This is a genomic window from Streptomyces sp. NPDC054047, from assembly GCF_055585065.1.
In genome coordinates this window covers 22,432-77,803 of the sequence record NZ_JBVJKV010000010.1, presented here as the reverse complement: position 1 = coordinate 77,803, position 55,372 = coordinate 22,432, and the positions used below count along the sequence as shown (strand labels likewise).

53 protein-coding genes and 2 riboswitches (1 of these 55 cut by a window edge) are annotated in these 55,372 nt (G+C 70.8%); of the genes, 19 read left to right on the top strand and 34 right to left on the bottom strand.

What is annotated here, in order from left to right; all coding sequences use genetic code 11:
* Positions 1-216, bottom strand: partial view of an SDR family oxidoreductase gene (locus tag ACZ6ZP_RS31010; RefSeq protein ID WP_351165187.1) — the start only. 474 nt of this gene lie to the left of the window's left edge; the window shows 216 of its 690 coding nt (coding positions 1-216); its start codon is at positions 214-216; its stop codon lies off the left edge, out of view.
* A 44-nt stretch (positions 217-260) separates the two neighbouring features.
* Positions 261-806, bottom strand: a complete 546-nt coding sequence (locus tag ACZ6ZP_RS31005) for an LOG family protein (protein WP_351165186.1) — start codon at positions 804-806, stop codon at positions 261-263.
* Positions 807-868: 62 nt separating this feature from the next.
* Between ACZ6ZP_RS31005 and ACZ6ZP_RS31000 the strand changes: the two genes are divergently transcribed.
* Positions 869-1,207 carry a DUF427 domain-containing protein gene (locus ACZ6ZP_RS31000; RefSeq protein ID WP_351165185.1) on the top strand — a complete coding sequence of 113 codons (339 nt, stop codon included), beginning with the start codon at positions 869-871 and terminating at the stop codon, positions 1,205-1,207.
* Here ACZ6ZP_RS31000 and mnmA read toward each other — a convergent pair.
* Positions 1,204-2,340, bottom strand: a complete 1,137-nt coding sequence (gene mnmA, locus ACZ6ZP_RS30995; protein ID WP_361465485.1) for a tRNA 2-thiouridine(34) synthase MnmA — start codon at positions 2,338-2,340, stop codon at positions 1,204-1,206. The genes ACZ6ZP_RS31000 and mnmA overlap by 4 nt on opposite strands.
* A gap of 61 nt (positions 2,341-2,401) precedes the next feature.
* On the opposite strand from mnmA, the gene ACZ6ZP_RS30990 reads away from it, so the two are divergent.
* On the top strand, positions 2,402-3,079 hold the full coding sequence (locus ACZ6ZP_RS30990; RefSeq protein WP_351165181.1) for an N-acetylmuramoyl-L-alanine amidase: 678 nt from the start codon (positions 2,402-2,404) through the stop codon (positions 3,077-3,079).
* Between the two features lie 18 nt (positions 3,080-3,097).
* Here the strand turns inward: ACZ6ZP_RS30990 and ACZ6ZP_RS30985 are convergent, their stop codons facing one another.
* The 4 genes from ACZ6ZP_RS30985 to ACZ6ZP_RS30970 all read right to left on the bottom strand — a co-directional run bounded on the left by ACZ6ZP_RS30985 (position 3,098) and on the right by ACZ6ZP_RS30970 (position 6,341).
* Positions 3,098-4,387: a cytochrome P450 gene (locus ACZ6ZP_RS30985; protein ID WP_351165180.1), complete on the bottom strand. Its 1,290-nt coding sequence runs from the start codon at positions 4,385-4,387 to the stop codon at positions 3,098-3,100.
* A 201-nt stretch (positions 4,388-4,588) separates the two neighbouring features.
* A complete protein-coding gene (locus tag ACZ6ZP_RS30980; RefSeq protein ID WP_351165179.1) occupies positions 4,589-5,752 on the bottom strand; it encodes a cysteine desulfurase family protein in 1,164 nt (387 codons plus the stop codon).
* A 48-nt stretch (positions 5,753-5,800) separates the two neighbouring features.
* Positions 5,801-6,139, bottom strand: a complete 339-nt coding sequence (locus ACZ6ZP_RS30975) for a hypothetical protein (RefSeq protein WP_361465492.1) — start codon at positions 6,137-6,139, stop codon at positions 5,801-5,803.
* A gap of 46 nt (positions 6,140-6,185) precedes the next feature.
* Entirely contained in the window at positions 6,186-6,341 is a 156-nt protein-coding gene (locus ACZ6ZP_RS30970; protein WP_351165176.1) for a hypothetical protein, read from the bottom strand.
* A 117-nt stretch (positions 6,342-6,458) separates the two neighbouring features.
* On the opposite strand from ACZ6ZP_RS30970, the gene ACZ6ZP_RS30965 reads away from it, so the two are divergent.
* On the top strand, positions 6,459-7,091 hold the full coding sequence (locus tag ACZ6ZP_RS30965; protein ID WP_351165174.1) for a TetR family transcriptional regulator: 633 nt from the start codon (positions 6,459-6,461) through the stop codon (positions 7,089-7,091).
* Positions 7,092-7,221: 130 nt separating this feature from the next.
* On the top strand, positions 7,222-8,064 hold the full coding sequence (locus tag ACZ6ZP_RS30960) for an alpha/beta fold hydrolase (RefSeq protein ID WP_469409174.1): 843 nt from the start codon (positions 7,222-7,224) through the stop codon (positions 8,062-8,064).
* On the opposite strand, the gene ACZ6ZP_RS30955 is transcribed toward ACZ6ZP_RS30960, so the two are convergent.
* On the bottom strand, positions 8,024-9,013 hold the full coding sequence (locus tag ACZ6ZP_RS30955; protein WP_361465496.1) for a helix-turn-helix transcriptional regulator: 990 nt from the start codon (positions 9,011-9,013) through the stop codon (positions 8,024-8,026). The genes ACZ6ZP_RS30960 and ACZ6ZP_RS30955 overlap by 41 nt on opposite strands.
* Before the next feature lie 97 nt (positions 9,014-9,110).
* On the opposite strand from ACZ6ZP_RS30955, the gene ACZ6ZP_RS30950 reads away from it, so the two are divergent.
* The 3 genes from ACZ6ZP_RS30950 to ACZ6ZP_RS30940 all read left to right on the top strand — a co-directional run bounded on the left by ACZ6ZP_RS30950 (position 9,111) and on the right by ACZ6ZP_RS30940 (position 11,762).
* Complete coding sequence (locus tag ACZ6ZP_RS30950) at positions 9,111-10,016, top strand: LysR family transcriptional regulator (protein WP_351165171.1); 906 nt, start codon at positions 9,111-9,113, stop codon at positions 10,014-10,016.
* A 130-nt stretch (positions 10,017-10,146) separates the two neighbouring features.
* Positions 10,147-10,716 (top strand): cysteine dioxygenase family protein, encoded by a 570-nt coding sequence (locus tag ACZ6ZP_RS30945; protein WP_361465499.1) that lies wholly within the window; start codon positions 10,147-10,149, stop codon positions 10,714-10,716.
* The gene (locus ACZ6ZP_RS30940; protein ID WP_469409169.1) at positions 10,716-11,762 is read left to right on the top strand and encodes a YeiH family protein; all 1,047 of its coding nucleotides are present in this window, start codon (positions 10,716-10,718) and stop codon (positions 11,760-11,762) included. The genes ACZ6ZP_RS30945 and ACZ6ZP_RS30940 overlap by 1 nt, the downstream gene beginning before the upstream one ends.
* A 212-nt stretch (positions 11,763-11,974) precedes the next feature.
* Here the strand turns inward: ACZ6ZP_RS30940 and ACZ6ZP_RS30935 are convergent, their stop codons facing one another.
* The 11 genes from ACZ6ZP_RS30935 to ACZ6ZP_RS30885 all read right to left on the bottom strand — a co-directional run bounded on the left by ACZ6ZP_RS30935 (position 11,975) and on the right by ACZ6ZP_RS30885 (position 24,375).
* Positions 11,975-12,844: a thioesterase family protein gene (locus ACZ6ZP_RS30935; protein ID WP_361465504.1), complete on the bottom strand. Its 870-nt coding sequence runs from the start codon at positions 12,842-12,844 to the stop codon at positions 11,975-11,977.
* A 104-nt stretch (positions 12,845-12,948) separates the two neighbouring features.
* Positions 12,949-13,617 (bottom strand): trimeric intracellular cation channel family protein, encoded by a 669-nt coding sequence (locus ACZ6ZP_RS30930; protein ID WP_351165167.1) that lies wholly within the window; start codon positions 13,615-13,617, stop codon positions 12,949-12,951.
* A gap of 70 nt (positions 13,618-13,687) precedes the next feature.
* Positions 13,688-15,079 carry a M1 family metallopeptidase gene (locus tag ACZ6ZP_RS30925; RefSeq protein ID WP_361465507.1) on the bottom strand — a complete coding sequence of 464 codons (1,392 nt, stop codon included), beginning with the start codon at positions 15,077-15,079 and terminating at the stop codon, positions 13,688-13,690.
* Positions 15,080-15,187: 108 nt separating this feature from the next.
* Positions 15,188-16,444, bottom strand: a complete 1,257-nt coding sequence (locus ACZ6ZP_RS30920) for an ABC transporter ATP-binding protein (RefSeq protein WP_469409342.1) — start codon at positions 16,442-16,444, stop codon at positions 15,188-15,190.
* Positions 16,445-16,479: 35 nt separating this feature from the next.
* Complete coding sequence (locus ACZ6ZP_RS30915) at positions 16,480-17,577, bottom strand: ABC transporter ATP-binding protein (RefSeq protein ID WP_361465510.1); 1,098 nt, start codon at positions 17,575-17,577, stop codon at positions 16,480-16,482.
* Positions 17,574-18,575, bottom strand: a complete 1,002-nt coding sequence (locus ACZ6ZP_RS30910) for an ABC transporter permease (RefSeq protein ID WP_249592822.1) — start codon at positions 18,573-18,575, stop codon at positions 17,574-17,576. The genes ACZ6ZP_RS30915 and ACZ6ZP_RS30910 overlap by 4 nt, the downstream gene beginning before the upstream one ends.
* Positions 18,576-18,695: 120 nt before the next feature.
* Positions 18,696-20,465, bottom strand: a complete 1,770-nt coding sequence (locus tag ACZ6ZP_RS30905) for an ABC transporter substrate-binding protein (RefSeq protein ID WP_351173317.1) — start codon at positions 20,463-20,465, stop codon at positions 18,696-18,698.
* A 102-nt stretch (positions 20,466-20,567) separates the two neighbouring features.
* Positions 20,568-21,572, bottom strand: a complete 1,005-nt coding sequence (locus ACZ6ZP_RS30900) for an ABC transporter permease (protein ID WP_351173314.1) — start codon at positions 21,570-21,572, stop codon at positions 20,568-20,570.
* 354 nt (positions 21,573-21,926) lie between these two features.
* Positions 21,927-22,700 carry an enhanced serine sensitivity protein SseB C-terminal domain-containing protein gene (locus ACZ6ZP_RS30895; RefSeq protein ID WP_351173311.1) on the bottom strand — a complete coding sequence of 258 codons (774 nt, stop codon included), beginning with the start codon at positions 22,698-22,700 and terminating at the stop codon, positions 21,927-21,929.
* Positions 22,701-22,823: 123 nt separating this feature from the next.
* Positions 22,824-23,627, bottom strand: a complete 804-nt coding sequence (locus ACZ6ZP_RS30890; protein ID WP_351173308.1) for an enhanced serine sensitivity protein SseB — start codon at positions 23,625-23,627, stop codon at positions 22,824-22,826.
* Positions 23,628-23,688: 61 nt separating this feature from the next.
* Positions 23,689-24,375 carry an AAA family ATPase gene (locus ACZ6ZP_RS30885; RefSeq protein WP_351173305.1) on the bottom strand — a complete coding sequence of 229 codons (687 nt, stop codon included), beginning with the start codon at positions 24,373-24,375 and terminating at the stop codon, positions 23,689-23,691.
* A 141-nt stretch (positions 24,376-24,516) separates the two neighbouring features.
* A riboswitch (glycine riboswitch) is annotated at positions 24,517-24,622 on the top strand.
* Positions 24,623-24,734, top strand: a riboswitch (glycine riboswitch).
* A 35-nt stretch (positions 24,735-24,769) separates the two neighbouring features.
* On the opposite strand from ACZ6ZP_RS30885, the gene gcvT reads away from it, so the two are divergent.
* The 4 genes from gcvT to ACZ6ZP_RS30865 all read left to right on the top strand — a co-directional run bounded on the left by gcvT (position 24,770) and on the right by ACZ6ZP_RS30865 (position 29,222).
* On the top strand, positions 24,770-25,894 hold the full coding sequence (gene gcvT, locus ACZ6ZP_RS30880; protein ID WP_361465518.1) for a glycine cleavage system aminomethyltransferase GcvT: 1,125 nt from the start codon (positions 24,770-24,772) through the stop codon (positions 25,892-25,894).
* Between the two features lie 89 nt (positions 25,895-25,983).
* Positions 25,984-26,361 (top strand): glycine cleavage system protein GcvH, encoded by a 378-nt coding sequence (gene gcvH / locus ACZ6ZP_RS30875; protein ID WP_190085009.1) that lies wholly within the window; start codon positions 25,984-25,986, stop codon positions 26,359-26,361.
* 30 nt (positions 26,362-26,391) lie between these two features.
* Positions 26,392-27,654: a serine hydroxymethyltransferase gene (gene glyA / locus ACZ6ZP_RS30870; RefSeq protein ID WP_351173298.1), complete on the top strand. Its 1,263-nt coding sequence runs from the start codon at positions 26,392-26,394 to the stop codon at positions 27,652-27,654.
* Between the two features lie 182 nt (positions 27,655-27,836).
* Positions 27,837-29,222: an L-serine ammonia-lyase gene (locus ACZ6ZP_RS30865; RefSeq protein ID WP_383823096.1), complete on the top strand. Its 1,386-nt coding sequence runs from the start codon at positions 27,837-27,839 to the stop codon at positions 29,220-29,222.
* Positions 29,223-29,873: 651 nt separating this feature from the next.
* Here ACZ6ZP_RS30865 and ACZ6ZP_RS30860 read toward each other — a convergent pair.
* Complete coding sequence (locus tag ACZ6ZP_RS30860) at positions 29,874-30,533, bottom strand: GNAT family N-acetyltransferase (protein WP_351173295.1); 660 nt, start codon at positions 30,531-30,533, stop codon at positions 29,874-29,876.
* 81 nt (positions 30,534-30,614) lie between these two features.
* On the opposite strand from ACZ6ZP_RS30860, the gene ACZ6ZP_RS30855 reads away from it, so the two are divergent.
* The gene (locus ACZ6ZP_RS30855; protein ID WP_249587621.1) at positions 30,615-30,827 is read left to right on the top strand and encodes an EF-hand domain-containing protein; all 213 of its coding nucleotides are present in this window, start codon (positions 30,615-30,617) and stop codon (positions 30,825-30,827) included.
* Positions 30,828-31,055: 228 nt separating this feature from the next.
* Here the strand turns inward: ACZ6ZP_RS30855 and ACZ6ZP_RS30850 are convergent, their stop codons facing one another.
* Entirely contained in the window at positions 31,056-31,718 is a 663-nt protein-coding gene (locus ACZ6ZP_RS30850; protein WP_469409158.1) for a MerR family transcriptional regulator, read from the bottom strand.
* A gap of 214 nt (positions 31,719-31,932) precedes the next feature.
* Between ACZ6ZP_RS30850 and ACZ6ZP_RS30845 the strand changes: the two genes are divergently transcribed.
* Together ACZ6ZP_RS30845 and ACZ6ZP_RS30840 are read left to right on the top strand one after the other, a co-directional pair.
* Entirely contained in the window at positions 31,933-32,880 is a 948-nt protein-coding gene (locus tag ACZ6ZP_RS30845; protein ID WP_469409339.1) for a hypothetical protein, read from the top strand.
* The gene (locus tag ACZ6ZP_RS30840; protein WP_351173289.1) at positions 32,877-33,332 is read left to right on the top strand and encodes an ABA4-like family protein; all 456 of its coding nucleotides are present in this window, start codon (positions 32,877-32,879) and stop codon (positions 33,330-33,332) included. The genes ACZ6ZP_RS30845 and ACZ6ZP_RS30840 overlap by 4 nt, the downstream gene beginning before the upstream one ends.
* Here the strand turns inward: ACZ6ZP_RS30840 and ACZ6ZP_RS30835 are convergent.
* Positions 33,296-34,471 (bottom strand): CU044_5270 family protein, encoded by a 1,176-nt coding sequence (locus tag ACZ6ZP_RS30835; protein ID WP_366461505.1) that lies wholly within the window; start codon positions 34,469-34,471, stop codon positions 33,296-33,298. The genes ACZ6ZP_RS30840 and ACZ6ZP_RS30835 overlap by 37 nt on opposite strands.
* Positions 34,468-35,130, bottom strand: coding sequence for an RNA polymerase sigma factor (locus tag ACZ6ZP_RS30830; RefSeq protein ID WP_469409155.1), 663 nt, complete (start codon positions 35,128-35,130; stop codon positions 34,468-34,470). The genes ACZ6ZP_RS30835 and ACZ6ZP_RS30830 overlap by 4 nt, the downstream gene beginning before the upstream one ends.
* A gap of 152 nt (positions 35,131-35,282) precedes the next feature.
* On the opposite strand from ACZ6ZP_RS30830, the gene ACZ6ZP_RS30825 reads away from it, so the two are divergent.
* A complete protein-coding gene (locus ACZ6ZP_RS30825) occupies positions 35,283-35,942 on the top strand; it encodes an NADPH-dependent F420 reductase (RefSeq protein ID WP_351173283.1) in 660 nt (219 codons plus the stop codon).
* A gap of 31 nt (positions 35,943-35,973) precedes the next feature.
* Here ACZ6ZP_RS30825 and ACZ6ZP_RS30820 read toward each other — a convergent pair whose 3' ends face one another.
* The 7 genes from ACZ6ZP_RS30820 to ACZ6ZP_RS30790 all read right to left on the bottom strand — a co-directional run bounded on the left by ACZ6ZP_RS30820 (position 35,974) and on the right by ACZ6ZP_RS30790 (position 43,123).
* Positions 35,974-36,525, bottom strand: a complete 552-nt coding sequence (locus ACZ6ZP_RS30820; protein WP_351173280.1) for a glycoside hydrolase family 25 protein — start codon at positions 36,523-36,525, stop codon at positions 35,974-35,976.
* An 86-nt stretch (positions 36,526-36,611) separates the two neighbouring features.
* Entirely contained in the window at positions 36,612-37,799 is a 1,188-nt protein-coding gene (locus tag ACZ6ZP_RS30815; protein WP_469409151.1) for a YncE family protein, read from the bottom strand.
* Positions 37,799-38,581: a polysaccharide deacetylase family protein gene (locus ACZ6ZP_RS30810; protein ID WP_469409149.1), complete on the bottom strand. Its 783-nt coding sequence runs from the start codon at positions 38,579-38,581 to the stop codon at positions 37,799-37,801. The genes ACZ6ZP_RS30815 and ACZ6ZP_RS30810 overlap by 1 nt, the downstream gene beginning before the upstream one ends.
* A 375-nt stretch (positions 38,582-38,956) precedes the next feature.
* On the bottom strand, positions 38,957-39,460 hold the full coding sequence (locus ACZ6ZP_RS30805; RefSeq protein WP_351173271.1) for an ATP-binding protein: 504 nt from the start codon (positions 39,458-39,460) through the stop codon (positions 38,957-38,959).
* A 298-nt stretch (positions 39,461-39,758) separates the two neighbouring features.
* A complete protein-coding gene (locus ACZ6ZP_RS30800) occupies positions 39,759-40,529 on the bottom strand; it encodes an enoyl-CoA hydratase/isomerase family protein (protein WP_351173268.1) in 771 nt (256 codons plus the stop codon).
* 64 nt (positions 40,530-40,593) lie between these two features.
* Positions 40,594-41,835, bottom strand: coding sequence for a L,D-transpeptidase (locus ACZ6ZP_RS30795; RefSeq protein ID WP_351173265.1), 1,242 nt, complete (start codon positions 41,833-41,835; stop codon positions 40,594-40,596).
* A gap of 157 nt (positions 41,836-41,992) precedes the next feature.
* Positions 41,993-43,123: a L,D-transpeptidase gene (locus ACZ6ZP_RS30790; protein WP_469409145.1), complete on the bottom strand. Its 1,131-nt coding sequence runs from the start codon at positions 43,121-43,123 to the stop codon at positions 41,993-41,995.
* 289 nt (positions 43,124-43,412) lie between these two features.
* On the opposite strand from ACZ6ZP_RS30790, the gene glgX reads away from it, so the two are divergent.
* From glgX to ACZ6ZP_RS30775, 3 genes are all read left to right on the top strand, one after another.
* Entirely contained in the window at positions 43,413-45,743 is a 2,331-nt protein-coding gene (gene glgX / locus ACZ6ZP_RS30785; RefSeq protein WP_469409143.1) for a glycogen debranching protein GlgX, read from the top strand.
* Positions 45,744-45,829: 86 nt separating this feature from the next.
* Positions 45,830-46,783 carry a LysR family transcriptional regulator gene (locus ACZ6ZP_RS30780; protein WP_351173256.1) on the top strand — a complete coding sequence of 318 codons (954 nt, stop codon included), beginning with the start codon at positions 45,830-45,832 and terminating at the stop codon, positions 46,781-46,783.
* Between the two features lie 896 nt (positions 46,784-47,679).
* Positions 47,680-49,038, top strand: coding sequence for an alpha-lytic protease prodomain-containing protein (locus ACZ6ZP_RS30775; protein WP_361465545.1), 1,359 nt, complete (start codon positions 47,680-47,682; stop codon positions 49,036-49,038).
* A 6-nt stretch (positions 49,039-49,044) separates the two neighbouring features.
* Here the strand turns inward: ACZ6ZP_RS30775 and ACZ6ZP_RS30770 are convergent, their stop codons facing one another.
* The 4 genes from ACZ6ZP_RS30770 to ACZ6ZP_RS30755 all read right to left on the bottom strand — a co-directional run bounded on the left by ACZ6ZP_RS30770 (position 49,045) and on the right by ACZ6ZP_RS30755 (position 52,651).
* A complete protein-coding gene (locus tag ACZ6ZP_RS30770; RefSeq protein WP_361465548.1) occupies positions 49,045-49,674 on the bottom strand; it encodes a response regulator transcription factor in 630 nt (209 codons plus the stop codon).
* Entirely contained in the window at positions 49,667-50,902 is a 1,236-nt protein-coding gene (locus tag ACZ6ZP_RS30765; protein ID WP_469409337.1) for a sensor histidine kinase, read from the bottom strand. The genes ACZ6ZP_RS30770 and ACZ6ZP_RS30765 overlap by 8 nt, the downstream gene beginning before the upstream one ends.
* A 67-nt stretch (positions 50,903-50,969) precedes the next feature.
* Positions 50,970-51,752 (bottom strand): ABC transporter permease, encoded by a 783-nt coding sequence (locus ACZ6ZP_RS30760; RefSeq protein WP_366461510.1) that lies wholly within the window; start codon positions 51,750-51,752, stop codon positions 50,970-50,972.
* Positions 51,749-52,651, bottom strand: a complete 903-nt coding sequence (locus ACZ6ZP_RS30755; RefSeq protein ID WP_366461511.1) for an ABC transporter ATP-binding protein — start codon at positions 52,649-52,651, stop codon at positions 51,749-51,751. The genes ACZ6ZP_RS30760 and ACZ6ZP_RS30755 overlap by 4 nt, the downstream gene beginning before the upstream one ends.
* 185 nt (positions 52,652-52,836) lie before the next feature.
* On the opposite strand from ACZ6ZP_RS30755, the gene ACZ6ZP_RS30750 reads away from it, so the two are divergent.
* The coding region (locus ACZ6ZP_RS30750; RefSeq protein ID WP_469409137.1) for an ABC transporter ATP-binding protein at positions 52,837-55,372 on the top strand (2,536 nt) is incomplete at its 3' end.

Below are 55,372 nucleotides of genomic sequence, written 5' to 3'. Positions count from 1 at the left end.
GTCGGGCAGCGACTGGTGGCCGAACGCCCAGGAGAGCTTGTCCGGGTCGGAGAGGTCGCCCACGAGCGTTTCCGAGCCGGGGAATTGCTTCGCGAGTTCCTTGGCCCGGCCCGCGTCCCGCGCGTGCAGGACGAGGGCGTCGCCGCGTGCGTGGAGACGGCGGGCCACGGCCGCGCCGATGCCGGAGCCGGCGCCGGTGATCACATGTGTTGCCATGCGTCCATCGTCGCACCCCGGCAGGTGCAGGTCAGCGCGGCAGGTCAGTGCATGCCCACGGACTCTTCCAGGTAGGCGAGCGCGCCGACCGCCTCCTCGGCGAAGAAGACGAGCCCGGTCAGCGGCACCGGCAGGAAACCCTCGTCCTCCATGCGCTGGAACTGCTCCTTCAGGCCGTCGTAGAAGCCCGCCGAGTTGAGCAGGACCACGGGCTTGGTGTGCTTGCCGTGCTTCTTCAGTTCGAGGATCTCGGTGGCCTCGTCCAGCGTGCCCGTACCGCCGACCATGATCACGACGGCGTCGGCCTTCTCCAGGAGCAGCGCCTTGCGCTCGGCGAGGTCGCGCGCGATCACCATCTCGTCGGGCGCGGAGACAGCCCGGGCCTTGGCCGCGAGGAAGTCGACGGAAACCCCCACGAGACGCCCGCCCGCCTCCTGCACACCGTCGGCGACGACCTTCATCAGACCGCTCTCCGAACCACCCCACACCAGGGTGTGACCGCCCTTGCCGAGCAGTTCGGCGAACTCGCGCGCGGGGCGGGTGTAGCGCTCGGGAAGGTCGGCGGCGGAAAGGAAGACACAAATGTTCATGGCTTCACCGTACGATCCGGCACAGACTGGGTGGGACACGGCCGTTCACCGAAGGAGACGCTGTGACCGCAGGACACGAGATCACCGTCGAGCAGGGCACCGACCACGTACGCGTGGTGCGCGAGGGCCAGGTCGTCGCCGAGAGCCACCGCCCGCTGCTGCTGCACGAGACGGGCTTGCCGGTGCGCTACTACCTCCCTCCGGAGGATGTGCGCACCGACCTCCTGACCCCCTCGGACACCACCACGTACTGCCCGTTCAAGGGAACGGCGTCGTACTGGTCGCTGCCCGGCGCCGAGAACGGCAAGGACGCGGTCTGGGGCTATCCCGAGCCGAAGGAGGCGGTGGCGCAGATCAAGGACCACTTCTGCTTCTACGAAGTGGAGACCCCAGGGGCCTAGGCCGCCGCCGTGGCCCTCTGCGTCGTCGCGATCGTCGCCGAGCCGACCACGCGCGTGCCGTCGTAGAGCACGATCGCCTGGCCGGGGGCCACGCCGCGTACGGGCTCGTCGAAGGAGACCCGCAGCTCAGAGCCGTCGACCAGCTCCGCGCGCACCTGCGTCTCGCCGCCGTGCGCCCGCAGCTGCGCGGTGTACGTGCCGGGGCCGGAGGGGGCCGCGCCGCACCAGCGGGGCTTGATGGCCGTCAGGGCGGTGACGTCCAGGGCGGCCACCGGGCCGACCGTCACGGTGTTGTTCACCGGGGAGATGTCCAGGACGTAGCGCGGCTTGCCGTCGGGGGCCGGGGTGCCGATCCGCAGGCCCTTGCGCTGGCCGATGGTGTAGCCGAACGCGCCCTCGTGGGTGCCCAGCTTGTTCCCGTCGGCGTCGACGATGTCCCCCTCCGCCTTGCCGAGGCGGTCCGCGAGGAAGCCCTGGGTGTCGCCGTCGGCGATGAAGCAGATGTCGTGGCTGTCGGGCTTCTTGGCGACGGCCAGGCCGCGCTCCTCGGCCTCCGCGCGGATCTCCTCCTTGGTGGTGAGCGTGTCACCGAGGGGGAACATCGCGTGGGCGAGCTGGCGGTCGTCCAGGACCCCCAGGACGTAGCTCTGGTCCTTGGCCATGTCCGATGCGCGGTGCAGCTCGCGCGTGCCGTCCTCGTTCACGACGACCGTGGCGTAGTGGCCGGTGACGACCGCGTCGAAGCCCAGCGCGAGCGCCTTGTCCAGGAGCGCGGCGAACTTGATCTTCTCGTTGCAGCGCAGGCACGGGTTGGGGGTGCGCCCCGCCTCGTACTCCGCGATGAAGTCCTCGACCACGTCCTCGCGGAAACGCTCGGCCAGGTCCCAGACGTAGAACGGGATGCCGATCACGTCCGCCGCCCGCCGTGCGTCGCGGGAGTCCTCGATGGTGCAGCAGCCTCGCGCGCCCGTGCGGAACGACTGCGGGTTCGCCGAGAGCGCGAGGTGCACTCCGGTCACGTCGTGCCCGGCTTCGGCGGCGCGCGCGGCGGCGACGGCGGAGTCCACGCCGCCCGACATGGCGGCGAGTACGCGAAGGGGGCGGGGGCGCTGCGGGGTCCGGTTCTCAGTCATAGCTCTAACAGGGTACGGGCCCGCGGGAACCAGTCGCCCGTGAGTAAGCGTTGACGATCACATGGGGGAAGAACAGGACACGACGGCGGAGCAGCAGCGGGGGCGCCGCGGCGTCAACCGCAGGACGCTGCTGATCGGCGGTGCGGCGGCGGCCGTCGGCACTGCCGTGCTGGCCTCGGACGAGCTGGGCCGCCTGTGGTGGCGCCTTCCCGGCGTCGTCAAGAAGCGCAAGGAGGGCGAGGTCGACGCCCGGGGCGCGCAGTGGATAGCGGCTTCCGACTACAACTGGCGCCGGGCCGACCGCCCGGACGACTACGGAATCGACATGGTCGTCATCCACGTGGTGCAGGGCGGGTACGCGACGGCGCTGAGGGTGTTCAAGGACCCGGCGCACGGCGCCGCGGCCCATTACGTGGTGCGCAAGGACGGGCACGTCGCCCAGATGATCCGCGAGCTGGATGTGGCGTTCCACGCGGGGAACAAGAGCTACAACGAGCGGAGCATCGGCATCGAGCACGAGGGCTTCGTCGACAAGAAGTCCTCGTTCACCGACGCCATGTACGCGTCGTCGGCGCGCCTCACCGCCGGCATCTGCAAGCGGTACGACATCCCGGTGGACCGCGAGCACATCATCGGGCACGTGGAGGTGCCGGGCACGGACCACACGGACCCCGGTCCGCACTGGGACTGGGACCGGTACATAGGGCTGGTCAAGAAGGCCCGCACCGCCCTCGGGTGACCCCGCCGCAGCCGGCGGCTAGCGCAGGTGCACCGGCAGCGACTCCACCCCGTACACGATCGACAGCTTGCGGAACGCGAGCTCCTCGGGGGCGACCGCGAGCCGCATCTGGGGGAAGCGCTTCACCAGGGCCGGATAGGCGGCGCGCAGCTCCATGCGGGCCAGTTCGGCGCCTATGCAGCGGTGGATGCCGTAGCCGAAGGCGAGGTGGCCCGAGGCCTTGCGGTGCGGGTCGAAGCCGCCGCCGTCGGGGGTGTACTTGGCGTCGCGGTTGCCGCCGCTGAGGGAGCAGAGGACCAGGTCGCCCTTGGGGATGAGCACCCCGGCTATCTCGATGTCCTCGCGGGCGAACCGCGGGAAGGCCACCTGGACGACGGTGAGGTAGCGCAGCGCCTCCTCGACGAAGGGCGCGGTGGCCGCCTCCTCCTCGCGCAGCCGCGCAGCCGTCCGCGGGTCCTGGAGGAGGAGCAGGGAGCCGAGGGCCACCATGCTCGCGGTCGTCTCGAAGCCGCCGGTGAGGATGCCGTCGGCGAGACCGGCGAGCTCCTCGTCGCCGACCGTGTCGCCGTGCTCCTTCACGATCATGCCGAGCAGTCCGTCGCCCGGGTTCTCGCGCTGCTTCTTGACGACGTCCCGGAAGTAGGAGAGCGAGGCGGACATGGCGCCGAAGGGAGCGGTCGCTCCGCCGAAGAGGTCGAAGCGCTCCATGGCCAGCTGCTGGAAGTCGTTGCGGTCCTCGTAGGGCACGCCGAGCAGTTCGCAGATCGTCAGCGAGGGGATCGGCAGGGCGAAGGCCTGGACGAGGTCGACGGGCCCTTCGGCGGCCTCCATCGCGTCGAGCCGCTCCTCGACGATGGCCTCGATCCGGGGCGTGAGGCGGCGCAGCCTGCGCATCGTGAACTCGGGCGTGAGGATGCGGCGCAGATGCGTGTGGACCGGGGGGTCGCTGAAGCCGAGGCCGCCGGGGTTCTGCTCCTCGACCACGCCGGCGTTGCCCGCGAGGTTGGTGAAGTCGTTGCTGAAGCCTCCGGTCGCGCCGAGCACGGCCTTCACCTCGTCGTAGCCGGTGACCACCCAGGCGTCCATGCCGAACGGCAGCGGCACCCTGGAGATCGGCTGCTCCGCCTGGTGCTCGGTGAGCCGGGCCACCGGGTCGAGCCCGTCGCGGCGCATCGGCGCGAGCAGGGGCTCGGGCAGCCGCGAGATCGCGGAGGCGCTGATCCCGTTCTTCTGGATCTTGGAGAGGTATATGCGCCCGAGCCGCGCGGCGATGCGAGAGCGGAGGTTCGCCTTCAATGTGAACTCCATGAGGGGGTTGTCGTGCGGCCCCGAACGCGCGGAGCGGACTCGCGAGCGGCAAGCATAGATCGGCGGGCTGTGGGCCTCGAATCCCGCTCCGGCGCCTGTCCGCCCGATAGCGGCCGAAACCGGCATCAACTCCGGGCGTCAGCAACTGAGTCGAGCGTCACCCCGGTCACTTGTCGGCACAAACCGGGACCAAGCGGAGAGTCAGCTCAGCCCCGCCGTCCGCGCTCGTTCCACCGCCGGGCCGATCGCCTGGGCCACCGCCGCCACGTCCGCCGCCGTCGAGGTGTGCCCGAGCGAGAAGCGCAGGGTGCCGCGGGCCAGGTCGGGGTCGGTCCCGGTGGCGAGCAGCACGTGGCTCGGCTGGGCCACGCCCGCCGTGCAGGCCGAGCCGGTGGAGCACTCGATGCCCTGGGCGTCGAGCAGCAGCAGAAGGGAGTCCCCCTCGCAGCCGGGGAAGGTGAAGTGCGCGTTCGCGGGCAGCCGGCCGGCCGGGTCTCCCCCCAGGATCGCGCCGGGGACCGCCTCGCGCACGGCGGAGACCAGATCGTCCCGCAGCGCGCCGATCTCGCGGGCGAACCACTCGCGCTGCCCGGCGGCGTGCCGCCCCGCCACGGCGAAGGCGGCGATCGCGGGCACGTCGAGCGTCCCGGAGCGCACATGACGCTCCTGCCCGCCGCCGTGCAGGACGGGCACGGGGCTGTACTCGCGGCCCAGGAGCAGCGCCCCGATGCCGTACGGACCGCCGATCTTGTGCCCGGAGACGGTCATCGCGGCGAGCCCGGAGGCGCCGAAGTCGACGGGCAGCTGGCCGAAGGCCTGCACCGCGTCGGCGTGCAGCGGGATGTCGAACTCCCCGGCCACGTCGGCGAGTTCGCGGATCGGCATGATGGTGCCGATCTCGTTGTTGGCCCACATGACGGTGGCGAGGGCGACGTCGTCGGGGTCGCGCTCGATCGCCTCGCGCAGCACCTCGGGGTGCACGCGGCCGTACGCGTCGACGGGGAGGTACTCGACGGTGGCGCCTTCGTGCTCGCCGAGCCAGTGCACGGCGTCGAGGACGGCGTGGTGTTCGACGGGGCTGGCGAGGACCCGGGTTCTCGCGGGGTCGGCGTCGCGCCGCGCCCAGTACAGGCCCTTCACGGCGAGGTTGTCGGCCTCCGTGCCGCCCGCGGTGAAGACGGTCTCGCTGGGGCGCGCGCCGAGCGACTCGGCGAGCGTCTCGCGGGCCTCCTCGACGGTGCGTCGCGCCCGGCGCCCCGCGGCGTGCAGTGAGGAGGCGTTGCCGGTGACGGCGAGCTGGGCGGTCATCGCCGCGATCGCCTCCGGGAGCATCGGAGTGGTCGCTGCGTGGTCGAGGTAGGCCATGGTGGGCTCGATTCTACGAGCCCCGGCGGCCCCCGCGTCCAAGCGGTGTCAGCCCGCGAGACCCCAGGACACGGTGTTGTCCATGGACATCAGTGCGGCGAGGACGACGAGGTCGGCCACACCGAGCCCGAGCCCGAGGAACGCGCGGCCCTTTCGGCTGGTCCCGCGCAGCAGCGCGATGCTCGCGAGGACGATCGCGATCGGGCCGAGGAAGAGGTTCAGGACGAGCAGCCCGACCAGGCCGAGGACGAACGAGGCGACGGCCATGCCGTCGGTGTCGCGCCGGCCGGTGGGGACGAGGGCGGGGCCGGAAGAGGCGGTCGAGGAGGTGGAGTCCTTCGACTCGGACCGGGCCTCGGGCTTGTGGGCGATGGTCGTGAGGTCCATGGTGCGACTCCTTTCGGGTGCCGTACGGATCAGCGCTGGTCGGAGCTCAGGAGTGACGGCGGCCGTGCCGCTCGCGGACCGTGAACACCACGAGCCAGACGCCGATGACGGCGGCGGCGACGAGGGAGACGGAGACCGGCGCGTGGGCCACGGTGCCCATCGCGACGCCGAGCAGCAGGAGGGCGGCGACGAGGAACAGCATGAGACACCTCTCGTGTGAGGGTTTCGGTGAACGCTTGTGGTAACAACTGTTCACTGACATAGAGAGTACCGCCTCTCCGGCTTTTCAATCTCGGAGAACAGTTGTTAACTGCATGGCATGAGTCACACTCTCGGCGTCCGGCAGGCCCAGAAGCAGAAGACCCGGCAGGCGCTCCTCGACGCGGCGCTCCAGCTGCTCGAGGAGCAGAGCCTGAGCAGCCTGGGCCTGCGCGAGGTCACCCGCGCCGTGGGCGTGGCCCCCACCGCCTTCTACCGGCACTTCCGCGACATGGCCGACCTGGGCGTGGCCCTGGTCGAGGAGGCGCTGAGCAGCCTGCACACCACACTCGTCTCGCTCCTCGCGGCGACCGACGACGGAGACGACGGCGAGGAACGCATCGCGGCCGCGGTCGAGCTGATCGTCGCGTACGTGCGCACGCACCCCGCCCACGTCCGCTTCATCGCCCGCGAGCAGCACGGCGGCGTGCAGGCCGTGCGGTCCGCGATAGGCGATCAACTCACCCTGTTCGCGCAGGAGGTGAAGGGCCAGTTCGCCCGCGAGCCCGAGTCCGCGGGCTGGGACGAGGACGATCTCCTGATGCTGGCCAGGATGTACGTCGACCACATGGTGATGACCGCGTCCGCACTCCTGGAGGCGGCACCCGGCACCGAGGAACAGGTGGCGGCCAGCGCGCGACGGCAGCTGCGCCTGGTGTCGCTCGGGCGGCGCCACTGGCTGGACGAGCGGTGAGCCGGAACCGGACGAGCGGTGAGCGGAAACCGGTCGGCGGCCAGGAAGCAGGGCTCGCGGACCCCGCCGCGACGACTCTCCCGTAACGCGATCCTCGACTCTCCCGTAAGGAGCTACTAGCCTTACGGTCATGACGACCGATCGCGGCTGGACCCTCGACCAGACCTTCGCAGGACCGACCGGAACAGTCCGCTGGGCCGCCCTGGGCCCCGAGGACGCGCCGCCCGTCGTCCTGGTCCACGGCACCCCCTTCTCCTCGTACGTCTGGCGGGGCGTGGCCCGCGCGCTCTCCCACGAACACCGCGTGTACGCATGGGACCTGCCCGGCTACGGAACGTCGGAGATGCGCTCCGGCCAGGACGTGACCCTGGCCGCGCAGGCCCGTGTCCTCACCGAGCTCATCGCGCACTGGGGCCTGGACGAACCCGCCGTCGTGGCGCACGACTTCGGCGGCTGCGTCGCCCTGCGCGCCCACCTCCTGCACGGCGCCCGCTACGAACGCCTCGCCGTCGTCGACCCCGTGGCCCTCGCCCCCTGGGGCTCCCCCGCCTACCGGCTGCTCGGCGCGCACGCCGACGTCTTCACCCAGCTGCCGCCCGCCCTGCACGAGGCACTGGTGCGCGAGTACGTCGCCTCGGCGAGCCACCGCGGTCTGCACCCGGCGGTGCTCGACCGCCTGGTCGAACCCTGGTGCACCGAGGAGGGCAAGGGCGCGTTCTACCGGCAGATCGAGCAGAACGACCAGCGGTTCACCGACGAGATCCGGGGCCGGTACGGCGAGTTGGCGCTGCCCGTCCTCATCTGCTGGGGCACGGACGACACCTGGATCCCGGTGGAGCGCGGCCACGAGCTCGCCGGGCTGATCCCGGGCGCCGAGCTGCGGCTGATCGAGGGCGCGGGACATCTCGTACAGGAGGACGCGCCCGCTCAGCTCACCGGTGAGCTGAGCCGCTTCCTGCGTACAGGCCGGTGACCGCGGCGGCGGCGTACGCCAGTTCGGCGCGCACCTCGGGCGGCGAGAGCACCTCCACACTGGCGGCGAACGGAAGCAGCGTGCGGGCGTCGCCGACGTCCCCGAACCCCAGCCGGACCGTGATCCACTCGCTCTCCCCGTCGTCCTCGGGACGCTCGGCGAGGAAGTGGCCCTTGAGGCGCAGGAACTGGGCGAACCGGTCGCGCGCGACCCGCGCCGTCACCTCGACGCCGACCGGACGGTCCTCGACCTGACGCTTCAGCACGCCCCAGATGTCGGCGAGTTCGACCCCGGCCCTCCGCCGCACGGGCTGGTCCGTGAGGGTCGCCCCCTGCACCCGGTCGGCGCGGAAGAGCCGCGGGGCGCCGCGCCGGTCGGCGACCAGGTACCAGACGCCCGCCTTGGAGACGAGGCCGTAGGGGTCGACGGTGTAGGCGCTCGGCTCCGCGTCGCCGCTGTGCCGGTAGCGCAGCCGCAGCCGCCGTTCGGAGAAGACGGCGTCCTGCAGCACGTCGAGGTCGACGGTGACCGCATCCGATCCGCGGGGCCCCGGCATCCAGCGCGCCGAGTCGACGAGGATGCGCCGGCTCGTCAACTCGGCGGCGGGCCGGTGCGGTTCGGGCAGGGCCGCCATGACCTTGCGCAGCGCGGAGCCCAGCGCCGCGTCGAGCCCGAGCGCGGCGTGCGCGCCCTGCGCGGCCAGGATGAACAGGGCCCGCGACTCGTCCGCGGTGAGCCCCGTGACGTCCGTACGGAACCCGGGAAGCAGCGCGATGCCCCCGTGCCGCCCCCGCTCCGCGTACACCGGGACGCCGGAGGTGGAGAGCGCCTCGATGTCGCGGTAGATGGTGCGTACGGAGACTTCGAGGCGCTCGGCGAGTTCATGGGCGGGTACCTGCCCACGCGTCTGGAGCAGCAGCAGGATCGAGAGCAGCCGGTCGGATTTCACGCGGCCAAGGATGACGGAAAAGGCTGACATCGACTGTCAGGACAGGGCGGGAAGGGGGACCTGTCGGCCCTCCCCAAGTCCCGCTTATGATTCAGGCGTGTTCGATTCCCGGCACATCAGGTCATTCCACGAAGTGGTCCGCACCGGCTCCTACTCCGCCGCCGCCCGCTCGCTCGGCTATACGCAGCCGGCGATCACCCAGCAGATGAAGGCGCTCGAACGGTCCGTCGGCACGGTCCTGTTCACCCGCGTCGGACGCAGGATGCGGCTGACCGAGGCGGGCGAGGCGCTGTCCCGGCACGCGGGGATCATCCTGGGGAACATCGACGCCGCCCAGCAGCAGATGAACGCCATCACGGGCCTGCGCACCGGGCGCGTCCGCATCTGCGCCTTCCCCAGCGCCAACGCCACCCTCATCCCCGAGGCGCTGGCCCGGCTCGCGAAGAGCCACCCCGGCGTGCGCGTCGAGCTCCAGGAGAACGAACCGCCCGAGTCGCTGCAGCGCCTGGTGGACGGCGACTGCGACATCACGCTGGCCTTCCACTACCCCGGGCTGCACGAGGACGTACCGGACGAGGTGGTGGAGATCCCGCTGATGGAGGACCAGTTGACGGTCCTCATGCCGGCCCGCCACCCACTGGCGCGGCGCCGCTCCGTCCGGCTCGCCGACCTCGCGGGCGAGCGCTGGATCGCGGGCTGCCTGCGCTGCCGCGCCAACTTCCTGCACGAGTGCGCCGAGCAGGGCTTCGCACCGGACATCGCCTTCACCACGGACGACAACCTCGTCATCCAGAGCCTGGTCGCCGAGGGGCTCGGCATCGCGATGATGCCGGGGCTCGTCCTCAACTTCCTGCGCCACCGGGAGGTGGCGGGCCGGGCCCTCGATCCGGCGTCGCGGCGGCAGGTGTCGGCGTACGCGCTCCGGGAGCACCTGCGGATACCGGCGACGGCGCTGGTCCTGGAGGAGCTGAAGGCGGTCGCGGCGAACCGGGTGGGCTGCTGAGGCGCTCACCCCGCGCCCGCACAGCCCCGCCCTGCCCCGGGACCAGAAACCCCCATCCATAAGCAGAAGTTGGGATACGGCTTAGAAACTGTCGTTGGACGTGATGGAAGGGCAGCAGGACGCTGCTCGTATGAGTGCCTCCATCACCGCGTCCCGCGCGGCCCGCACCACCGGGCGCCTGCGCACCCTCGTCGCCGACATCCGCGAGGCCGTCGGCCGGGGCCTCCCGCCGGATCTGACGGCGTACCTGGTCGCCGAGCGGCTCGCGCCCCATCTGGGCGCGCCCGATCTGCTCGCCGACGAGCAGTGCGAGGGCGATCCCGAGCGCTACCGGCAGCATTTACTGCACGCCGAGCACGACGGCAGCTTCTCGGTGGTCGGCCTGGTCTGGCTGCCGGGCCAGCACACGCCGGTCCACGACCACGTCTCCTGGTGCGTCACCGGCGTCCACGAAGGCGACGAACACGAGCGCCGCTACCGCCTGCTCCCGGCGACGTCCGGCGCCCCGGCACGGCTCGTCGCCACCGAGGACCTGGTCAACCGGCAGGGCACGGTGTGCGGTTTCGCACCGCCCGGGGACATCCACCGGGTGTGGAACGCCGGTACGGGGCGGGCGATTTCCCTGCACGTGTACGGCGCGGACATCTCCCGCCTGGGCACCAGCGTGCGCCGGGTGTACGAGCTGCCGGCCGACCGCTGATGGCCCTGCTCGGGCAACGTCAGCGGGTCGCTCCGGCCGCGGTGGCGCCTCCCGGCCGCCCCCGGCCTCTGCCGGGGCTCGCTCTCGCGGCCGCCGGTGTGGCGGTGGCGTGGGCGACGCATGCGCTGCTCCCTGCCGTGCCGATGCTGACGGCTGCGGTGGTCCTTGGCCTCGCGGCGGCGCATCTGCCGGGTCTGCGCGCTGTCGTACGGGGCCGGTGCAAGGCGGGACTCTCCCTCGCCGGAAAGCGGCTGATGCGGCTCGGGATCGTGCTGCTGGGCCTGAAGCTGAGCCTGGACGACGTCCTGGGGCTCGGCTGGGCGACGGTGGTGATGGTGCTCGGGGTGGTCGCGGCGACGTTCTTCGGGACGTGGTGGCTCGGCAGGCGGCTGGGGCTGCCCGGCGATCAGCCGCTCCTGATCGCGACCGGCTACTCGATCTGCGGCGCGTCCGCGATCGGCGCGGTCAGCGAGGCGACCGAGAGCGACGAGCGGGACGCGGCGGTGTCGGTGGCGCTGGTGACACTCTGCGGGACGCTCGCGATAGCCGTACTGCCGCTGCTTCAGGGGCCGTTGGGGCTGAGTGACGCGGAGTTCGGCCGATGGGCGGGGGCGAGCGTCCACGACGTGGGGCAGGTGGTGGCCACGGCGCAGACCGCCGGGGCGGGGGCGCTGGGGGACGCGGTCCTGGTGAAGCTGATGCGGGTGGCGGTGCTCGCGCCGCTGGTGGCGGCGGTGGGGCTGTCCTTGCGGGCACGATCCGCCGGTCGCGGGGCGGGGAAGCGGCGGCCGCCGTTGCTGCCGCTGTTCGTGGCGGGGTTCATCGGGATGGTCGTGGTACGGAGTACCGGGTGGGTTCCTGGGGCCGCGCTTGACGTGGCGGGGCACGCACAGGAACTACTGCTGGCGGCGGCCTTGTTCGGCCTGGGCAGCGCGGTGGATCTGCCCTCGCTCACCCGAACAGGGGGGAGGGTGGCGGCACTTGGCCTGTGTGCGTGGGTGGTGGTGGCGGGGGTTTCGTATGTGGGGGTGATGGTGGTCGGGTAGGGATTTCCTCTTCCCCAACCCCGCCGCTTCCCGAAGACCGGCTGCGCCGGAGCGTCCGCAAACGCCGGACGGCTGAAAGATACCCCCGGGCCGGGGATATCTCAGCCCGTCCGGCGTTTGAGGACGAACTCGGCGGAGCCGGTGATGACGGCGACCAAGGCCCCCGCGCCAGCGGGTTTTCGGGAAGGGGCGGGGTTGGGGAAAACGCCTTGTCAGGCCAGCCGCACCCGGGCCAGCTGGCGCGACTGGGCCACCAGGCGGTCCTCGCTGTCCCAGACCTCCGCGTCCTCCTCCAGGAAGCCGCCCGCGAGGTTCCGCGTGGTGATCGCGATGCGCAGAGGGCCCGGCGCGGGCTTCGCCCGTACGTGCACCGTCAGTTCCACCGTCGGCACCCAGCCGGAGATGCCCAGCTCGAACGCCGTCGGCGGCAGCGCGTCCACCGCGAGCAGCAGCGACAGCGGATCCGCGTCGCGGCCGTCCGCGAGGCCGAACCAGGCCCGCATCTCCCCCTTGCCGGAGGGCTGGCCGAGCGCCCACCCCAGGGTGGAGGGGTCCAGCTTCAGGAAGAGGCGGTCACTGATCGCCGAGCTGCCGGGCACCGGCCGGTGGTCCGGCGCGTCCTGCGGCCCGAAGCACTGGTCCAGCGGCGGCAGCGCCGGCGGCTCGGCCGTCGTACGGACGTCGTCGGGAAGCTCCGCCAGATCTCCGTACGAGGCGAGCACGCGAATCCGCTCGACCTCGCGCCCCTCCGCGTCGTACTGGAAGAGCGAGGCCTGCCCGGTCGACAGGGTCCGCCCGGCCCGCGCCGTGTCGGTGCGGATCACGGCGGGCCCGGGGTGGGACGCCGTCAGGTAGTGCGCCGAGACCGTGAAGGGGTCCGCGTGCGGCAGGGCGTCGGCGAGCGCGCGGCCGAGGACCGCGAGGAGATATCCGCCGTTGACGGCGTTGATGATCGTCCATCCCGCGGAGAGCTCGACGTCGTAGACGCCTGGCTCCCGCCGGGTGACCGCAGTGTCGCGGTCGAACTCGCTGTCGCCGATGCTCACGGGCACCGCTGCCGATATGGATGCTGCCTCTGCCATACCGGCAACGTACAACATCTAATTACTGAGCGGTAGCTTTTTCTGCGGAGACGCTTCTGCGGAGATGCTTCTGCGGCACACCCACGCTCCGCGAGCCCGCCCGCCTACGACGCCTCCTCCACCTCCACCGCCGTCGAGCGGCGGTGCCAGGCCCGCGGGGCGCGCCAGTGGTAGCGCAGCGCGAGCAGCCGCAGGACGAAGGTCGTGACCACGGCGAGGGCGCTGGTTCCGGCGTTGACCATGTCGTAGTTGATGCAGAGCGCGACCATCGCGGAGCCGACGATCGCGGGCACGGCGTACAGGTCGCGGTCCCAGCGCACCAGCGAGGGCACTTCGTTGGCGATGATGTCGCGCAGCACGCCGCCGCCCACCGCGGTGGCGAGCCCCAGGGCCGCCGACGCGGTGAGCCCGAGGCCGTAGTCGTACGCCTTGGTCGTGCCGGTGACGCAGAAGAGACCCAGGCCCGCCGCGTCGAAGACGTTCACCGCGAGCTGCGTGCGCTCCACCTCGGGGTGCAGGAAGAAGACCAGGGCGGCGGCGAACAGCGGCGTGACGAAGTAGCCGAGGTCGACGAACGCGGCGGGCGGCACCGCCCCGATGACCACGTCACGGAAGATCCCCCCGCCCAGCGCGGTCACCTCGGCGAGCACGACGATCCCGAAGACGTCGAAGTTCTTGCGTACGGCGAGCAGGGCGCCGGAGATCGCGAAGACGAAGATCCCGACGATGTCGAGCGCGTGCTGGACGGAGGGACTGAACAGATCCTGGATCACGCGACATTCTTACCTGCCCGCCGCCGCGGGCCTCACCAGGGCGGCGCCGCCAGGCAGCGCCGCGCCGCGGCTACAGGGCGGGCTTGCCCTTCGTGAACAGCCACGTCTCGAACAGGGCGTCGAGCTGCTTGCCGGAGATCTTCTCGGCGAGCCGGACGAAGTCGGCGGTGTCCGCGTTCCCGTACCGGTTCTGCGCGGCCCAGGCCGGGAGCAGCTTGAAGAAGGCCTTGTCGCCGATGCGCTCGCGCAGGACCTGGAGCGTCATCGCGCCGCGCTGGTAGACGGCGGAGGCGAACATCGTGTCGCGCTGCGGGTCGCCGACGACGATCTGCCAGAAGGGCGCGTCGGCGGGGCGCGAGTTGTAGCCGGCGAGGAAGGCCTCGCGGGCGGTCTGGGTGCCCTTGTGCTCGCTCCACAGCCACTGGGAGTAGGTCGCGAAGCCCTCGTTGAGCCAGATGTCGCTCCACTTCTCGGGCGTCACGGAGTCCCCGAACCACTGGTGGGCGAGCTCGTGGGCGATGGTCGACTCGCTGCGGATCGCGGAGTAGACAGGCTTGGTCTGGGTCTCCAGGGAGAAGCCGGCCTGCGGCATGTCGTCGACGATCGCGCCGGTCTCCTCGAAGGGGTAGGGCCCGAAGACCTTCGACCAGTAGTCGGTGACCTCGGCCGTGACGCCGTACACGTCGACGTTGTTGCTGTTCTCCAGGACCGGGTCGATGGCGACGTAGATGGGGGTGCCCCCGGGGGTCCTGCCGGTCTTCACGTCGAACTTCCCGATGGTGGCGGTCGCGAGGTAGGTCGCCATGGGCTTGGACTCGCGCCAGTGGGCGACGGTCTGTCCGCCCTTGGAGTACGTGTCGACGAGCCGGCCGTTGGAGACCCCGGTCAGGCCCTTGGGGGCCTTGATGCGGATGTCGAAGGCGGCCTTGTCCATCGGGTGGTCGCTGGAGGGGAACCAGGTCGACGCGGCGTTGGGCTCGCAGGCGACGAAGACGCCGTCGGTGGTCTTCATCCAGCCGTAGTCGGAGCCGAAGACGATGGGGCCGCCCAGCGGCTCGGGCACGCCGCCGTAGGTGACGGTCACGGTGAACGTCTTGTGCTTGCGCAGGTGGTCGCGCGGGCTGATGCGGATCTCGTCGCCGTCACGGGTGAACTTCGCCCGTCTGCCGTTCACCTCGATTCTCGTCACCTGAAGCTTCTGGAGGTCGAGGTCGAAGGAGGAGAGGTTCTGGGTGGCGCGCGCGGTGATCGTGGTGCGGCCGTCGAGACGGTCGGTGTCGGGGTTGTACGCGACGTCGAGGCCGTAGTGGCGTACGTCGAATCCGCCGTTGCCGAGCAGCGGGAAGTACGGGTCGCCGACGCCGGGCGAGCCGGGGTGGGGCGCGGGTGCGGCGGCGATCAAGCAGAAGGAGGCGGCGGCTGTGGCCAGCGCCCCCAGACGTGCCGAACGGGAGAGTGCCATGAGTCATCCCTTCGCGCGTGTTCCGATGAAACGGACACGCAGACTCTGCACTCTCCCGTATGGGCGTGTACATGACTTGGTGCCTGATTTTTACCAAGTCATCAGGTGCTACTGGTCGGTTGACGCCTGACCCTTGGCTTCCGCTTCCGGGGCGACCTTCGCGACGGTCTCCTTCGGGGGCGCGGCCTCCTCCGGGGTGACGGTCTCCTCCGGGGTGACGGTCTCCTTCGGGGCCACGGTCTTCTTAGGGGCCGCGGACTCCTCGGCCGTCTCCTCCGCCTTGCTCACCACCGACACCACCTCGATCGCCTCCTTGGCGACCTGAAGCAGCTTGGTGTCGCCCGGCTGCTGGTCCTCGGCGTTCTCCGGGTGGTGGCACGCCACCTGGTGGCCGGAGGCCAGGGCGATCAGCGGCGGCTCGGTCTTCGCGCAGATCTCCGTCGCCTTCCAGCAGCGCGTGTGGAAACGGCAGCCGGTGGGCGGGTCGATCGGCGAGGGGACGTCACCGCGCAGCAGGATGCGCTCGCTCTTGACGCCGCGCCGCTTGGGGTCGGGCACCGGCACCGCGGAGAGCAGCGCCTTGGTGTACGGGTGCATCGGCGTGGAGTAGAGGTCCTTGCGGTCCGCCAGCTCCACGATCTTGCCGAGGTACATCACCGCGATGCGGTCCGAGACGTGCCGGATGACCGAGAGGTCGTGCGCGATGATCACGTACGTGAGACCGAGCTCGTCCTGGAGGTCGTCCAGGAGGTTGACCACCTGCGCCTGGATGGAGACGTCCAGGGCGGAGACGGGCTCGTCGGCCACGACCAGCTTGGGCCGCAGCGCGAGCGCGCGGGCGATGCCGATGCGCTGGCGCTGGCCGCCGGAGAACTCGTGCGGGTAGCGGTTGTAGTGCTCGGGGCTGAGCCCCACCCGCTCCAGCATCTCCTGCACGTGCTTCTTCAGGCCGCCCTCGGGCTTGACGCCCTGCAGCTTGAACGGCGCACCGACGATCGTGCCGATGGTGTGCCGCGGGTTCAGCGACGAGTAGGGGTCCTGGAAGATCATCTGCACGTCGCGGCGCAGTGGACGCATCTTGGCGGTGTTCAGGTGCGTGATGTCCACGCCCTCGAACTCCACGCGGCCCGCGGTCGGTTCGAGCAGGCGCGTGATCAGACGGCCCATCGTCGACTTGCCGCAGCCCGACTCGCCCACGACGCCGAGCGTCTCACCCGGGCGTACGTCGAAGGAGAGCCCGTCCACGGCCTGCACGGCCGCCACCTGGCGCTGCAGCAGCCCCTTCTTGATGGGGAAGTGCTTCACCAGGCCGTCGACCTTGAGCAGCGGCTCGACCGAGCCCTTCGTCTGCGCCGGGATCGTCATCTCCTGGCCCTTCGCCTGGTCTTTCGTGTCGTCTTTCACAGCTTCGGCGCAATCTCTTCGGTCCAGATCCGGGTGCGCTCGTCCTGCGACATGTGGCAGGCGGAGAAGTGACCCGATCCGACCTCGCGCAGGTCGGGGCGCTCGCGGCGGGTGATCTGGTCCTTGGGGATGTCGGCGTACGGGCAGCGCGGGTTGAAGGCGCAGCCGTCGGGCAGGTTGATCAGGCTGGGCGGGGAGCCCTTGACCGGCACGAGACGGTCGGTCTCCTCGCGGTCGATGCGCGGCATCGACCCCAACAGGCCCCAGGTGTAGGGGTGCTGGGGCTCGTAGAAGACCTTCTCCGCGGTGCCACGCTCGACGCAGCGCCCGCCGTACATCACGAGCAGTTCGTCCGCCATCTCGGCGACCACGCCCAGGTCGTGCGTGATCATGATGACCGCGGAGCCGAACTCCTTCTGCAGGTCCCGGATGAGGTCGAGGATCTGCGCCTGGACGGTGACGTCCAGGGCGGTCGTCGGCTCGTCCGCGATGAGTAGTTCGGGGTTGTTGACCAGGGCCATCGCGATCATCGCGCGCTGACGCATGCCGCCGGAGAACTCGTGCGGGTAGCTGTCCACCCGCTTGTCCGGCTGAGGGATGCCCACCCGGTCGAGCATCTCGATGGCCCGCTTGCGGGCGACCTTCTTGTCCACGTCGTTGTGGACCCGGTACGCCTCCATGATCTGCTTGCCGATGGAGTAGTACGGGTGCAGCGCGGACAGCGGGTCCTGGAAGATCATCGCCATGTCGCGGCCGCGGAGCTTGCGCACCTGGTTGGGGTCCGCGCTCAGCAGCTCCGTGCCGTTGAGCCAGATCTCACCGGACAGCTGCGGCTTGCGGCTGCCGTACTGGCCGGCGGTGTGCAGGCCCAGGATGCCCAGCGAGGTGACCGACTTGCCGGAGCCCGACTCGCCGACGATGCCGAGGGTCTTGCCCTTCTCCAGCTGGAAGCTGAGCCCGTCGACGGACCTGACCAGGCCGTCGTCGGTCGGGAAGTGCACCTTGAGGTCGCGCACCTCGAGGAAGGCGGTGGGAGCGACCGAATCAGCGACGGGTTCTCCGACCGCCGCTCCGGTCTTGTGCAGTTCGGTCATCCCAGCCTCACTCGCGGGTCGATGACGGCGTACAGAAGGTCGACGACGAGGTTGGCGAGGGCGATCGCGAGCGATGCGCACAAGGTGACGCCGAGGATCACCGGCAGGTCCTTGTTGCTGATGGCCTTGACCGCCTCGAGGCCGAGCCCCGGCAGGTTGAAGGTGGACTCGGTGAGGACGGCGCCGCCGAGGAGCACACCGAGGTCGAGGCCGAAGACCGTGAGGATCGGCGTCATGGCGGAGCGCAGCGCGTGCCGTCTGATGACGACGGCCTCGCCGAGCCCCTTGGCGCGCGCGGTGCGGATGTAGTCCTCACCGAGCACTTCCAGCATGGTGGCGCGGGTGAGACGCGCGTACATGGCGGCGTTGAGGAACGCGAGCACGATCCAGGGAAGGATCAGCGTCTCGAACCAGATGTTGATCGGGTCGTCCGTGGTGAGGGTGTCCTCGATCTTCACCCAGCCGAGCGTGTGGACGAAGAGCCCCATCGCGATCATGCCGGTGAAGAAGATCGGCAGCGAGACGCCGCCGAGGGCGGTGATCATCGCGGAACGGTCCCAGATGGTGCCGCGCTTGAGCGCGGAGAGTACGCCGGTGGCGACACCGGCGACGAGCCACAGCACACAGGCACCGGCGGCGAGCGCCGCGGTGACGGGCAGGGCGTCCTTGAGGGTCTCCCAGACGGGCGCCTCGGTACGGAAGGAGTATCCGAAGCAGGGGGCCGGGCAGTGGGTCACGTCGGCCCCGTTGGCGTAGTCACGCCCCATCGGGATGCCCTTGACGAAGTCCCAGAACTGGACGAGCAGAGGATCGTCCAGACCCAGTTTGATGCGGATGCCCGCGAGCTGCTCGGCACCCGACGACTTGCCGGCGAAGAGGACGGCGATGTCCTGGCCCGCCCACTTGGGCAGCATGAAGAAGACGGTGAAGGTCGCGAGCAGTACGACCAGCACCATGACGACAACGGCGATCAGGCGCCGGATGAGATAAGCAAGCACTGTGCGCGGCCCGGCGGTGACCGGGACCCCCTTGTGAGGGGTCCCGGTCACCGCCCCGGGCCATCACCTGCCCTTCGGACTGGCGGGATGGGGCGGGGTGGGACTGCCTTGCGGCGTGGACTACTTCTTGTCGCTCACACCGAGCGAGACGTAGTCGTAACGACCGCTGTACGCGGCGGACGAGTAGACGTTGGTCGCCCGCGAGGAACGCCACGAGATGTTCTTCTCGTAGATGAAGGGCATCCAGTACGCCTTGTCGACGATCTCGTGGGCCAGATCGGTGTAGATCTCACCGGCCTTGTTGGGGTCGACCGTGGCGATCGCGTCGTCGAAGTACTTGTCGATCTTCGGCTCGTCGATCTGCGACTCGTTGTAGTTGCCGTTCTCGTTGATGAAACGGCTGTCGAACAGCGGCTGGGCGTAGCCCTGGCCGGTCGGGAAGTCAGGACCCCAGCCCGCCATCGTCATGCCGATGCCGCGCTTCTTCACGACCGAGGGGGAGCCGGTGATGCTGGAGGAGTCGGCGCCGTCGATCTGGTCGACCTGGGCGTCGATGTTGACCTTCTTCAGCTGCTCCTGGAGCGCCGTGGCGGCGTCCACCTCACCCGGCTGGTTGGTGCGCGCCGAGATCTTGGTCGAGAAGCCCTTGGGAGCGCCGCACTGCTTGAGCTCGTCCTTGGCCTTGGTCAGGTCCGGCTTGCCCTTGCGCTCCTTGATGCCGTACGGGTCGTAGTCGTCGTGACCCTTGATCGACTTCGGGAAGACGCTGGTGGCGATCTCACCGGCGGCGACCGGGCCGCCACGGGTCTTCTGCAGGCTCGCGAAGTCCGTGGCGTAGAAGACGGCCTTGCGGCAGTGCTCGTCGTCGAACGGCTTCGTCTTGGTCACCAGGGCGACGTAACGGACGAAGTCCGTCTGCATGTTGTCGACGTTGTCCTTGTGGTCCTGAATGGCGGTGGTACGACCCGACTGGGTCATGCCGGTGCCATTCATGTCGATGTCGTAGTCACCTTCCATCAGGCGCTTGTCGTTCTCTTCGAGGTTCGCCGAGATGGTGACCTGGATCTTGTCCGGCAGGGCCGGGCGGACCGGGTCGGACGACTTCTTCCAGTTCTTGTTGCGGACGAGCGTGATGCTCTTGCCCGCGCTGTAGTTCTGGAACTTGTACGGGCCGGAGGAGAAGGGGCGCTGGGTGTACTTGGCGCCGGTGTCCTCGGACTGCTTCACCGGGGTGCCCGACGGCATCGCGAGCATCTGCTCGAAGTCGCCGTTCTTCTTGGGCAGCTTGAAGATGATGGTGTTGTCGTCCGGCGTCTCGATCGCCTTCAGACCCAGCTTGTCCTTCGACTTGTCCTCGTAGGGGCCCTTGTACTCGCCCTTGGGGTCAAGCGTGGACTTGAGGTAGCCGGGACCACCGGTGATGACCTTGGTCGCCCAGATGCGCTCGATGCCGTACTTGATGTCCTTGGAGGTCAGCTTGGAGCCGTCCTCCCAGGTGAGGCCGTCACGCAGCTTGTACGTGTAGGTCTTGCCGTCGTCGCTGATCTTCGCCGTGTCCTCGGCGAGGTCGGGGACGAGCTTGTTGGACGCGGCACCCGGCTTGGTGTCGTACGTGATCAGCGTGCGGGTGTAGTACCGCATGAAGTCCCACGTCATGCCGTAGTACGCGCGCTGCGGGTCGGCCGAGTCCAGGTCCTGCTTGGCGATGAACTTGAGCGTCCCGCCCTTCTTCTTCGACTCGTTGGCGACCTTGCCGATCGCCGCGTTGTAGCCGGCGCCCTTGCTGTCGTCGTCGTCGCTGCCGCCGCCGCACGCCGTGGTGGTCACCAGCGCCGCCACGACGAGGGCCGCGCCTGCGGTCAACCGTCGTTTAGAGGAACCTGTGGGCATTTCTCGCATCCTCCGAGATTCGCGGTCCTTGGCTTTGACTGCCTGAAGAACCATGGGAAGAGCCACCTGACGCTGCGGCAGGGGCAAGCCAGTTGGAGCTGTTTACCGAGTTCCCTTGGGGTCCAGGGCGTCGCGCAACCCGTCACCGAAGAGGTTGAAGGCCAGCACTGTCACGAAGATCGCCAGGCCAGGGAAGACCATGAACATCGGGTCGTGCTCGTACGTCGCCAGCGCGTCCCGGAGCATGCCGCCCCAGGAAGCCGTCGGCGGGCGTACACCTGCGCCGAGGAAGCTGAGCGCCGCTTCGGTGAGGATGTTGGTGGGGATCATGAGCGTCGCGTACACGGTGATCGGAGCGACCAGGTTCGGCAGCAACTCACGGAAGAGGATGTGCCGTTGACCGCCGCCGAGGCTGCGGGCCGCCTCCACGTACTCGCGTTCGCGCAGCGAGAGGGTCTGGCCGCGGACGATGCGCCCGACGTAGGGCCAGCCGAAGAAGCCGATCACCAGGATCAGTACCGCGATGCGGACGCCGCTGCCGGTGAGCCCGAGCAGGTCGTCGGGGAGGACGGAGACCAGGGAGATCACGAAGAGCAGCTGCGGGAAGGCGAGCAGCACGTCCATGACCCGGCTGATCAGGGCGTCGATCCAGCCGCCGAAGTAACCGGCGATGATCCCGAAGAAGGTGCCGAGGACCACGGCCACCACGGCGGCGAGGAACGCCACCAGGAGCGAGATCCGGGCGCCGTAGACGATGCGGCTGAAGACGTCGCGGCCCTTGTTCGGCTCCACTCCGAAGAGGAAGTCCCAACTCATGCCGCCGAACGCGCCCTTGGGCAGGTTCGTCAGGTCTTCCAGCTCGTCCTGATGGAACTCGTTGGGCGGGTGGCCCAGCAGGGAGACGATCAGGGGCGCGAAGACGGCGACAAGGACCAGGACGAGCACGGTGATGCCGCCGGCCAGCGCGACCTTGTCCCGCTTCAGGCGGTTCCAGGCGATCTGCTTGAGGGACCGCCCCTCGACCTTCCTCACCCCTGCATCAGCTGCGGGAGCGACGTCCGCTGTCGGGTCCGCGTCCGCAGGTGTGTCATGCAATGGTGCCGTCATCGTGGCAGGGACCCCTCTCAACCGGTGGTGACCGGCCCGCACTTGTCGCTGTAGCGATGTGATCAGTCCGTCGTACACAGGGGCGAAGCGCCCCTGGTGCGGGAGTCTTCATCGCGGTTGCGATCTGTTACCAGCCTTGACGGGGAAAGGATGCGCAACCGTGATGCTGATCGAGGTGTTCCGTTATCCGGACGCAGGTGAACGAGGGGCGAACACGGGGCAGTTGCATCGCAATGGGCCACGGGTGCCCATTGGGCCCCTCCGCCATCAGAACGGACATTGTGGCGGTCAGGGCAGGTATACGAGCCGCGGTGGCCGGTTCACGGCCCTTTCGGTAAGGGTCGCAGCACTGTTTCAGTACTGCGCGGGGTAGCCGTACCCGCCCGCGGGCGCCGGGGCCGGCTGGGCCTCGCGGTCGTAGAACGGCCGGGCATTGGCGCGCAGCCACATGGCCACCGGGTCGTACGCGTCGGACATCGCGACGGTCGACACGGGCAGGCCGTCGGGGACGGCGGCGATCGACTGCTGCATCATCGTGCGCACCCCGTCGACCGACGAGGGCGCCGTGTCGTACACATCGAGGCCGATGGCCAGATACGGCGCACCGAGCGCGGGCTGCACCCAGGCGCGGCGCAGCGAGCGGACCGCGGGGGTGCGGTGCGCGTTCTGCGTGAGCAGGGCGTAGAACTGGGGGATCTCGATGGCCGGCTCGGTGAGCCGCAGCGGGCCCGCGGGCAGCAGGTCGAGGCCCGACGCGATGCGCCGCAGGTCGAGCCAGGGGATGCCGACGCCGCCGCCGGGGGCGTGCGGGTTGAGCCAGAGGCCGTAGTGGTCGGGGTAGAGCGTGCGGGAGATGTCGAGCCCGCTGACCACTTCGTACGAGCGGTTCCAGCCACTGGCGGAGAGCTCCTGGGCGGAGGTCACGCACGGCGCGTACCCGAGGCCCTCGACCTCCATGTTCCCGTACTGGGCGTCGGGGGACCCCGCCTGGCCGTGCCAGAGCAGCATCCACACCTGGTCGGCGGCGAGCGCCCGCAGGAGCGCCTCGTAGGCGTCGTAGCGCCCCGGCGTCACCTGGCGCAGCATGTGCTCGACCTGCCCGGCCGCAGCCGTGCCCGACGCACTCACCCTTAACCGCCCCTTCGCGATGACCCGCTGACCCGGTGTCCCCGGCTCATGAAACCAGCTTAAGCGGCGATCCTGACACCGACTTGACGTACGGCACCCTCACACACGTACCCGCACATGTCCTTACGCGTGTCCGTGCTCGTGCCCGGGGCTCTGCCCGAAGAAGGGCCGGACCCGCTCGCGCATCCAGTCGCCGACCGGGTCCTGGGCCACGTCGAGCAGCACCAGGTTCACCGGCCAGGCCACCGGTGCCAGACCAAGGGCCCTGCCCACGGCCTCCATCGGCAGCTCGCGCGCGTTGCCCTCCCAGGAGCTCAGTTCGACGCCGACGAACAGCGCGGGCGCCTCGCCCTCGACGCTCGCCAGGCAGCGGCGGGCGCTCAGGACGACCCCGGTGGCCTCGAACTCACGGGCGGCGGCGGACAGGAAGTCCACCGGGTCCTCCTGCCAGTCCGGTTCGAAGAGGCGTACGCGGCCGCCGGTCGCGGGCCCGTCCAGCGGCGTGCGTCCCGACCGGCAGAGCTCGGCGACGGCCGGCGGCGGAAGCGGGACCCCGATCGTGCCGTCCGGGTTGACCGCGATGCCCATCTGCGGGGGAAGCCCGCGCGCGAACTCCACGGCGGGCGCCACGGTGCAGCCCATCCGGCCCCCGGTGACGTGCTGGAACTGCTGCTCGGAGCTGAAGACGGGGACGTAGGCCTGGCCGTCGATCTCCAGCGTGGGCAGGTCCAGGGTGCCGCTGTCCGGCGCCCCGCCGTTCGGCAGCGGGACCCAGACGTGGCTGCGGCCGAGCACCTCCACGATGCGGGCGCCCGCGGACGCCCGGGGCGCCCCCGGCGTGCCGAGAGAGGCCGCGAGCACCTCTTCGAGTTCGTTGCCCGGCCATCCTCCGTAGGGATGGGCGTGCGCCTGCGCCGGAATGTCCATCTGTCTTAACCCCTGCTCGGTCCCGCTCTGCCTGCGGCACGACCCTAACGTGAGCGGCGGCTCAGTCCCCGAAGCCGATCCCCCGCAGCACCCCGGCCGCCGTCCGGTCGAGCAGCACCGCCGAGCCGCAGCCGCGCGGCAGATCGCCCCTCTCGGCGGCGCCGACGAGCCGGCCGACCGTCCTGCGGTGGCGCGCGAAGGCGTACCGCGACACGCCGCGCCCGCGCGCGAGCTGGCCCTCTATGGCGGTGTCCGGCTCCACGTCGAGCAGCAGCAGATGCAGGGTCGTGCCGCGCCGCGCGGCCTCGCGGGCCAGCCAGCGGCGCACCCAGGCCTGGGTGCCGCAGTCGTGCACCACGACGCCCTCGCCGGAGCGCAGGGCCCTGCGCAGGCCCGCGTAGTGCGCGATGCGGACCAGGGGGCGGTACACCGCGTACGGCAGCAGGCTCGGCATGCGCCGGGCCCAGCGGTCGCGGGTGTCCTGCGAGTCGATGCGCGGGCCCGCGACGGCTCTGCGCATCAGCGTGGACTTGCCGCTGCCCGGCAGCCCGGAGACGACGATCAGATCGCCCTCGCCGAACGTGAGCCGGTGCGGGCTGTGGCCGGTCCGCTGCCGCAGGTCGCGGACGACGGCCGCCGGCAGGGGGCCGCAGCTCTCCCTGGTGGGGGCGGCTGCCTGTTTGGGCAGGGCCACCCCCGTGTTGGTCGCGTAGACGCTCGTCCTGCGCACCGTGATCGGCCTCCCCATAGCGGTCACGTACCTGCTTACCGCAGCTTCCCCGGCAAGTGTAAAGAGAAGGTAATGCGGCACAAGGGCATTACCCGACTGGCACTGCCCTGTGACGCGGGCGCGTGCAATGATGTGCGCGCAAACTCCATACAGGCCGTTTGAATCCGCGCGGGAGAGTTCCCGGACACCGTCGAAAGACGCTCCGGGGCGCCGAAGGAGCAAGTCCCTCCCTTGAATCTCTCAGGCCCCGTACCGCGCGGGCGAGGCACATCTGAAAAGCGGGCCGCGGTCGCGGCTCCACCCAAGGTGCAAGTCATGACCCCCTGTACGGACGGGTCGTGGTGAACCTCTCAGGTTCCGATGACAGATGGGGAGGATCGACCTCGCCCGTCATGCCCTGGGAGTTCCACTGATGAGTACCGTCCCCCGTCTGACCGCCCTCGATGCCGTGCATCGTGCGCTCGGCGCGACGATGACCGACTTCGCGGGCTGGGACATGCCGCTGCGCTACGGCAGCGAGCGCGACGAGCACATCGCCGTCCGCACCAAGGCCGGTCTCTTCGACCTCTCCCACATGGGCGAGATCACGGTCACAGGACCGCAGGCCGCGGACTTCCTGAACTTCTCGCTGGTCGGCAACATCGGCTCCGTCGGTGTCGGCCGCGCCCGCTACACGATGATCTGTGCCGAGGACGGCGGCATCCTGGACGACCTGATCGTCTACCGGCTCGGCGAGACCGAGTACATGGTGGTCGCCAACGCGTCGAACGCGCAGGTCGTCCTGGACGCGCTCACCGCCCGCGCCGACGGCTTCGACGCGCGGGTCCGTGACGACCGCGACGCGTACGCGCTGCTCGCCGTCCAGGGTCCCGAGTCCCCCGGCATCCTGAAGTCACTCACGGACGCGGACCTGGACGGCCTGAAGTACTACGCGGGCCTGCCGGGCACGGTCGCGGGCGTGCCCGCGCTCATCGCCCGGACGGGTTACACCGGCGAGGACGGCTTCGAGCTGTTCGTGGCGCCCGGCGACGCCGAGAAGCTGTGGGGCGCGCTGATGGAGGCGGGCGAGCCCGTCGGCCTGGTCCCGGCCGGCCTCTCCTGCCGCGACACGCTCCGCCTGGAGGCGGGCATGCCGCTGTACGGGCACGAGCTGACCGCCGAGCTGACGCCCTTCGACGCGGGTCTGGGCCGGGTCGTGAAGTTCGAGAAGACCTCGCAGGCCGACACCTTCGTGGGGCGCGCGGCGCTCGCGGCCGCCGCCGAGCGCGCCGAGACCGCTCCCCCGCGCAAGCTGGTGGGCCTGATCGCCGAGGGCCGCCGCATCCCGCGCGCGGGCTTCTCCGTGGTCGCCGACGGAAAGGTCATCGGCGAGGTCACCTCCGGGGCGCCGTCCCCGACACTGGGCAAGCCGATCGCCATCGCGTACGTGGACGCCGCGCACGCGGCTCCCGGCACCGAGGGCGTCGGTGTGGACATCCGCGGCACGCACGAGCCCTACGAGGTCGTGGCTCTGCCGTTCTACAAGCGCCAGAAGTGACACTTCCGTCTCTTTGGTAACCCGGAAGTGACCCCCCGCACATCATTCCCGTTCCGCAGCACCCACCCGCGTACAGGAGAATTCAGGTCATGAGCAACCCCCAGCAGCTGCGTTACAGCAAGGAGCACGAGTGGCTCTCGGCCACCGAGGACGGTGTGGCGACGGTCGGTATCACGGAGCACGCCGCCAACGCGCTCGGTGACGTCGTCTACGCCGACCTCCCCGAGGCCGGCGCCGCGGTGACCGCGGGCGAGACGTGCGGCGAGCTCGAGTCGACCAAGTCGGTCAGCGACCTGTACTCGCCGGTGACCGGTGAGGTCGTCGAGTCGAACCAGGACGTCGTGGACGACCCCTCGCTCGTCAACTCCGCCCCGTTCGAGGGTGGTTGGCTCTTCAAGGTACGCGTCACGGAGGAGCCGAAGGACCTGCTCTCCGCGGACGAGTACACCGAGTTCTCCGGCAGCTGAAGCCCCCCGAAGACCCCTAGGGACCACCTGATGTCGCTTCTCAACACCCCTCTCCACGAGCTGGACCCGGAAGTCGCCGCCGCCGTCGACGCCGAGCTCCACCGCCAGCAGTCCACCCTCGAAATGATCGCGTCGGAGAACTTCGCTCCGGTCGCCGTCATGGAGGCCCAGGGCACGGTCCTCACCAACAAGTACGCCGAGGGCTACCCCGGCCGCCGCTACTACGGCGGCTGCGAGCACGTCGACGTCACCGAGCAGATCGCGATCGACCGGATCAAGGACCTGTTCGGCGCCGAGTACGCCAACGTCCAGCCGCACTCCGGCGCCTCCGCCAACCAGGCCGCCCTCTTCGCGATCGCCCAGCCCGGCGACACGATCCTCGGCCTGGACCTGGCGCACGGCGGCCACCTCACGCACGGCATGCGCCTGAACTTCTCCGGCAAGCAGTTCAACGTGGTCGCGTACCACGTCGACGAGGCCGGTCTGGTGGACATGGCCGAGGTCGAGCGTCTGGCCAAGGAGAACAGCCCGAAGGTGATCATCGCGGGCTGGTCCGCCTACCCGCGCCAGCTGGACTTCGCGGAGTTCCGCCGGATCGCCGACGAGGTCGGCGCGTACCTGTGGGTCGACATGGCGCACTTCGCCGGTCTCGTCGCCGCGGGCCTGCACCCCAACCCGGTGCCGTTCGCGGACGTGGTCACCTCCACCACGCACAAGACGCTCGGCGGCCCGCGCGGCGGCGTCATCCTGGCCCGCAGCAAGGAGTTCGCGAAGAAGCTGAACTCCGCGGTCTTCCCCGGCTTCCAGGGCGGCCCCCTGGAGCACGTGATCGCGGCCAAGGCCGTCTCCTTCAAGGTCGCTGCCTCCGAGGAGTTCAAGGAGCGCCAGCAGCGCACCCTGGACGGCGCCCGCATCCTGGCCGAGCGCCTGGTGCAAGGCGACGCGAAGGCCGTCGGCGTCGACGTCCTGTCCGGCGGCACGGACGTGCACCTGGTCCTGGTGGACCTGCGCAACTCCGAGCTGGACGGCCAGCAGGCCGAGGACCGCCTCCACGAGGTCGGCATCACGGTCAACCGCAACGCGGTCCCGAACGACCCGCGCCCCCCGATGGTCACCTCGGGCCTGCGGATCGGTACGCCCGCGCTCGCGACCCGCGGCTTCCAGGAGGAGGACTTCCGTGAGGTCGCGGACGTCATCGCCGAGGCGCTGAAGCCGGGCGAGGTCGACACGGAGTCGCTCAAGGCCCGCGTCTCGGCCTTGGCAGCCAAGCACCCGCTGTACCCCAACCTGTAGCAGTTTCGTACGCTTTCCTTCGTACGATTCTTCGGGGCACCGCGCACACTGGACAGTGAAGACAGTGAGTGCGGTGCCCCGGCTCATGCCCCGCGTTCGCAGTTCTCCGCACAGTTCGTTCCGTAGTTCTCCGCACCACCCCGGCAGACAACGGCGTCTACCAACCATCATTGGAGTCTCTCGTGGCCCTCTCGGTCTTCGACCTGTTCTCGATCGGCATCGGCCCGTCCAGCTCCCACACGGTCGGTCCCATGCGCGCCGCCCGCATCTTCGCGAGCCGCCTCAAGAACGAGGGCCTGATGGCCCACACCACCGCCATACGGGCCGAGCTCTACGGCTCCCTCGGCGCCACCGGCCACGGCCACGGCACCCCGAAGGCGGTCCTGCTCGGCCTGGAGGGCGAGTCCCCGCGCGAGGTCGACGTCGAGTCCGCCGACGACCGCGTCGAGCGGATCAAGAGCACCGGGCGCCTCAACCTCCTCGGCATGCACGAGATCGACTTCGACTTCGACGAGGACCTGGTCCTGCACCGCCGCAAGGCCCTGCCGTACCACGCCAACGGCATGACGATCTTCGCGTACGACCACGAGGGCGCCCTCGTCCTGGAGAAGACGTACTACTCCGTGGGCGGCGGCTTCGTGGTCGACGACGACGCGGTGGCCGGCGAGAACCCGATCGTGCCGGACGACACGGTCCTCAAGCACCCCTTCCGCACCGGCGACGAGCTCCTGCGCCTGGCCTCCGAGACCGGCCTGTCGATCTCCGCGCTGATGCTGGAGAACGAGAAGGCCTGGCGCACCGAGGCGGAGATCCGCTCGGGGCTGCTCGACATCTGGGGCGTCATGCAGTCCTGCGTCTCGCGCGGCATGTCCCGCGAGGGCATCCTGCCCGGCGGCCTCAAGGTCCGCCGCCGCGCGGCCAACTCCGCGCGCCAGCTGCGCGCCGAGGGCGACCCGCAGGCCCGTGCCATGGAGTGGATCACGCTCTACGCGATGGCGGTGAACGAGGAGAACGCCGCGGGCGGCCGCGTCGTGACCGCCCCGACCAACGGCGCCGCGGGCATCATCCCGGCGGTCCTGCACTACTACATGAACTTCGTGGCCAACGGTTCCTCCCAGGAGGAGCGGGAGGACGGCGTGGTCCGCTTCCTGCTCGCGGCGGGCGCGATCGGCATGCTCTTCAAGGAGAACGCCTCGATCTCCGGCGCCGAGGTCGGCTGCCAGGGCGAGGTCGGCTCCGCCTGCTCGATGGCGGCGGGCGCCTTCGCCGAGGTGCTCGGCGGCAGCCCCGAGCAGGTCGAGAACGCCGCGGAGATCGGCATGGAGCACAACCTCGGCCTGACCTGCGACCCGGTCGGCGGCCTCGTCCAGATCCCGTGCATCGAGCGCAACGGCATGGCGGCGGTGAAGGCCGTCACCGCGGCGAAGATGGCGATGCGCGGCGACGGCAGCCACAAGGTGTCCCTCGACAAGGTCATCAAGACCATGAAGGAGACCGGCGCCGACATGAGCGTGAAGTACAAGGAGACGGCGCGGGGCGGCCTCGCGGTGAACATCATCGAGTGCTGAGCCTCCGACAGGGCTCTCCCAGCAGGTGGCGTCGGAGCGGACCTGTTTCAGGTCGCTGAGGCAGGCGTCCGCTGCCTGAGTCGTCGTGGCGTGCCGTGCGGCGGGACCCGGTGGCCGGTCCGTCGGCGCCGCCGCGAGGGCGGCGAGCTTGGCGCCGTCACCGCGGTCCGCGTCGCTCAGCGCCTCGGACAGGCCCTCCCCCGCGTCCTCCGGCGTGTACATCGCGGTGGTGACGACGTCGAGCACCGTAGGCGGCGTAGTCGCCGACAGCCCGGCGGAACCCCACGGCCTGCCGAGATAGGTGAGCTTCGCGCAGGCCGCCGCCGCACCGCCCCGGCGGACCTGCCGGCGCGCGGTGTCGATCTCGACGTCGGCGACACGGTGCACGGGCGTACGACTCCGGCCCGGCGGCACAGGCTGCGCACCCTGGCGACCAGCTTTGGCACGGCGAACGGCTTGACCAGGTAGTCGTCGCCCCCGCCCGCTCGCGAAGCCTTCGACCCGGTCGGCGACGGTGTCGCGCACGGTCAGGAAGGGCACCGGGCAGGTGGGGCAGGTTCTCACCGCGCGACAACCCAGGTTCTCACCGCGCGACAACCCAGGTTCTCACCGCGCGACAACCCAGGTTCTCACCGCGCGAGAACCAGGTTCTCACCGCGCGAAGAACAACGCCTCCGCGCCCACCGGCCGATACCCCGCCGCCTGGAAGGCCCGCACACTGCGCGCGTTCCCGGCCGACTGCTGCGACCACACCGGGGCCCCGCCGGGCACCAGATGCCGGGCGGCGAGCGCCAGCGCCCGGCCGAGCCCCCGGTGCCGTACGTCCTCGGAGACCTCGATCGCCGCCTCCCAGCGCCCGGCGAGACCGCGCCCGAGCACCAGTACTCCGCCGCCGTCGGCGGCCCACACGCGCACGTCGTCGCGGCGCTTGCGGGCCCGCACCACCCGGGGGTGGTCCGGGTCGTCGATCTCGCGGAGCCCGACGGCCGGTCCGGGTCCGCCCGGCAGCGCGGCGGCCACGGTGAGGAGGTCGGTGGTGTCCGTCGTGCGTCCGGTCCGCTCCATGAAGGCGGCGAGGAACAGGGGGTTCATCGTGGCGGCCAGCGGGTCGCAGTCCAGCGCGGCGAGGGTGGCGTGCACCCACCGCGGGTCCTCGTCCGTGAAGACCACCGAATGCGCGGTGAAGGCGATCACGCCCGCGTCGCGGTGGCAGGGCTGCGGCACGACGGTCGTGGTGCCGTCGGGCGGCGGGAACTGCCCGACGGCCGCCGCGTCGAGGATCGCCCCGAGCGCGGCAGGGGTGCTGGCCATGGGCGTACTCCTTGTGATCGCGTCCTCGGACGGCCGATACCCTAACCCCCGTCAGTAGTGCACGAAGAAGGGGTGGATCCGGTGGCGGACATCGAGGAAGCGCGCAAGACGTTCGACCAGTTCGACGCGGACGGCGACGGCTTCATCACGGCGGCCGAGTGGAAGTCGGCCATGGCGAAGATGGGGGACTTCTACGTCACCGAGACGGTGGCCGAGGCCGTGATCGGCACGAAGGACACCGACAAGGACAAGCGCCTGTCGTTCGACGAGTTCTGGGCGAGCCTGAACAAGTAGCGGGAGCGCGGCACAAGGGGCCCGGCACGGGAGTGCGCCGGGCCCCTTCCGCGTATCTCGACCGGGGTGATCGCTGGTCAGTACGTCGTCCATGGCGCGTTTCGTACGGCCGTCGAGGCGATGGACGCGGAGGGGGCGGCGGGGGTCTGCGGGGGCGGTACGCGTGGCGCAGGGCGAACTGCAGGACACCCCTGGGCCGGTTGACGGCCGGCCATAGGGCCCCCGCACCTACCGCCCAGTCTCCGTCTCCCGCTCCGCAGCACTGTCGATCCCGTAGAACCGCGCCGACGCGTCCACATGCGCCATCCGCCGCATCGCGTTGAACACCGCCTCCCCCAGCACGGTGCCGATCACCACGCTCTCCACCAGGTCCTCGACCGCCACCCGCCGGTCCACGTAGCCGAGGTCGGCGCGGGCGACCATCTCGGCGGCGTCGGCGTACGTGTCGAGCAGTTCCGCGAACGCCCCGTGGCCGACGCGCCCCATGGCGGCAAGGGCCCGTGACAGGTCGGCCGCGGCGGGATTCGACTCATGGGTGCGCCAGCCGCGGCGTGCGATCAGCTCCTCGACCGCCGTGTGCGCGGCCGCCGCCTCGGCGTCGTCCTCGGCCTCCCCCGCCGAACCGAGCCGGTCCGCGGCGGCTCCGAGCACCTTGTGCAGCGCGCGCCCCGGGTCGTCGACCGCGCCGAGCACCTCCGCGATCGCCGCCACCTTCAGGCCGCCCACGTCGAGCAGCGCGCGGATGAGGCGCAGCCTGCGCTCGTGCGCCTCGCCGTACTGCGCCTGGTTCGGGCTGCTCAACTCGCCCGCCGGCAGCAGCCCTTCGCGGACGTAGTACTTGATCGTCGGCACCGGCACACCGGTCCTGCGGCTCAACTCGCCAATACGCACGGCCTGCCCACTCTCCTCTTCGCGCTTGCGCCCGCCACTCTGCCACCGGCCGCGCCCTTGCCATCCCCGAGCTCCATCATAGATAGTGGCGCTATCGGATAGCGGACAGCGCCACTATCTATATTTGCCGCAGAGGCGAACACAGACAATCAGGGGGATTCCCATGCCTTTATGGCGTTCATGGCACCGACCGCTCGTGGTCTTCTCCGCGTCCATGGTGGTCCTGGCCGTCGTGTCCGGCGTCGGCCTGGTCGTCGACGACCGCGTGCTCGTCGGCTCGCGGATCTGGTTCAAGCCGTTCAAGTTCTCGGTCTCGTTCGTCGCGTACGGTCTCTCGCTCGCCTGGATGCTGTCGTTGCTCGACCGCGGCCGCAGGGCGGGCTGGTGGGCGGGCACGGTCGTCGCCGTGTCGAGCCTCACCGAGATGGTGCTCATCACCGGGCAGGTGGTGCGGGGCAGGCGCAGCCACTTCAACCACCAGACCCCGTTCGACGAGGCCCTGTTCAACGCGATGGCCGTCACCGTCGTCATCCTGTGGCTCGGCACCCTGCTCATCGCGATCCTGCTGCTGCGCGCCCGGATCGCCGACCGCGCGTCCGCCTGGGCGATGCGCTGCGGAATCGCCATCGCTCTCGCCGGGGCGGCCGTCGGGTTCCTGATGACCCAGCCGGCGCCCGGTCAGCAGCGGGGCTCCTCGCCGATCGTCGGCGCCCACAGTGTCGGCGTACCGGACGGCGGCCCCTCCATGCCGCTGACCGGCTGGTCGACCACCGGCGGCGATCTGCGCATCCCTCACTTCGTCGGCATGCACGCGCTGCAGTTGCTCCCGCTGCTCCTGATGGGCCTGACGGTCCTCGCGGCGCGCCCCCGCTTCGGGCGGCTGACCGGCGAGCGGGTGCGGCTGCGGCTCGTGCTCATCGCCTCGGCCGCGTACGCCGCCGCCTTCGCCCTGGTCACCTGGCAGGCCCTGCGGGGCCAGCCGCTCATCCACCCGGACGGCGCGACGCTGACGGCCGCCGGCCTGATCACCGGCGCGACGGCCGCGGGTGCGTACGCAGCCCTGCGCACCCCAACCAGCCGTAATACCAGCCCAGTTCAGAGCCCAGTACAGGCAGCCGGAAGCCCTCTGGAAGAAGACGACAACAAGGAGCTTGTGTCATGACCGGATTCCTCTTCGAGCTCACCTTCTGGCTGGCCGCCCCGGTCTGGCTGCTCATGATCTTCGCACCGGGGTGGCGGACGACCGCACGGATCGCCGCCTCACCCCTCACCGTCCTACCGGTCCTCGCCGTCTACGTGGCGATGGCACTGCCCGTCCTGCCCGAACTCTGGGCCGCCGTCAGCAGCCCCGACATCGACGGATTCCGCGAGCTGCTCGTCCTCGCCGGCGGAGCGGGCGCGATCTGGGCGCAGGTCATCGCCTGGGACCTGCTGATCGGACAGTGGATGTACCGCGAGGCGCGGCGCATCGGCATCCACCCGCTGGTCATGGGACCGCTCCTGGTCCTGACGATCCTCCTCTCGCCGTTCGGCCTGCTGCTCTTCCTGCTCCTGCGGGCCGTGAAGGAGAACCGCGATCAGCCGCGGCCCTTGGTCGGCTCCATGCCGCGCTGATCGACCACCGCACGCTCCAGGACCGCGACTCTGCCGGAGAGGACCTCGGGGTTCCCCGCCTTGCCGGGCCTGCCGCCCGGCTTGTGGTCCTTGGTCATGTAGCTGCGCGCGCCGAGGTAGGCGAAGGACTTTTTGTCGAAGATCCATTCACTGCGCATCGCGAACGATGACTCCTCGAGGGTGATGCCGATCCCGTGGCGGCCCGCCGCGTCCACCGCGTCCGGGATCACGGTCACCCCGGGGAGCTTCGCGACGGCCTTGTAGAACGCGGCGGCGTTCTCCGCCGGCATGATCGCCTCGGCGATCAGGTCCCCGATCCTGTCGAAGACCGCCTGCGCCTTCGTCTCCTCCCCTTCGATCACCCGCGTCTCGGCGTACAGCTTCTTCAGCAGGGCGTCGGGGTCGGTGGGGAGCGAGGCCAGCCAGTCGTACGTCGGCCGCTCGGGCCCCTCCGGAACGGCACCGCTGTCATCGGAACCGTCCACGGCGGACGCCTCGATGGGCAGGTCCTGACCGGGCATCGACGCCCCCTTGCCGCTCTCCCGGATCAGGCCGATGTCCGTGACGGGGGCGGGGTTCTGCGCCATCCAGACCTGCCGCTTGAACGGCGCGCCGAGCTTCACCTTGCCGTAGAGCTCGCCCTTGTTCTCCTGGACCAGGCTGCGCACGTACACGAACTGGCTGTCCTTCACCCCCTGCGTGTCGGCCTTCAGGGACGCGGTGGCGATCCGGTCGAGCGTGACGGCCGCACCGGCACTGGCTCCTCGGCCCGCTCCCATGTCACGGACACCGCCGGAGCCGCCGGACCCGGCGGAACCGGAAGGAAGCGTGGCGGCAAGGACCCCGGCCACCGCGAGCGCGGCGGCGGCCGGCATCAGCACGGCGGGGCGCAGGAAGCGGCGGCGGGCCGACGCGGGGACGGCCTCCTCGCGATCCACGGTGGCGTTGTCGCGAGCTGCGTTGTCGAAGGCGGCGTTGTCGAAGGCGGCGTTGTCGCGGTCGATCTGCTGCATCAGGATGTCCTTGTGGTGAAGGTGACGCCCCGGCGGAAGTTCCCATTCGTCTTCGTCCGACTCCGCGAGCAGGCGGGCCAGTTCAGCGGCCTCGTCCTCTCCCCGGGACGGGGTGGCGGCGTTCATCGGAATTCCTCCCGCAGGGGCAGGGCCGCGAACGCGGCCTCACTCTCTACCTCTCCGCGACCACGGAAAGGTTCCGTCACGTTCTTCACTTCCCTCGCACCGGCCCCGTCGTCCTCGCTGAGCCGCCGCAGCCGCGCACGGGCCCGCGAGAGCCTCGAACGCACCGTGCCGACCGGAACGCCGAGCGCCTCGGCGGCCTGTGCGTAGTCAAGGCCGGACCACACGCACAGCACGAGCACCTCACGCTCCTGACGGCGCAGCCGACGCAGCGCGCCGTGCACCGCCGCGAGCCGCCGCGCGTCGTCCATCCGCCCCGCCGACTCCTCGGCGAAGTCCGCCACTTCGGGCGGGGACGGCTGACGGGACAGGAAGGCCAGCCGCCGGCGCAGGCCGCGGTTGGCGTTCTGCGCCTTGTGCGTCGCGATGCCGAGCAGCCACGGCTTGAGCGAACCGCCGTCCGGTTCGAGACGCTCGCGGGTGCGCCAGGCCGTCAGGAAGGTCTCGGACATGACCTCCTCGGCGGTCGACCAGTCGCCGGTCAGCCGAAGCGCATGGTTGTAGACCGTCCGCGCGTACGCCTCGTACAACTCACCGAACGCCTCCCGCTCGCCTGCCCGGATCCGTGCATGGATGCCATCTCCCAGTTCAGTAGGCCTCACACCACGTATCTCTCCGCACCCCGGGACAAGTTCCTGTGCCCCTCGTCACAAGAATGCCCCCCGCCGCCCCCCGGCCCGGAATACTCCACCCGATCCGGAGGTTGGCTCCGCTACGAGACCAGCGAACCAGCCAACCCCCGGAAGGGCCAGTCATGAAGATCGGCATCATCGGCGCGGGCAACATCGGCGGCAACCTCACCCGCCGCCTCACGGCCGTCGGCCACGACGTGTCCGTCGCGAACTCCCGCGGCCCGCAGACCCTCACGGACCTCGCCGCGGAGACCGGCGCCACGCCCGTGACGGTGGAGGAGGCCGCGCGCGGCGCCCAGGTCGTCGTCGTGACGATCCCCCTGAAGGCCGTGCCGAACCTGCCGTCCGGCTTCCTCGACGGAGCGGCCGACGACGTCGCCGTCATCGACACCGGCAACTACTACCCGCAGCAGCGCGACGGGAAGATCGCCGAGATCGAGGAGGGCCTGACCGAGAGCCGCTGGACCGAGCGCCAGATCGGCCACCCGGTGATCAAGGCATTCAACGGCACCTACGCCCAGGACATCCTCGACAAGCCCCAGCCCAAGGGCACGCCCGGCCGCGTCGCCCTGCCGGTGTCCGGCGACGACGAGGCCGCCAAGAAGGTCGTACGCGACCTCATCGACGAGATCGGCTTCGACACCGTGGACACCGGCGGCCAGGACGACTCCTGGCGCCAACAGCCGGGCACCCCGGTCTACGGCCTGGCGGCGGACACGGAGGCAGTCCGCAAGGCACTGGACTCCGCGTCCCCGGAGCGGACAGCGGACTGGCGCGCCTGACCACCGACGCGACGGGTCGCGCGCGGGACGGCTACGGCTTGGCCCAGTCCCGCAGCGCGGCCTCGCTCGCGAAGTCCGCGACGTTCTTGTCCAGCGGCGTCGACGTGTACTGGTGGATACGCCACTTCGCCTGGATGCGCGGCTTGCCCGCCGAGACGTAGTCCGCTATCCACAGACCGTCACCCGCAAAGGATGTGCTGTCCCGGGTGGTCCAAAAATCGCGGTTGCAGTAGAGCAAACACCTGTGCGAGGGCCGCAACCGCTTCACCTCCCGGATGAAGCGGTCCTTCTCCGCGTTCGACGCGGCCGTCCGGTCCCCCGTCCACTCCCAGTCCACCGCCAGCAAGTCCCCCGCCTTCTCGGGGGCCTTGCTCACGAAGTACTCCGCCTGGGCCGTGATGTTGCCCGGCCACAGGAAGTGGTAGAAGCCGACCACACAGCCGCCGTCCCGTGCGCGCTTCGTCTGCGCGGTCAGTCTTGGGTTGACGTACGAACGGCCCTCTGTCGCCTTGATGATGACGAAGGATATGCCGTCCGTGTCGAACGTGGACTGGTACGAGCTGACGTCGATGCCTTTGAGCACGGGCAGCCTCCTGAGCGGCAGAGGGGAGATCGGCTGGATCTACCCTTGTGGTGCCCGGTGGCCGTGATGGTCAACCGTTGAACGGCTCAGCGGAAGATCCCCGTGTGGCCCAGCGAGTAGCGGCCGGGCTGCGGGTAGACCGCGAGGCCGTGCGGGCCGCCGCCCACCGGGATGCGGGCGGTCTGGACTCCGGTGCGGGTGTCGATGGCGTACACCTCGGAGTCGTAACGGCCCGACAGCCAGAGGGTGTTGCCGTCCGCCGACACTCCGCCCATGTCGGGGCTGCCGCCCTGGGGGAGCTTCCACTTCTTGGTGAGTTTGTTCTTGGGGAAGTCGAAGACGGAGACGGTGCCCTCGCCGCGGTTGGACACGTACATCTCGCGTGAGTCCCGGCTGACGTACAGGCCGTGGGTGCCCTTGCCGGTGGGCAGGAGCTTGGGCCGGCCGAACTTCTCGCCGTTCAGGACCCACATGCCGTCGGCCATCATGTCGGCGACGTAGAAGGCCTTGCCGTCGGGCGAGATCTTCACGTCCTGCGGCATGGCGCCCTTGAAGGGCAGTTTCTGCTGGCCGATGACCTTCATCTTCTCCGTGTCGACCTTGAGGAGTTCGCCGGAGAACTCGCAGGAGACGATGAAGTAGCGCCCGTCGGCGGAGAAGTCGGCGTGGTTGACGCCGTAGCAGCTGACCGGTTCGGTCTTGACCTCCTTCATGGTGTGCGGGTCGCGGAAGACGAGCTCGCGGTCCATCGAGGCCATGACGATGGCGTACTTGCCGTTGGGCGTGAAGTAGAGGTTGTACGGGTCGTGCACGTCGACGGGCTTGCCCGCCTTGCCGGTCTTGGGATTGATCGGGGTGAGCGTGTGGCCTCGGTTGTTGTTGACCCAGAGCGTCTTCATGTCCCAGGAGGGGACGACGTGCTGGGGCTGGACCCCGACGTCGATCGTGTCGATCACTTCGTACGTCTTGGGGTCGATGACGGAGACGGTGTTGGAGTTGGTGTTGGGGACGTAGATCCGGGAGGGGAAGTCCTTGACCACCGGGGAGAGTTTGTTCGGGCGGTCGGCCGCGTAGACGTCCTTGGGGTCGAGGACGGGCGGCATCCCGGGGAGGCCGGGGGCGACCTTGGGTCTGGTGGGTTTCTGGATGCCCTTGGTGCCGAGGGCTTCGTTCTCGCGGGTGTCGCTGCCGCAGCCGGCGAGCGCGGCGGTGACGACGGCGCCGGCCGCGACGACCGCTCCGGTGCGCCGGGTGAGGTTCAGGTGCAGGGTCATCAGGTCAGCAGCTCCGTGGTCGTCACCGCGCGCAGGCCGCGGCGGTCGAGGTCTTCCAGGACGGCGGGGAGCGCGGCGACCGTGTCCGCGTACCCGAAGTGCAGGCTCACGATCGAGCCCGCGCGCACTTCTGAGGCGATCTTGCGGGTGACGGCCGGGGCGCCCGGCGAGGTGAAGTCGAGGGAGTCGACGTCGTACGAGAGGACGTGCGGGTAGCCCGCGCGGTGGGCGAGGCGGGTGACGAGGGGGGTCGCGGTCTGGGCGCGCGAGGGGCGGAACCAGGTGCCGATGGAGCCGGTGAGGCGGCGCAGTCGGTCGGCGCAGCCGGTGATCTCCGCGCGGGCTTGGGCCTCGTCCATGTCGTTGACGGTGCGGTGGTGGTGGGTGTGGTTGCCGAGGTCGTGGCCGCCGTCGAGGATGCGGCGGGCGAGTTCGGGGTGTTCGTCGAGCCAGCCGCCGACGGCGAGGACGGTGATCCTGGCGTCCGCCTTCTCGGCGATGGAGAGCAGGGAGCGCGCGGTGGCCGGGTCGCCCTGGCCGTGGAAGGTGAGGGCGACCTGGGGACGGCCGCGAGGGCTGTGCGCGATCTGGTCGGGCAGGCCGGGGTAGCGGCGGGGTGCGGGGGCGGCGCGGGGCGCTTGCGCGGCGGGGTGCCGGGCGACGGGTGCGGCCCGGTGCGCCGCGGGGGCGGTTCCGGAGGCGGAGCAGCCTGCGGTGAGCGCGCCCGCGACGGCCAGTGCGGCGCCCGCGCGCAGGGCTCCGCGGCGGTCAGTCTCGATCACGCGACCATTTAATGGTAAAAGCGCGTGAAAGCCTCTTATTGCCCACCCACGAACCCTGCGGGTCGGGGCCGCGGGGCAGCCGGCCCCTCTCTCGTCTCTTGCGGAACACCTGTCACAGCCAGAACTTAACCAGCGTTTACCAGGCAGGTGTCCCAGCTCACCAAGGATTCACTTTCACCCTGCCCCGTTTTGCACACCTATGACCGGATAGGGGCTTTTGGATCAGTGGCCCCCGTCTGCCATAGTCGAATCCACGACCCCCATTGACCCGGGCTCAGGTCGTCATCGGCGCCCGTGGACCACACCCCTTTGTCCACGCGGCGCTCCGCGCAGGCCCCCGCAGCGCCCCATCCGGCGACCGGGGGCTTTCGCGTATCAGCGGTCGGCGACCCGCATCTCGAACCAGGTCGTCTTGCCGCGCGGCAGCAGGTCCACGCCCCACCGGTCGGAGAGCTTGTCGACCAGGAAGAGCCCGCGGCCGCTGAGGTCGAGTTCATGGACAGGCATCAGGCAGGGCAGTCCGCGCGAGGGATCGCGCACCTCGACCCTGATCCAGCCGCGCCGCCGCATCATCCGCAGCCCGAAGACGCGGGCGCCGGTGTGCCGCACGGCGTTGCCGACGAGCTCGGAGGTGAGGAGGACGGCGTCCTCGGTGAGCTTCGGGGAGAGCCCCCAGTGCCGGAGCACGACGACCTGGGTGAGCCGGCGCGCGATGGCGGCGGACTCCGGGCGCGACGGCAGCGGAACCTCCGCGTCCGTCGGATTGCCGAACAACTCGAGCGCTTTGAGCGCGTGTTCGTCCTCAACCGCCGGCGACCAGCGCGCCGCGGTCGCACTCCCGTGTCGCCGCGGCTGTTCGATACCCTCCAGCCCCGCCATGCCCCCCATCATGGCCGCACGGAACGCGTTCCGGGGCCGTTCCGACGGAATAAGCCCCCCGGAACCATCCGTTCCGGGGGGCCGGGTAGGCATATGCCAGTGGCAGTCAGGCACCTGTTACACCCCTGCTGACCTGCGATGACTACCCGCTTACGAGTGATCACTTACGGCCGCGAACCGGGCAGACTTAAGGTTCTCTTAAGGCGTGCATAATCCGCTCCTTCGGGGGACACTTTGGCTGACGCGACCTCAACTGATGCCGATCCAGCGGAACTTCGGGCGCCGCCGCAGAGAAATCTCAGAGGAACTTGGCCTTGCCCGGGCCCTCCTCGACGAAGCTGCGCATGCCCCGCTCGCGGTCCTCGGTGGCGAACAGACCGGCGAACCAGGTGCGTTCAATGGCGAGCCCGGTGTCGATGTCCGTCTCCAGGCCCGCGTCCACGGCCTCCTTGGCGGCGCGCAGCGCGAGCGCGGGCCCCTGCGCGAGCCGCGCGGCCCACTGGTGCGCCTGCTCGTACACCTCGGCGGCGGGCACGACGCGGTCCACCAGGCCGATGGTGAGCGCCTCGTCGGCCTTGACCATGCGGCCGGTGAAGATGAGGTCCTTGGCCTTGGACGGGCCGACCAGACGGGACAGGCGCTGGGTGCCGCCCGCGCCGGGGATCAGACCGAGCAGGATCTCCGGCTGGCCGAGCTTGGCGTTGTCGGCGGCGATGCGGAAGTCGGCGCAGAGCGCCAGCTCGCAGCCGCCGCCGAGGGCGTAGCCGGTGACGGCGGCGACGACGGGCTTGGGGATGCGGGCGACGGCGGTGAAGGAGTCCTGCAGGGCGCGGGACCGCACGACCATCGCCGCGTGGTCCATGTCCTGCATCTCCTTGATGTCCGCGCCCGCCGCGAACACCTTCTCGCCGCCGTAGATGATCACGGCGCGTACGTCGTCGCGCCGGGTCGCCTCTTCGGCCAGCTCCTTGAGCCGGTCCTGCAGGGCGATGTCGAGCGCGTTCATCGGGGGGCGGTCGAGGCGGATCGTGCCGACGCCTTCGGCGACTTCGAGATGCACAGATGTCATGCGAGGCACGTTAGCCGTGCCTCGCATGACGGGGACATGCGGCCGGGTGTTCCCGGCGGGCCGGTCAGGCCTTCCACTTCTCCCAGGACATGTTCCAGCCGTTGTAGCCGTTCTCGGGCTGGATCGTCTTGTCCGCGGAGTTCTTCACGACCACGAGGTCCCCGATGAGGGAGTTGTCGAAGAACCATCCGGCGGGCGTCTTCTTGCTGTAGCCGCCGCGCACGTCGCTCAGGCCTATGCAGCCGTGGCTGGCGTTCGTGTTGCCGAAGGCGCCGCCCGACCAGTAGTTGCCGTGGATGAACGTGCCCGACGTGGACAGGCGCATCGCGTGCGGGACGTCCTTGATGTCGTACTCGCCGCCGAAGCCGACGGTCTCGCCGTTCATGCGCGTGACCTGGAGCTTCTCGCTGATGACCATCTGGCCGTTGTACGTCGTCGTGCCCGGCGCGCCCGCGGTGATCGGGATCTTCTTGATCTGCTTGCCGTCCCGGACGACCTTCATCTGGTGCGACTTGGCGTCGACGGTGGAGACCTGGCTGCGGCCGATCGTGAACTTCAGGGTCTTGGACTGCTCGCCGTAGACCCCGGGCCGGCCCTCGACACCGTCGAGGTTGAGCTTGACGGTGACCTTCGTCCCCGCCTTCCAGTACTTCTCGGGACGGAAGTCGATGCGGTCGTTGCCGAACCAGTGCGGCTCGACCTGCACGGCCGGTTCGGTCTTGACCTCGATGGCCTTCTCGACGGCCTCCGGGTCGGTGATGCCGCGCGTGAAGTGGACCGAGAACGGCATTCCGACGCCGACCTTCGAGCCGTCCTCCGGCGTGAACTGCCCGATGAAGGTGTTCTTCGGGGTCAGCGTCGTGAACGACGTGTCCTTGGCGGACTCACGGCCCTCGGAGTCCTCGGCTATCGCGTGGACCTTGTACTTCGTGGAGGCCGCGAGATGGTGCGCCGGCGTCCAGCCGGCACCGCCCGAGGTGATCTTGCCAGGGACCGGATTGCCCTTGCTGTCCTTGACCTCGACCTTCGACAGCTTGCCCTTGGCGGCGGCTATCTTCAGTGCGCCGCTGGTGGCCACCGAGTCGGCGCCGTCCTTGGGCGCTATGGTCACCACCGCCGTCGACGGCGCGTTCTTGTCGGCCTTGTTCTTGCCGTCGCCGCCCGCGTCCGAGTCGCCGCCCCCGCCGCATGCCGTGACCAACAGCAGCGTCACACCCGATGCCACCGCAAAGAGGCCCTTGGTCCCCCGTCGCCGAGCGCGCCCCCGCGCACCAACCGACGTCCCCGATATCGGTCGCCCGTTCAAGATGTGTCTCCCCTCGCACGGCCTGGTCAGGCCCGCACCCCAGTGCATCAGCGCGCACAGACACGCGCCTGCGCTAGATAACCACACGGCCTCGACCGATGACTCCCCGCCAATGTCACTGTTCAGTCCCAACTGCGCACGGGGTGCGGGCCCTGCCTCAGTTCCGCTCCGTGGGCTTGGCTTCCGGCTTGGAGCCGGGCGGTGCCGTCCAGTCCTTCCACTCCATGTTCCAGCCACCGAGCCCGTTGTCAGGAGCGACTTTCTTGTCATCGCTATTGACAACTTCCACCACATCGCCAATCAGAGTGCGGTCGAAGAACCACCCCGCCGGGGTCCGTGAGCTGCCGCCCTTCACGTCGCGCAGGCCCACACAGCCGTGGCTGACATTTGTGTTGCCAGGCGCGTTCGGCGACCAGTAGTTGCCGTGCAGGAAGGTGCCGGACGTGGTCAGACGGATCGCGTGCGGGACGTCGGGGATGTTGTACTCCCCGCCGAAGCCGACGGTGCGGCTGTTCATCCGGGTCACCTCCAGCATCTCGGTGACCACCATCTTCCCGTTGTACGTCGTGGTCTTGGGGGCCCCGGCGGTGATCGGCACCGTGGAGAGGAGCTCGCCGTCGCGGCGTACTTCCATGGTGTGCTCGGCGGCGTCGACCAGGGAGGTCTGGCTGCGGCCGACGGTGAACGAGAAGCTCTTGTCCTGCAGTCCGTAGACGCCGGGGGCGGCCTCCACGTCGCGCAGGCGCAGGGCGACGGTGACCTTCGTGCCGGGCTTCCAGTACTTCTCGGGGCGGAAGTCCAGGCGGGTCTTGCCGAACCAGTGCGGGCGTACGTCGACTTCCGGGTCCGCGGTGACGTGGATCGCGCGCTGGACGGCCTCGCGGTTCTCGATCTCCTGGTTGAACTCCAGGGAGACGATCATGCCGGTGCCGACCGTGGAGCGGTGCTCCGGCGACACGTAGCCGATGAAGCGCTCGTCGGGGACCTGCGTCGTGAACGTCGTGTGCCGGGCCGAGCGGCGGCCGTGGCCGTCCAGGGCGACGGCGTCCACCGAGTACTTCGCCGCCAGCGCCAGGCCACCGTCGTCCAGCGGCTTCCACGTCATGCCGTCCTCGTCGATGCGGCCGGGCACCGGAGCCTCCTGGGCGTCCTGCACGCGGACGACCTTCACCGATTCGAGGCGTCCGTCGGGGACCTCGACCTGGAGGCGTTCGTCGCCCTTGACTCCCTTGCTGCCGTCGTCGGGCGTCACCCGGATGACGTCGGCGGGCGTCCGTGGCTTGCCCATTAGGCGGTCGATGCCACCACCGTCACCGCTGCACCCCGTGGCTCCGGCAAGCAGTCCTGCCCATGTCACTACGGCGGCCAGCGCGGCCCCTGCGCGCCGAGCGCGCCTCGCTACCTGTCTCACGTCCGTCCCAACGACCGTCCCCCTCCTGGGGAAACGTGAGTGCGACGCACACGCTGGGCAGAACAGTGGGGAGGACGGCACGGGCTCGCGGGTCCACGTGGGCCGTCCGGTCCGGTACGCCCCGCCGCCGGGACGCGGCAGGGGTCGAGCCGCAGGAGGCGGATGGGTGTCCAGCGCAGCCGAACAGGAAGCACTCCGGGGTGGGCGGCGCGGGACGGGCGCGGCCGACGGGAGCGGTAGGGCCAGCGCCGTGAACGGGACGTCGGCACGGGCGCGCGCCGCGCCGCGGGCCGCCGCGGGCGCGCCCGCCCTGCCCGTGTGGCCGGGGGCGCCGACGCCGCTCGGCGCCCGGTTCAGAGTGGGGCCCGACGGGGAGGCGGGCACGAACTTCGCGCTGTGGGCGGGGGGTGCGCAGGCCGTCGAGCTCTGCCTGTTCGACGAGCAGGGCGTCGAGACGCGCTCGCCGCTGACCGAGCTGACGCACGAGATCTGGCACGGCTTCGTGCCGGGCGTCCGTCCGGGGCAGCGCTACGGCTACCGCGTGCACGGCCGCTGGGACCCGTGGACGGGCGCCCGCTGGAACCCGGCGAAGCTGCTCCTCGATCCGTACGCGCGTGCGGTGGACGGCGACTTCGCCACGCACGGCCTGCCGCCCGAGGTGTACGGACACGTGCGGGACTGGCCGCAGCAGCACGTGGCCGACACGGTGCGCGACGACCGGGACTCGGCGCCGTACGTCCCCAAGGGCGTGGTCGTGCACGACGACGCGCCGGACGACGAGTGGGCCGACGACCGGCGCCCGAAGACGCCGTGGGCGGACTCGGTCATCTACGAGGTCCACGTACGCGGCTTCACCAAGCTGCACCCGGGGATTCCCGAGGAGCTGCGGGGTACGTACGCGGGGCTGGCGCATCCGGCGGCGATCGAGCATCTCGTACGGCTGGGCGTGACGGCGGTGGAGCTGCTTCCGGTGCACCAGTTCGCCCACGAGGACCACCTGCTGCGCAGGGGCCTGCGGAACTACTGGGGCTACAACTCGATCGGCTACTTCGCGCCGCACGCGGCTTATGCGGCGTCGGGGACGACGGGCGGGCAGGTCGGCGAGTTCAGGCGGATGGTGCGGGCGCTGCACGAGGCGGGGATCGAGGTGATCCTGGACGTGGTCTACAACCACACGGCGGAGGCGGGCGAGCTGGGCCCGATGTTCTCGCTCAAGGGCATCGACAACCGCGGCTACTACCGCCTCCAGCCGTCCGACGCCCGGCGGTACGCGGACTACACGGGCTGCGGGAACACGCTCCAGGTGGTGCAGCCGCACGTCCTCCGGCTGATCACGGACTCCTTGCGCTACTGGGTGACCGAGATGGGCGTGGACGGCTTCCGCTTCGATCTGGCGGCGGCGCTGGCGCGCTCGTTCCACGACGTCGACATGCTCTCCCCCTTCCTCGCGGTGATCGCGCAGGACCCGGTCCTTCGGCGCGTGAAGCTGATCGCCGAGCCGTGGGACGTGGGCTCCGGCGGCTACCAGGTGGGGGCCTTCCCTCCCCTGTGGACGGAGTGGAACGACCGCTACCGGGGCGCGGTGCGGGACTTCTGGCGGGGCGCGCTGCCCGATGTGCGGGATCTGGGCTACCGGCTCTCCGGGTCGAGCGACCTGTACGCGTGGGGCGGGCGGCGGCCGTACGCCTCGGTGAACTTCGTGACGGCGCACGACGGGTTCACGCTGCGGGACCTGGTGACGTACGAGCGCAAGCACAACGAGGCCAACGGCGAGGGCAACAGGGACGGTTCGGACGACAACCGGTCCTGGAACTGCGGCGTGGAGGGCGAGACGGCGGACGAGCGGGTGGCGGAGCTGCGGCGCCGACAGCTGCGCAACCTGCTGACGACGCTGCTGCTCTCGACGGGGGTGCCGATGCTGGTCGCCGGGGACGAGATGGGGCGCACGCAAGGGGGCAGCAACAACGCGTACTGCCAGGACAACGAGGTCAGCTGGGTGGACTGGGGGTTGCTCGAACAGCCGGGGTGGGCGGCACTGCGGGACCTGACGTCCCGTCTGATCGCATTGCGGCACCGGCATCCCGTCCTGCGCCGGCGGGCGTTCTTCTCCGGCCGTGCGCATTCGGCGGACGGGCTGCGGGACCTGGCGTGGTTCACGGCGCGCGGGACGGAGATGACGGAGGGCGACTGGTACGCGCCGACCGCGACGCTCGGCATGTATCTGTCCGGCCGCGACATACCGGGCCGTGACGCCCGTGGTGCGCCGATCGTCGACGACAGCTTCCTCGCGGTCCTGCACGCGGCCGACCGCGCGGGGAGCTTCGTGCTGCCGGGGGCGCCGTGGGCGCGGGCGTACGAGGTGGTGGTGGACACGTCCCTGGAGGAGCAGGGGGCGGCGCCCGGCACCGTGCTGCCGGGGGACGGGACGGTCACGATGGCGGCGCGGTCGGTGCTGTTGCTGCGGGTGCGGGACGATGTGCGGGACGGGGGAGGCTGACGCCGTCGGGGAGGCGGGCGACGGTCGCCCGCATTGGTCCGAACCTGCCCATTGCAGGGCTCCGGGCCACGGGTCAAGCTCGGCCCATGGACCTGGAGTTGCGGCACCTCAAGACGATCCGGGCGATCGCCGACGCGGGCAGCCTGACGAAGGCCGCCACCGTGCTGGGGCTCGCGCAGCCCGCCCTGAGCGCACAGCTGAAGCGGATCGAGCGGGCCTTGGGAGGGGAGCTGTTCGAGCGGGGGCGGCACGGGGTGCGGGCCACCGCGCTCGGCGAGTTCGTGCTCGCCCGTGCCCGGGTCGTGCTGCCCGCGGTCAGCGGACTGCGGGAGGAGGCGTTGCGGTTCGGCCGGGACTGGCAGGGCGGTGCGGGGTTCCGGCTCGGCGCGACGCACGGGCCGCTGCTGGGCGCTCTGGTGGACCGGCTCGCCGCCGCGTACCCCGGGGCGCCGGTGACGACCCACACCTCCTGGTCGGAGCGGGAGATCGCGACCCGCACGGCCGAGGGGCGCCTGGACTTCGCGCTGGTGGGGACGTGCGGGGCGAGTCCGCCGCCGGAGAGCGAGCTGCTGGTGTGGCGGGAGGTGGCCCGTGACCCGGTCTTCGTCATGCTGCCGACGGGGCATCCGCTGGCCGACCACCAGGAGATCGACCTGGCGCGGCTCGCGGGCGAGGCGTGGACGGACGTGCCGGGCGACGGCTGCTTCGCGGACTGTTTCACCGCGGCGTGCGCCCGTGCGGGGTTCACGCCGTCGTCCGTCTACGAGACGGACGTGGCGTCCTGCGTCCACCTGGTCCAGGTGGGCCGGGCGGTGGGCCTCTGCCGGGCGACGTTCCCCCCGACGCCGGGCCTGGTGACCCGCCCCCTCTCCGGGGCGCCGCTGTACTGGCGCCACCTGCTCGGCTGGCATCCGGCGGCCCCGGCCCACGACACGGCACCGGCGGTCTTCGCCCAGGCCCGCGCGGCGCACGCGGAGGCGGCGGCCCGCAGCGAGAGCTACACGGCCTGGCTGGCAACGCCTACCCCGGGCCTCCCCTAGCGCGGTCACCCCCTGAACGGCACGACGACTGGCCTTCCCTGGCGCGGTCGCCCCCTGAACGGCACGGCGACTGGCCTTCCCTGGCACGGTCGCCCCCTGAACGGCACGGCGACTGGCCTTCCCTGGCACGGCCACGCGCTCACGGCACAGCGACTGTCCTTCCCCGGCCCGGTCACGTCTCCTCACCGCACAGCGACTGGCCTGCCCCGGCGCGGTCCCACCCTCACCGCACAGCGGCGGGCCTTCCCCAGCCCGACCACATCTCCTCGCCGCACGGCGGCGGGCCTGCCCCAGCCCGACCACATCTCCTCGCCGCACGGCGACTGGCCTGCCCCGGCGCGGTCGCACCCTCACCGCACGGCAGCGGGCCTGCCCCAGCCCGGTCACGCCTCCTCACCGCACAACGACTGGCCTGCCCCGGCGCGGTCCCACCCTCACCGCACGGCAGCGGGCCTCCCCCAACCCGACCACACCTCCTCACCGCACAACGACTGGCCTGCCCCGGCGCGGTCCCACCCTCACCGCACGGCAGCGGGCCTCCCCCAACCCGACCACATCTCCTCACCGCACAGCGACTGGCCTGCCCCGGCGCGGTCCCACCCTCACCGCACAGCGGCGGGCCTTCCCCAGCCCGACCACGCCTCCTCACCGCACAGCGACTGGGCCTCCCCCAACCTCTTTCGCCCTCGCCGCCCCCCCCTGCCCCGCCACACCACCGGCTGACCCCGCCGCGCCCCAACCGCACCGCCGTCCCTCTCGACCCAGCTTCCATAACACCAGGGCAGGGGGTGAACTGGCAGCTACTGGGGATCAGTTGAGGCTTCTACGTTGTGGGCGATCCGCTGGCCGTTCCCCTCGGCGGTCCGCTCGCCCCTCGCAACCGAGGAGATTCCCCCATGCCCCCCATCCACCACAGACGCGCCGCGGCGGCGTGTGCCGCGTTCGTTGCCGCCGGGGCGCTCGTCCTCGCCGGGCTTCCCGGTACCGCGAACGCCCAGGCCGATCCCGCCTCGCCCTCCCCCGCCGAGACCGCCGCCGTCGACAGGACATCGCCCGAGGTCCTGAAGGCCATGCAGCGGGACCTCGGCCTCACGCCGGCGCAGGCCGAGGCCCGTCTGGTCAACGAGGCCGAGGCCGGCGCCGTCGCGGGAGCCCTGCGGGGCGCTCTCGGCCGTGACTTCGCGGGCGCCTGGGTGCACGGCGCCACCTCGGCGAAGCTCACCGTGGCCACCACCGACGCCTCCGACGTGAACGCGATCGAGGCGCGGGGCGCCCGGGCCGAAGTCGTGCGGCACTCTCTCGGTCAACTCGAAGCCGCGAAAGCCGACTTGGACCGTGCGGCCAAGAAGACCGCAACGCGCGACGCCCCCGTCTGGTACGTCGACGTGCGGTCCAACGCAGTGGTGGTGCAGGCCGTGCGGTCGGGCGCCGCCACGTCCCTCGTCGCCGCCGCGGGGGTCGGATCCTCCCTCGTACAGGTGGAGAGGGTCAGGGAGAGGCCGCGGGCGTTCTACGACCTCGTGGGCGGCGACGCCTACTACATGGGCGGCCGCTGCTCCATCGGCTTCCCGATCACCAAGGGCACCCAGCAGGGCTTCGCCACCGCGGGCCACTGCGGGCGCGCGGGCACCGCGACCAGCGGCTACAACCAGGTGGCCCAGGGCACGTTCCAGGCCTCGATCTTCCCCGGCAGGGACATGGCCTGGGTCGCCACCAACTCCCAGTGGACCGCCACCCCGTACGTGAAGGGCCAGGGCGGGCAACGGGTCGGCGTCGGGGGCTCCACGCAGTCCCCGGTGGGTGCGTCGATCTGCCGTTCCGGCTCCACTACGGGGTGGCACTGCGGCACCATCCAGCAGCACAACACCAGTGTCACCTACCCCGAGGGCACCATCAGCGGCGTGACGCGGACGACGGTCTGCGCGGAGCCCGGCGACTCGGGCGGCTCCTACATATCCGGGAGCCAGGCGCAGGGCGTCACCTCCGGCGGCTCGGGCAACTGCTCCAGCGGCGGGACCACCTTCCACCAGCCGATCAATCCGCTGCTCCAGCAGTTCGGCTTGACGCTGAAGACCACGGGTGGGGGCCCCGGCCCCGGTGACCCCGAGCCTGGCGGCACGTGGGCCGCGGGCAAGGTGTACGCCCCGGGGGACACGGTGACGTACGGCGGGTCGACCTACCGGTGCCTGCAAGGGCATCAGGCGCAGCCCGGGTGGGAGCCGCCCAACACCCCCGCTTTGTGGGCAGCCGCCTGATCGGCCTCAGCCCAGGATGCCTCTGCTGTACGCCGTGGCCACCGCCGCCGCCCGGTCCTTGACGTTCAACTTGCCGTAGATGTGGGTGAGATGCGTCTTGACCGTGGCCTCGCTGATGAAGAGTTCGGCGGCGATCGCACGGTTCGACGTGCCCTTGGCGACGAGCGCGAGCACCTCCCGTTCGCGGGTGCTCAGCGGCTCGTTGCCGGGGGCACGTACGCGTGAGACGAGCCGGGACGCGACGGCGGGCGACAGGACCGTGCGGCCCTGGGCCGCCGCGCGGACCGCGGTGAACAGGTCCTCGCGGGGCGCGTCCTTGAGGAGATAGCCGGTCGCGCCCGCCTCGATCGCGGGCAGCGTGTCCGAGTCCGTGTCGTACGTGGTGAGGACGAGGACCCGGGAGCGGGCGCCGCGCCGTTGCAGCTCGGCGATCGCGTCGACGCCGCCCCCGCCCGGCATGCGCAGGTCCATCAGGACGACGTCCGGGTCGAGGCGCTCCACCAGGGCGACGGCCTCGACGCCGTCGGCGGCCTCGCCGAGCACCTCGAAGCAGGGGTCCGAGCGGAACATGCCGCGCAGACCGTCCCGTACGACGGGATGGTCGTCGACGATGAGCAGAGTGATCAGGTCAGCCATGGCGGACCAAAGGTACGCGAGCCGAGAGCGCGGTGCCGTTGCCCGGCTCCGATTCGACGGTGAGCGAGCCCGCGACGCGTTCGGCGCGGGCCCGCATGCCGTCGAGGCCGAAGCCGCCGGAGCCGCCGCGCGGCGCCAGGGCCAACGGGTCGAAGCCGCGGCCGTCGTCGCGGACGTCCAGGGCGACCTCGCCGTCCATGTAGGAGAGGGTGACGCCCAGGCGGGCGGCGTCGGCGTGCCGGGCGGCGTTGGACAGGGCCTCCTGGACGATGCGCAGCAGGGTCGCCTCGATCTCTTCGTGGAGCGGCTCGGCGGGTCCGGTGACCGTGAACTCGGCGCGGACGCCGGTGCGTTCGGCCCACTCCGCGACCGTCTTCTTCAGCGCCTCGGGCAGCGCGTCGTGCTCCAGGGCCGTCGGGGAGAGGTTGTGCACGGAGCGGCGGGCCTCGCCCAGGCTGTGCCGGGCCAGGTCCGCGGCGCGGCCCAGGTGTTCGCGGGCCAGGGTCTCGTCGGAGGCGGACGCGACGACCTGGAGCTGGGCGATGATGCCGGTCAGGCCCTGCGCGATGGTGTCGTGGATCTCGGCGGCGAGCCTGCGCCGCTCGTCGGCGACGCCCGCCTCCCGCGCCTGGACGAGGAGTTGGGCGTGCAGGGCGGCGTTCTCGTCCATGGCCTGCTGGAGTGCGGTGTTGGTGCGTTCCAGTTCGACGATGGTGGCGGAGGCGTCGCGGGCGCGCTGTTCCTCCTGCTCCGCGAGGTGGGCGAAGACGGCGAGCAGTGCGATGTTCACCGCGAGCAGCCCGCCGAAGACGGTCCAGCCGAGTTCGCCGTCCGGGGGAAGTCCGCCCGACTGGGAGCCCGCCATGATGATCGCGGTGGCGAAGAGGCCGGGCTTGACCAGGCGCGGCGGCAGCAGCCGCTCGGCGCCGAAGTAGCCGACGACGGCGTAGAACGCGAAGAACGGGTTGATCCAGGTGAGGACGAAGGCGATCGCCCAGCGCACGGCGTAGTAGCCGACGCCCGCGGGCGACGGGCCGGGGCGGGCCCCCGCGAGCCGGCCCCACCACAGCTGGAGCGCCACCGCCGCGCCGACCAGGGCCCCCGCCAGGGTCCACGCGTCGCGCCCCATGCCGACGACGCCGCTCGTGGCGGCCGACATGAGGACGCCGAACCCGAGCAGGACGTAGGGGCCCCAGCGGTGGAACAGGCCCCAGCGCCGCTCCAGCATCTTCGTGGCATCCGCCGCACTCGTACTCACGGTCCCAGTGTCGGTCACCCGCGAGACCGCCCGCCGATCACTCCCACCGGAACCAGCGCGCGGCAGCCGCCGAGAGGACCACGGTCCACAGCGCGAGCACGCCGAGGTGCCAGAGGCCGGGCCAGTCGCCGGCCGCGGCGTCGCCCAGGGCCTGGGCGGCGGCGCCGAGCGGGGCGATCTCCACGACGCGGGCGAGCGCGTCGGGCATCGCCTGCACCGGCAGCCAGACGCCCGCGCTGAACATCATCGGGAAGAAGACGGCGGAGCCGATCGCGGTCGCGGCCTTCGTCGTACGGGAGATCGCGGAGACCATGGCGCCGAGCGCGAGCCCGCACAGGACGGCGAGGAGCAGCGCGACCGCGTAGCCGAGGGCCTGGCGCGGCAGCGGCACATCGAAGGCCAGGCGGCCCACGGCCAGGGAGAGCAGGGACGAGGCGAGCGCGGCCGCGCCGTGGATGCCCATCTGCGCGCCGAGCACGGCGGAGGGGCGGACCGGCGTGGCCGACATGCGGCGCAGGATGCCGCGTTCGCGGTAGCCGGTGATCAGCGGCGGCATGGCCTGCAGGCCCGCCATGATCAGGGAGAGGAGCACCGTCACGGGGACGTACGCGTCGACGAGGCGGATGCCGCCCAGCGAGGCGTCGGTCTCCCGGAAGGAGGGGATGGAGCCGAGGATCACCAGGAGGATCGTGGGGAACAGCATGATCCAGAAGAGGGCGCCCGGTTCGCGGCGGAAGAGCCGGAACTCGGCCTTGAGGACGGCGGCCGAGACCTTGTTCTTCGCGGCGGCATGAGGTGCGGCGGTGAGGGCGGTACTCATGCCGTGGCTCCCGTGAGGTCGAGGAAGGCGTCGTCCAGCGTGGCGTCGGAGACCCGGAGTTGGTGGGCGGTGATGTGGTGCCGGGCGAGCAGCGTGATGGCGGCGTTGACGGTCTCGTCGGTGCCGCCCAGGGTGTAGCGGCCGTCGCGCTGGTCGACGGAGATCACCCGCGGCAGCGCGGCCAGCTCCCGCTCGTCGAGCGGCGCGGACGGCGTGAAGGACATGACGGTGGAACCCGCGGCGCGGCTGATGAGGCCCGCCGGGCTGTCGAGCGCGGCGATCCGCCCCTGGTCGATGACCGCGATGCGGTCGCAGAGGCGCTGGGCCTCCTCCATGAAGTGGGTGACGAGCAGGACCGTGACGCCGCTGTCGCGTACGTCCTCGATGAGCTCCCAGGTGTCGCGGCGTGCGCGCGGGTCGAGCCCGGTGGTCAGTTCGTCGAGCACGACGACCCGCGGGTTGCCGATCAGCGCGAGCGCGATGAACAGGCGCTGCTTCTGGCCTCCGGAGAGCTTGCCGAAGCGGCTGTCCAGCTTGTCGGTCACGCGCAGGCGTTCGGCGAGGGGGCGCCAGTCGGCGGGGTTGGGGTAGAACGCGGCGTACAGCTCCAGTGCCTCGCGCACGGTGAGCTTCGCCTGGAGTTCGCTCTCCTGGAGCTGGGCGCCAAGGATCTGGGTGACCCGGTCGTGGTCGGCGACGGGGTCGAGCCCGGCGACGCGGACGGTCCCGGTGTCGGGGACGCGCAGGCCCTCGATGCACTCCACGGTGGTGGTCTTGCCCGCGCCGTTGGGTCCGAGGACGCCGAAGATCTCGCCCTCCTCGACGGCGAAGGAGACTCCGTCGACGGCGGCGCGGTCGCCGTAGGCCTTGCGCAGGTCGTGCACTTCGATGATGGGCATGGGTCGAGCCTCGCCGGTGGGCGGGGGCGCGGGCATCGCCCATCGCGCTCGAAGCGGTATCAGCCGATCGGCTGATGGCGGGGTACGACTCCGCTCGCGCGGCCCGGTCGTAGGACCAGCGGACGAGCAGGGTGGGGCCAAAACTCAGTGGGCTCTGTCAGTCGCCGTCCGTAGGCTCGCTCGTGATGCCGAAAACAGATGCACCGACCAAGGAACCGGCCCGGGAAGGGTCCGCGGCGCGGACGCTGCTGCGGCTGTGGCCGTATGTCCGTCCCGTGCGAACTCGCCTGTTCAGCGCGGCTCTTGTCGCCATCGTCGCCTCCTGTACGGGGCTCGTCTTCCCCCTCGTACTGAAGTGGCTCGTGGACGGCCCGGTGGCCGACCGGGACCTGGGCGGGGTGTGGCTCGGGGCCCTGCTCCTGCTGCTGCTCGGGGTCGCGGAGGCACTCCTGTTCGGTCTGCGGCGGTGGCTGGTGGCGCGGCCGCTGGCGTCGGTCGAGGCGGCGATGCGGGCGGATCTCTACCGCCACTTGCAGCGGCTTCCGGTGGCCTTCCACGACCGCTGGGCCTCGGGCCAGTTGCTGTCGCGCGGCACGACGGATCTGATGCTGCTGCGGATGTTCCTCGCCTTCCCGCTGACGTTCCTGATCGTGAACGGGACGACGATCGTGGTCGGCATGGCGATCCTGCTGGCACAGGACTGGGCGCTGGGGCTCGTCCTGCTGACTCCACTGCTGCCGCTGGTGATCGTCTGCGCGTACTACGAGGGCCGGTACATGGCCGTGGCGCGGCGGGCGCAGGACCAGGTCGGCGACCTGACGACGGTCGTCGAGGAGAGCGTGCTCGGCATCCGCATCATCAAGGGCTTCGGCCGCCACCGCAGCCAGGCGCACGCGTTCCGCGAGCTGTCGCACACGCTGCGGGGCACGGAGCTGGCCAAGGCGCGGCTCCTTGCGGCGATCTACGCGGTGATCATGGCGCTGCCGGAGATCGCGATCGGTGCGGCGCTGGTGCTGGGGACGGTGCAGGTGGCGGACGGCGACCTGTCGACGGGCACGCTGGTCGCGTTCCTCTCCACGGCGCTGGCGCTGCGCTGGCCGGTGGAGTCGATCGGCTTCCTGCTCGCCATGAGCCAGGAGTCGGCGACGGCCACGGAGCGGTACTTCGAGGTGATGGACGCGGAGCCGGAGACCGGCTTGCCGGTGGGGGGTGGGGACGGCGCGGGTTCCGGGGCGGGGGCCGGGGCGGGGGCCGGGGCCGGCACAGACACCGGCGCCGGAATCGACTCAGGGGCCGAGGCCGGGCTCCCGGCCGGGAGGGGGACCGAGGCGGGGAACGGGGGCGGGCCCCTGGTCGAGAACGGGGCCAGGGCCGAGAACGGGGCCGGGCACGGGAGCGGAGCCCGGGCCAAGAGCGAGGCCGGGCACGGGAGCGGAGCCCGGGCCAAGAGCGAGGCCGGGCACGGGAGCGGAGCCCGGGCCAAGAGCGAGGCCGGGCACGGGAACGGGGCCAGGGCCGAGAGCGAGGCCGGGCACGGGAGCGGAGCCCGGGCCAAGAGCGAGGCCGGGCACGGGAACGGGGCCAGGGCCGAAGCCGGGGCCAAGGCCGGGGACGGGCATAGGGTCGCCGCCGGGAGCGGCGCTGGGTCCGTCACCGCCGGGTCCGCCACAGGCCCAGGGGCCAGGTCCGGTGCGGCCGGACTCCGCTTCCACGGCGTGGAGTTCCGCTACCCGGACGCGCCAGCCGACGCGCCGCCCGCGCTCGACCGGATCGACCTGCACATACACCCCGGCGAGACCCTCGCCCTCGTCGGCGCGACGGGCAGCGGCAAGACGACGCTGACGGCGCTGGTGCCCCGGCTGCACGAGGTGAGCGGGGGGCGCATCACGCTGGACGGCGAGGACATCGCGGAGATGGACCGCGAGCGGCTGCGCACGCTGGTGGCCGTCGCCTTCGAGGAGCCGACGCTCTTCTCCGCGACGGTGGGCGAGAACGTCCTGATGGGGGCGGAAGAGGCCGCGGGGGAAGTGGAGTTGGAGCGTGCCCTCGAGGTCGCCCAGGCCGGCTTCGTCCACGCCCTGCCGCAGGGCACGGCCACCCAGGTCGGCGAGCAGGGCCTGAGCCTCTCCGGCGGCCAGCGCCAGCGTCTTGCCCTGGCCCGCGCGGTGGTGGGCCGCCCGCGCTTCCTGGTCCTCGACGACCCGCTCTCGGCGCTCGACGTCCACACGGAGGCCCTGGTGGAGGCGGCCCTGCGCCGCGTCCTGAAGGACACGACGGCCCTGGTGGTGGCCCACCGCCCCTCCACGGTCCTCCTCGCCGACCGCGTCGCCCTGCTCTCCGCGGGCAGGATCACCGCGGTGGGCACCCACCAGGAACTGCTGCGCGGGAACGCGGAGTACGCGTGGCTGATGTCAGGAGCGGGAGTCGCTCCCGCGCCAGGGGAAGCGGACCCGGCGCCCACGGACGGGCAGACACAGGCGCCAGCCCCTGCCACGCCAGAAGCAGCCGACCCGACCTCCACAAAGGAGCGGACCACTCCCCCCGCCAGGGAAGCGGACCCGCCGCCCACGGCAGGCAAGGCGGACGGCATACCCACAGGCGAACAGACGCAGGCGCCAGCCGGTCCCACGCCAGAAGCAGCCGACCCGACCTCCACAAAGGAGCGGACCACTCCCCCCGCCAGGGAAGCGGACCCGCCGCCCACGGCAGGCAAGGCGGACG

Excerpts from the sequence above, each read along its gene's own strand:
- ACZ6ZP_RS30925 (WP_361465507.1), bottom strand. The coding sequence starts at position 15,079 with ATGGCACTCTCCCGTTCGGCACGTCTGGGGGCGCTGGCCACAGCCGCC.
- ACZ6ZP_RS30765 (WP_469409337.1), bottom strand. The coding sequence starts at position 50,902 with ATGCTGGAGCGGCGCTGGGGCCTGTTCCACCGCTGGGGCCCCTACGTC.
- ACZ6ZP_RS30815 (WP_469409151.1), bottom strand. The coding sequence starts at position 37,799 with ATGACCCTGCACCTGAACCTCACCCGGCGCACCGGAGCGGTCGTCGCG.
- ACZ6ZP_RS30990 (WP_351165181.1), top strand. The coding sequence starts at position 2,402 with ATGGGGGAAGAACAGGACACGACGGCGGAGCAGCAGCGGGGGCGCCGC.
- ACZ6ZP_RS30840 (WP_351173289.1), top strand. The coding sequence starts at position 32,877 with ATGACCGGATTCCTCTTCGAGCTCACCTTCTGGCTGGCCGCCCCGGTC.
- ACZ6ZP_RS30885 (WP_351173305.1), bottom strand. The coding sequence starts at position 24,375 with ATGGGGAGGCCGATCACGGTGCGCAGGACGAGCGTCTACGCGACCAAC.
- ACZ6ZP_RS30935 (WP_361465504.1), bottom strand. The coding sequence starts at position 12,844 with ATGGCAGAGGCAGCATCCATATCGGCAGCGGTGCCCGTGAGCATCGGC.
- ACZ6ZP_RS30805 (WP_351173271.1), bottom strand. The coding sequence starts at position 39,460 with ATGGCGGGGCTGGAGGGTATCGAACAGCCGCGGCGACACGGGAGTGCG.
- ACZ6ZP_RS30920 (WP_469409342.1), bottom strand. The coding sequence starts at position 16,444 with ATGACGATCCCGGCGCAGACGAAGGGCTCGGTCGAGCCGCTGCTCAAG.
- ACZ6ZP_RS30835 (WP_366461505.1), bottom strand. The coding sequence starts at position 34,471 with ATGAACGCCGCCACCCCGTCCCGGGGAGAGGACGAGGCCGCTGAACTG.
- ACZ6ZP_RS30755 (WP_366461511.1), bottom strand. The coding sequence starts at position 52,651 with ATGCCCATCATCGAAGTGCACGACCTGCGCAAGGCCTACGGCGACCGC.
- ACZ6ZP_RS30980 (WP_351165179.1), bottom strand. The coding sequence starts at position 5,752 with ATGGCCTACCTCGACCACGCAGCGACCACTCCGATGCTCCCGGAGGCG.
- ACZ6ZP_RS30975 (WP_361465492.1), bottom strand. The coding sequence starts at position 6,139 with ATGGACCTCACGACCATCGCCCACAAGCCCGAGGCCCGGTCCGAGTCG.
- gcvT (WP_361465518.1), top strand. The coding sequence starts at position 24,770 with ATGAGTACCGTCCCCCGTCTGACCGCCCTCGATGCCGTGCATCGTGCG.
- ACZ6ZP_RS30800 (WP_351173268.1), bottom strand. The coding sequence starts at position 40,529 with ATGACATCTGTGCATCTCGAAGTCGCCGAAGGCGTCGGCACGATCCGC.
- ACZ6ZP_RS31005 (WP_351165186.1), bottom strand. The coding sequence starts at position 806 with ATGAACATTTGTGTCTTCCTTTCCGCCGCCGACCTTCCCGAGCGCTAC.
- ACZ6ZP_RS30760 (WP_366461510.1), bottom strand. The coding sequence starts at position 51,752 with ATGAGTACCGCCCTCACCGCCGCACCTCATGCCGCCGCGAAGAACAAG.
- ACZ6ZP_RS30970 (WP_351165176.1), bottom strand. The coding sequence starts at position 6,341 with ATGCTGTTCCTCGTCGCCGCCCTCCTGCTGCTCGGCGTCGCGATGGGC.
- ACZ6ZP_RS30775 (WP_361465545.1), top strand. The coding sequence starts at position 47,680 with ATGCCCCCCATCCACCACAGACGCGCCGCGGCGGCGTGTGCCGCGTTC.
- ACZ6ZP_RS30890 (WP_351173308.1), bottom strand. The coding sequence starts at position 23,627 with ATGGACATTCCGGCGCAGGCGCACGCCCATCCCTACGGAGGATGGCCG.
- ACZ6ZP_RS30965 (WP_351165174.1), top strand. The coding sequence starts at position 6,459 with ATGAGTCACACTCTCGGCGTCCGGCAGGCCCAGAAGCAGAAGACCCGG.
- ACZ6ZP_RS30825 (WP_351173283.1), top strand. The coding sequence starts at position 35,283 with ATGAAGATCGGCATCATCGGCGCGGGCAACATCGGCGGCAACCTCACC.
- ACZ6ZP_RS30915 (WP_361465510.1), bottom strand. The coding sequence starts at position 17,577 with ATGACCGAACTGCACAAGACCGGAGCGGCGGTCGGAGAACCCGTCGCT.
- ACZ6ZP_RS30845 (WP_469409339.1), top strand. The coding sequence starts at position 31,933 with ATGGTGGTCCTGGCCGTCGTGTCCGGCGTCGGCCTGGTCGTCGACGAC.
- ACZ6ZP_RS30960 (WP_469409174.1), top strand. The coding sequence starts at position 7,222 with ATGACGACCGATCGCGGCTGGACCCTCGACCAGACCTTCGCAGGACCG.
- ACZ6ZP_RS30905 (WP_351173317.1), bottom strand. The coding sequence starts at position 20,465 with ATGCCCACAGGTTCCTCTAAACGACGGTTGACCGCAGGCGCGGCCCTC.
- ACZ6ZP_RS30945 (WP_361465499.1), top strand. The coding sequence starts at position 10,147 with ATGAGTGCCTCCATCACCGCGTCCCGCGCGGCCCGCACCACCGGGCGC.
- ACZ6ZP_RS30940 (WP_469409169.1), top strand. The coding sequence starts at position 10,716 with ATGGCCCTGCTCGGGCAACGTCAGCGGGTCGCTCCGGCCGCGGTGGCG.
- ACZ6ZP_RS30780 (WP_351173256.1), top strand. The coding sequence starts at position 45,830 with ATGGACCTGGAGTTGCGGCACCTCAAGACGATCCGGGCGATCGCCGAC.
- glyA (WP_351173298.1), top strand. The coding sequence starts at position 26,392 with ATGTCGCTTCTCAACACCCCTCTCCACGAGCTGGACCCGGAAGTCGCC.
- mnmA (WP_361465485.1), bottom strand. The coding sequence starts at position 2,340 with ATGACTGAGAACCGGACCCCGCAGCGCCCCCGCCCCCTTCGCGTACTC.
- ACZ6ZP_RS30900 (WP_351173314.1), bottom strand. The coding sequence starts at position 21,572 with ATGACGGCACCATTGCATGACACACCTGCGGACGCGGACCCGACAGCG.
- ACZ6ZP_RS30790 (WP_469409145.1), bottom strand. The coding sequence starts at position 43,123 with ATGGGCAAGCCACGGACGCCCGCCGACGTCATCCGGGTGACGCCCGAC.
- gcvH (WP_190085009.1), top strand. The coding sequence starts at position 25,984 with ATGAGCAACCCCCAGCAGCTGCGTTACAGCAAGGAGCACGAGTGGCTC.
- ACZ6ZP_RS30860 (WP_351173295.1), bottom strand. The coding sequence starts at position 30,533 with ATGGCCAGCACCCCTGCCGCGCTCGGGGCGATCCTCGACGCGGCGGCC.
- ACZ6ZP_RS30770 (WP_361465548.1), bottom strand. The coding sequence starts at position 49,674 with ATGGCTGACCTGATCACTCTGCTCATCGTCGACGACCATCCCGTCGTA.
- ACZ6ZP_RS30985 (WP_351165180.1), bottom strand. The coding sequence starts at position 4,387 with ATGGAGTTCACATTGAAGGCGAACCTCCGCTCTCGCATCGCCGCGCGG.